General features: G+C 47.4%; 53 protein-coding genes and 1 pseudogene (1 of these 54 running past the window's edge). 22 read left to right on the plus strand and 32 right to left on the minus strand.

Annotation, left to right across the window (positions count from 1 at the left end; all coding sequences use genetic code 11):
- Positions 1-93: 93 nt before the first annotated feature.
- Entirely contained in the window at positions 94-390 is a 297-nt protein-coding gene (locus tag NIES593_RS18365; protein ID WP_073600959.1) for a GH3 family acyl-acid amido synthetase, read from the minus strand.
- A gap of 160 nt (positions 391-550) precedes the next feature.
- Here NIES593_RS18365 and NIES593_RS24310 point away from each other — a divergent pair, with 160 nt between their 5' ends.
- A complete protein-coding gene (locus NIES593_RS24310) occupies positions 551-715 on the plus strand; it encodes a hypothetical protein (protein WP_175561175.1) in 165 nt (54 codons plus the stop codon).
- A 43-nt stretch (positions 716-758) separates the two neighbouring features.
- On the opposite strand, the gene tnpA is transcribed toward NIES593_RS24310, so the two are convergent.
- A complete protein-coding gene (gene tnpA, locus NIES593_RS18370; protein ID WP_073600960.1) occupies positions 759-1,184 on the minus strand; it encodes an IS200/IS605 family transposase in 426 nt (141 codons plus the stop codon).
- A 497-nt stretch (positions 1,185-1,681) separates the two neighbouring features.
- On the opposite strand from tnpA, the gene NIES593_RS18375 reads away from it, so the two are divergent.
- The 6 genes from NIES593_RS18375 to gshA all read left to right on the plus strand — a co-directional run bounded on the left by NIES593_RS18375 (position 1,682) and on the right by gshA (position 10,413).
- Entirely contained in the window at positions 1,682-1,858 is a 177-nt protein-coding gene (locus tag NIES593_RS18375) for an NblA/ycf18 family protein (RefSeq protein WP_015144646.1), read from the plus strand.
- 203 nt (positions 1,859-2,061) lie between these two features.
- On the plus strand, positions 2,062-4,128 hold the full coding sequence (locus NIES593_RS18380; RefSeq protein WP_073601005.1) for an AMP-binding protein: 2,067 nt from the start codon (positions 2,062-2,064) through the stop codon (positions 4,126-4,128).
- A 1,048-nt stretch (positions 4,129-5,176) separates the two neighbouring features.
- On the plus strand, positions 5,177-5,863 hold the full coding sequence (locus tag NIES593_RS18385; protein ID WP_073601006.1) for a 2OG-Fe dioxygenase family protein: 687 nt from the start codon (positions 5,177-5,179) through the stop codon (positions 5,861-5,863).
- Between the two features lie 15 nt (positions 5,864-5,878).
- On the plus strand, positions 5,879-7,132 hold the full coding sequence (locus NIES593_RS18390) for a cysteine desulfurase-like protein (protein WP_073600961.1): 1,254 nt from the start codon (positions 5,879-5,881) through the stop codon (positions 7,130-7,132).
- Positions 7,133-7,186: 54 nt separating this feature from the next.
- Positions 7,187-9,121, plus strand: coding sequence for a sugar phosphorylase (locus NIES593_RS18395; protein ID WP_175561176.1), 1,935 nt, complete (start codon positions 7,187-7,189; stop codon positions 9,119-9,121).
- Positions 9,122-9,258: 137 nt separating this feature from the next.
- Complete coding sequence (gene gshA / locus NIES593_RS18400) at positions 9,259-10,413, plus strand: glutamate--cysteine ligase (RefSeq protein WP_073600962.1); 1,155 nt, start codon at positions 9,259-9,261, stop codon at positions 10,411-10,413.
- Here gshA and NIES593_RS18405 read toward each other — a convergent pair.
- The 5 genes from NIES593_RS18405 to NIES593_RS18425 form a co-directional block, all read right to left on the minus strand.
- Positions 10,392-11,213: an alpha/beta fold hydrolase gene (locus NIES593_RS18405; RefSeq protein ID WP_073600963.1), complete on the minus strand. Its 822-nt coding sequence runs from the start codon at positions 11,211-11,213 to the stop codon at positions 10,392-10,394. The genes gshA and NIES593_RS18405 overlap by 22 nt on opposite strands.
- A 139-nt stretch (positions 11,214-11,352) precedes the next feature.
- Entirely contained in the window at positions 11,353-11,796 is a 444-nt protein-coding gene (locus NIES593_RS18410; RefSeq protein ID WP_073600964.1) for a DUF3574 domain-containing protein, read from the minus strand.
- Positions 11,797-11,905: 109 nt separating this feature from the next.
- Positions 11,906-12,757 (minus strand): CheR family methyltransferase, encoded by an 852-nt coding sequence (locus NIES593_RS18415; RefSeq protein WP_073600965.1) that lies wholly within the window; start codon positions 12,755-12,757, stop codon positions 11,906-11,908.
- An 82-nt stretch (positions 12,758-12,839) separates the two neighbouring features.
- Positions 12,840-14,039, minus strand: coding sequence for an aspartate aminotransferase (locus NIES593_RS18420; protein WP_073601008.1), 1,200 nt, complete (start codon positions 14,037-14,039; stop codon positions 12,840-12,842).
- Positions 14,040-14,190: 151 nt separating this feature from the next.
- A complete protein-coding gene (locus NIES593_RS18425; RefSeq protein ID WP_073601009.1) occupies positions 14,191-16,620 on the minus strand; it encodes an acyl-CoA dehydrogenase in 2,430 nt (809 codons plus the stop codon).
- A 124-nt stretch (positions 16,621-16,744) separates the two neighbouring features.
- On the opposite strand from NIES593_RS18425, the gene NIES593_RS18430 reads away from it, so the two are divergent.
- Positions 16,745-17,071, plus strand: coding sequence for a four helix bundle protein (locus NIES593_RS18430; RefSeq protein ID WP_083602486.1), 327 nt, complete (start codon positions 16,745-16,747; stop codon positions 17,069-17,071).
- 1 nt (position 17,072) lies between these two features.
- On the opposite strand, the gene NIES593_RS18435 is transcribed toward NIES593_RS18430, so the two are convergent.
- The 5 genes from NIES593_RS18435 to NIES593_RS18455 all read right to left on the minus strand — a co-directional run bounded on the left by NIES593_RS18435 (position 17,073) and on the right by NIES593_RS18455 (position 25,876).
- The gene (locus NIES593_RS18435; protein ID WP_073601010.1) at positions 17,073-18,257 is read right to left on the minus strand and encodes a thiolase family protein; all 1,185 of its coding nucleotides are present in this window, start codon (positions 18,255-18,257) and stop codon (positions 17,073-17,075) included.
- Between the two features lie 189 nt (positions 18,258-18,446).
- Positions 18,447-20,846, minus strand: a complete 2,400-nt coding sequence (locus NIES593_RS18440) for a 3-hydroxyacyl-CoA dehydrogenase/enoyl-CoA hydratase family protein (protein WP_073600966.1) — start codon at positions 20,844-20,846, stop codon at positions 18,447-18,449.
- Positions 20,847-20,943: 97 nt separating this feature from the next.
- Positions 20,944-23,211, minus strand: coding sequence for an AMP-dependent synthetase/ligase (locus tag NIES593_RS18445; RefSeq protein ID WP_073600967.1), 2,268 nt, complete (start codon positions 23,209-23,211; stop codon positions 20,944-20,946).
- Positions 23,212-23,650: 439 nt separating this feature from the next.
- Complete coding sequence (locus NIES593_RS18450) at positions 23,651-24,625, minus strand: alpha/beta hydrolase (RefSeq protein WP_073600968.1); 975 nt, start codon at positions 24,623-24,625, stop codon at positions 23,651-23,653.
- 210 nt (positions 24,626-24,835) lie between these two features.
- Positions 24,836-25,876 carry a fatty acid desaturase gene (locus tag NIES593_RS18455; RefSeq protein WP_073600969.1) on the minus strand — a complete coding sequence of 347 codons (1,041 nt, stop codon included), beginning with the start codon at positions 25,874-25,876 and terminating at the stop codon, positions 24,836-24,838.
- Between the two features lie 240 nt (positions 25,877-26,116).
- Between NIES593_RS18455 and NIES593_RS18460 the strand changes: the two are divergent.
- Together NIES593_RS18460 and NIES593_RS18465 are read left to right on the plus strand one after the other, a co-directional pair.
- A pseudogene (locus NIES593_RS18460) lies at positions 26,117-26,224 on the plus strand (IS200/IS605 family transposase); the annotation flags it as partial.
- 189 nt (positions 26,225-26,413) lie between these two features.
- Complete coding sequence (locus NIES593_RS18465; RefSeq protein WP_073600970.1) at positions 26,414-27,394, plus strand: aldo/keto reductase; 981 nt, start codon at positions 26,414-26,416, stop codon at positions 27,392-27,394.
- A gap of 16 nt (positions 27,395-27,410) precedes the next feature.
- Here NIES593_RS18465 and NIES593_RS18470 read toward each other — a convergent pair whose 3' ends face one another.
- The 3 genes from NIES593_RS18470 to NIES593_RS18480 all read right to left on the minus strand — a co-directional run bounded on the left by NIES593_RS18470 (position 27,411) and on the right by NIES593_RS18480 (position 31,152).
- Positions 27,411-28,523 (minus strand): calcium/sodium antiporter, encoded by a 1,113-nt coding sequence (locus tag NIES593_RS18470; protein WP_073600971.1) that lies wholly within the window; start codon positions 28,521-28,523, stop codon positions 27,411-27,413.
- 65 nt (positions 28,524-28,588) lie between these two features.
- Entirely contained in the window at positions 28,589-29,584 is a 996-nt protein-coding gene (locus NIES593_RS18475) for an L-lactate dehydrogenase (protein ID WP_073600972.1), read from the minus strand.
- Positions 29,585-29,844: 260 nt separating this feature from the next.
- The gene (locus tag NIES593_RS18480) at positions 29,845-31,152 is read right to left on the minus strand and encodes a dihydroorotase (RefSeq protein WP_073600973.1); all 1,308 of its coding nucleotides are present in this window, start codon (positions 31,150-31,152) and stop codon (positions 29,845-29,847) included.
- Between the two features lie 148 nt (positions 31,153-31,300).
- Between NIES593_RS18480 and lepB the strand changes: the two genes are divergently transcribed.
- Complete coding sequence (lepB, locus tag NIES593_RS18485) at positions 31,301-31,900, plus strand: signal peptidase I (RefSeq protein ID WP_073600974.1); 600 nt, start codon at positions 31,301-31,303, stop codon at positions 31,898-31,900.
- Between the two features lie 56 nt (positions 31,901-31,956).
- On the opposite strand, the gene NIES593_RS18490 is transcribed toward lepB, so the two are convergent.
- Positions 31,957-32,949 (minus strand): ribose-phosphate pyrophosphokinase, encoded by a 993-nt coding sequence (locus NIES593_RS18490; protein ID WP_073600975.1) that lies wholly within the window; start codon positions 32,947-32,949, stop codon positions 31,957-31,959.
- Positions 32,950-33,216: 267 nt separating this feature from the next.
- On the opposite strand from NIES593_RS18490, the gene bioD reads away from it, so the two are divergent.
- Positions 33,217-33,897 (plus strand): dethiobiotin synthase, encoded by a 681-nt coding sequence (gene bioD / locus NIES593_RS18495; RefSeq protein ID WP_073600976.1) that lies wholly within the window; start codon positions 33,217-33,219, stop codon positions 33,895-33,897.
- A 10-nt stretch (positions 33,898-33,907) separates the two neighbouring features.
- Here bioD and NIES593_RS18500 read toward each other — a convergent pair whose 3' ends face one another.
- Positions 33,908-34,210, minus strand: a complete 303-nt coding sequence (locus tag NIES593_RS18500) for a hypothetical protein (RefSeq protein ID WP_073600977.1) — start codon at positions 34,208-34,210, stop codon at positions 33,908-33,910.
- Between the two features lie 215 nt (positions 34,211-34,425).
- Positions 34,426-35,952 carry a sensor histidine kinase gene (locus tag NIES593_RS18505; RefSeq protein WP_073600978.1) on the minus strand — a complete coding sequence of 509 codons (1,527 nt, stop codon included), beginning with the start codon at positions 35,950-35,952 and terminating at the stop codon, positions 34,426-34,428.
- Positions 35,953-36,091: 139 nt separating this feature from the next.
- Here NIES593_RS18505 and NIES593_RS18510 point away from each other — a divergent pair, with 139 nt between their 5' ends.
- Complete coding sequence (locus NIES593_RS18510; RefSeq protein ID WP_073600979.1) at positions 36,092-36,328, plus strand: zinc ribbon domain-containing protein; 237 nt, start codon at positions 36,092-36,094, stop codon at positions 36,326-36,328.
- Here the strand turns inward: NIES593_RS18510 and NIES593_RS18515 are convergent.
- The 5 genes from NIES593_RS18515 to NIES593_RS18535 form a co-directional block, all read right to left on the minus strand.
- Positions 36,298-37,092, minus strand: coding sequence for an MlaE family lipid ABC transporter permease subunit (locus tag NIES593_RS18515; protein WP_073600980.1), 795 nt, complete (start codon positions 37,090-37,092; stop codon positions 36,298-36,300). The genes NIES593_RS18510 and NIES593_RS18515 overlap by 31 nt on opposite strands.
- Positions 37,093-37,191: 99 nt before the next feature.
- Positions 37,192-39,798: a methyl-accepting chemotaxis protein gene (locus tag NIES593_RS18520; RefSeq protein WP_073600981.1), complete on the minus strand. Its 2,607-nt coding sequence runs from the start codon at positions 39,796-39,798 to the stop codon at positions 37,192-37,194.
- A gap of 178 nt (positions 39,799-39,976) precedes the next feature.
- Entirely contained in the window at positions 39,977-40,513 is a 537-nt protein-coding gene (locus NIES593_RS18525; protein WP_073600982.1) for a chemotaxis protein CheW, read from the minus strand.
- An 8-nt stretch (positions 40,514-40,521) separates the two neighbouring features.
- Positions 40,522-40,887 (minus strand): response regulator, encoded by a 366-nt coding sequence (locus NIES593_RS18530; RefSeq protein WP_073600983.1) that lies wholly within the window; start codon positions 40,885-40,887, stop codon positions 40,522-40,524.
- Positions 40,888-41,111: 224 nt separating this feature from the next.
- A complete protein-coding gene (locus tag NIES593_RS18535) occupies positions 41,112-42,359 on the minus strand; it encodes a response regulator (RefSeq protein WP_245817625.1) in 1,248 nt (415 codons plus the stop codon).
- A 161-nt stretch (positions 42,360-42,520) separates the two neighbouring features.
- Here NIES593_RS18535 and NIES593_RS25295 point away from each other — a divergent pair, with 161 nt between their 5' ends.
- Both NIES593_RS25295 and hmpF read left to right on the plus strand, forming a co-directional pair.
- The gene (locus NIES593_RS25295) at positions 42,521-42,649 is read left to right on the plus strand and encodes a hypothetical protein (RefSeq protein WP_281250765.1); all 129 of its coding nucleotides are present in this window, start codon (positions 42,521-42,523) and stop codon (positions 42,647-42,649) included.
- 226 nt (positions 42,650-42,875) lie between these two features.
- On the plus strand, positions 42,876-44,489 hold the full coding sequence (gene hmpF / locus NIES593_RS18540) for a pilus motility taxis protein HmpF (RefSeq protein WP_073600985.1): 1,614 nt from the start codon (positions 42,876-42,878) through the stop codon (positions 44,487-44,489).
- A 32-nt stretch (positions 44,490-44,521) separates the two neighbouring features.
- Here hmpF and tilS read toward each other — a convergent pair whose 3' ends face one another.
- A complete protein-coding gene (gene tilS, locus NIES593_RS18545) occupies positions 44,522-45,493 on the minus strand; it encodes a tRNA lysidine(34) synthetase TilS (RefSeq protein ID WP_073600986.1) in 972 nt (323 codons plus the stop codon).
- 200 nt (positions 45,494-45,693) lie between these two features.
- On the opposite strand from tilS, the gene NIES593_RS18550 reads away from it, so the two are divergent.
- Positions 45,694-46,173, plus strand: a complete 480-nt coding sequence (locus NIES593_RS18550; RefSeq protein ID WP_073600987.1) for a sterol desaturase family protein — start codon at positions 45,694-45,696, stop codon at positions 46,171-46,173.
- A gap of 105 nt (positions 46,174-46,278) precedes the next feature.
- Here the strand turns inward: NIES593_RS18550 and ccsB are convergent, their stop codons facing one another.
- A complete protein-coding gene (gene ccsB, locus NIES593_RS18555) occupies positions 46,279-47,322 on the minus strand; it encodes a c-type cytochrome biogenesis protein CcsB (protein WP_073600988.1) in 1,044 nt (347 codons plus the stop codon).
- Positions 47,323-47,441: 119 nt separating this feature from the next.
- Entirely contained in the window at positions 47,442-48,974 is a 1,533-nt protein-coding gene (locus NIES593_RS18560) for a SagB/ThcOx family dehydrogenase (protein WP_073600989.1), read from the minus strand.
- Positions 48,975-49,210: 236 nt separating this feature from the next.
- Here NIES593_RS18560 and NIES593_RS18565 point away from each other — a divergent pair, with 236 nt between their 5' ends.
- On the plus strand, positions 49,211-49,753 hold the full coding sequence (locus tag NIES593_RS18565; RefSeq protein WP_073600990.1) for a pentapeptide repeat-containing protein: 543 nt from the start codon (positions 49,211-49,213) through the stop codon (positions 49,751-49,753).
- Between the two features lie 19 nt (positions 49,754-49,772).
- On the opposite strand, the gene NIES593_RS18570 is transcribed toward NIES593_RS18565, so the two are convergent.
- From NIES593_RS18570 to psbO, 4 genes are all read right to left on the minus strand, one after another.
- Positions 49,773-50,054, minus strand: coding sequence for a hypothetical protein (locus tag NIES593_RS18570; protein ID WP_073600991.1), 282 nt, complete (start codon positions 50,052-50,054; stop codon positions 49,773-49,775).
- A gap of 3 nt (positions 50,055-50,057) precedes the next feature.
- Positions 50,058-50,819 (minus strand): hypothetical protein, encoded by a 762-nt coding sequence (locus NIES593_RS18575; protein ID WP_073600992.1) that lies wholly within the window; start codon positions 50,817-50,819, stop codon positions 50,058-50,060.
- Positions 50,820-50,987: 168 nt separating this feature from the next.
- Positions 50,988-51,776: an RNA polymerase sigma factor SigF gene (locus NIES593_RS18580; RefSeq protein ID WP_073600993.1), complete on the minus strand. Its 789-nt coding sequence runs from the start codon at positions 51,774-51,776 to the stop codon at positions 50,988-50,990.
- 288 nt (positions 51,777-52,064) lie between these two features.
- Complete coding sequence (gene psbO / locus NIES593_RS18585) at positions 52,065-52,898, minus strand: photosystem II manganese-stabilizing polypeptide (RefSeq protein ID WP_073600994.1); 834 nt, start codon at positions 52,896-52,898, stop codon at positions 52,065-52,067.
- Positions 52,899-53,110: 212 nt separating this feature from the next.
- Here psbO and NIES593_RS18590 point away from each other — a divergent pair, with 212 nt between their 5' ends.
- The 3 genes from NIES593_RS18590 (at position 53,111) to rdgB (ending at position 55,555) form a co-directional block, all read left to right on the plus strand.
- A complete protein-coding gene (locus tag NIES593_RS18590) occupies positions 53,111-53,434 on the plus strand; it encodes a hypothetical protein (RefSeq protein WP_073600995.1) in 324 nt (107 codons plus the stop codon).
- Between the two features lie 83 nt (positions 53,435-53,517).
- The gene (locus NIES593_RS18595; protein ID WP_073600996.1) at positions 53,518-54,960 is read left to right on the plus strand and encodes a phosphoglucomutase/phosphomannomutase family protein; all 1,443 of its coding nucleotides are present in this window, start codon (positions 53,518-53,520) and stop codon (positions 54,958-54,960) included.
- A gap of 13 nt (positions 54,961-54,973) precedes the next feature.
- Positions 54,974-55,555 carry an RdgB/HAM1 family non-canonical purine NTP pyrophosphatase gene (gene rdgB / locus NIES593_RS18600; RefSeq protein ID WP_073600997.1) on the plus strand — a complete coding sequence of 194 codons (582 nt, stop codon included), beginning with the start codon at positions 54,974-54,976 and terminating at the stop codon, positions 55,553-55,555.
- A gap of 46 nt (positions 55,556-55,601) precedes the next feature.
- On the opposite strand, the gene NIES593_RS18605 is transcribed toward rdgB, so the two are convergent.
- Positions 55,602-55,940 (minus strand): P-II family nitrogen regulator, encoded by a 339-nt coding sequence (locus NIES593_RS18605; RefSeq protein ID WP_073600998.1) that lies wholly within the window; start codon positions 55,938-55,940, stop codon positions 55,602-55,604.
- Positions 55,941-56,056: 116 nt separating this feature from the next.
- A complete protein-coding gene (locus NIES593_RS18610; protein ID WP_073600999.1) occupies positions 56,057-56,485 on the minus strand; it encodes an acyl-CoA thioesterase in 429 nt (142 codons plus the stop codon).
- Between the two features lie 219 nt (positions 56,486-56,704).
- Here NIES593_RS18610 and NIES593_RS18615 point away from each other — a divergent pair, with 219 nt between their 5' ends.
- Both NIES593_RS18615 and NIES593_RS18620 read left to right on the plus strand, forming a co-directional pair.
- Positions 56,705-57,346, plus strand: a complete 642-nt coding sequence (locus tag NIES593_RS18615; RefSeq protein ID WP_342747381.1) for an ABC transporter ATP-binding protein — start codon at positions 56,705-56,707, stop codon at positions 57,344-57,346.
- 6 nt (positions 57,347-57,352) lie between these two features.
- Positions 57,353-57,671 carry the 5' end (the start) of an NADP(H)-dependent aldo-keto reductase gene (locus tag NIES593_RS18620; protein ID WP_073601001.1) on the plus strand. The gene runs 719 nt beyond the window's last position, so the window shows 319 of its 1,038 coding nt (coding positions 1-319); its start codon is at positions 57,353-57,355; the stop codon falls past the right edge of the window.

Raw genomic sequence — 57,671 nt, forward strand, 5'->3', positions numbered from 1 at the left:
GGTTTAAACCTTATCAAGCTTGAGTAGATATTTGTCTACAAAATTAGTAACTATTTAACTCCATTACAATTTGGAAACTCCTTTACCTTTCGATTAAAAGAAACGAATAAAATCTTGACGGTCAGTGAGATGGGGAAGCTTCATTTGACCCAGAGTCCATTCACCCGCTTTGGTTTTTGTGAGGATATAGCGGTCAAATTCTCCCGCAGGTAGATGAATAATTTCTTGAAATTGTTCGATACTTTTGATAGAGGCATAACCTCTTTCTTTTCCAATCGCGGTGTCTTTAAATTTATTCAACAAAGACAGAAGAAACTCTTCCTGAAGCTGAAAAATATCGTTGTAGTCTTTCAGCCAAGCTTTCATTTCAGTTTTAATTTTCTCGTACATGAAAGCCACCTTACGCGATCGCGCAATTCACTTTTTTGCTCAAATATTGCACAAGAGTCTTGAATTTAAAATATCGAAAAATCGAAAAGAAGTGCTTGCCTACATCGGATAAATGTCATATTTAAATCATTACATTTGTCACGCTCGATCGGGGAACAAGATGCGAACAAAGATTGCATTAACCGATTTTGTAAACCTTCAATTATCTACACGCTATATAGGAGCATTTTTGGGTAAATATCGAGATAATACCAATTTTCAGGTTTTCGCGATCGCCCTCACCCCCAACCCCTCTCCCAAATTGGGAGAGGGGCTTTTAACTTAAGACTTTAGACTGAAGTCCCTTCGCACCTTGTGGGAGAAGAGATTTAGGGATGAGGGGACAAAGATTTGTCACTCAACCAGGATTGCTGCTCGACATAGTCTTTCAATTGCTCGATCGTCATGCCATTACAAGAGGCAATATAGTAAGTACCATGCCAAAATGCGTCCTTGCAAAAGCTGTCTATACAGGCTTTGAATTCTTTGCGAATTAGGCGACTGGAAACTGTCTTGAGATTGTTTACCAACTTGCTTAATTGTACCTCTGGCGGGAAGTCGATGAGCAGATAAACATGACTCTCATCTCCATAAAAATCTTCCAGCTGGCATCGCCACTTTTGACAGGTTGCTGTCATAATTTCGCGAAGGCGTGCCAGCATTTCCGAATTGATAACCTTGCAGTGGTCTTTCGTTACTAGCACTAAATGAAACTTAAGAGAGTAAACGTTTCTATAGCCTTTATTTGGCTGCATAGCGCTAATTTGGTGCTATGGATATAATATAAGTAAGTATGATACTCATCTACGGAATTAATATTCCCAGTCGTGTAGAGAATCATATAAGTGAGGAAAGAGCTTCATCACTAGGTCGTGTGATGAGTGCTCTTCTCTGTAACTTGGTAGTGTAAAACCAAGTAGCTAAAGGCTTTTAAGCGCCTGCTGACAATCCCAATCCCGGACAAGTTTCAAGAGCATTTTCTCAAGTCCAAAAAGCCGTGACGGTCGAACGCAGCAATTTGGTAGGAAGAACGAAGGCTCTTACTGAACTCACTCAAACTCAGTTATGAATTTGAGATAGATATAGATTTGGATATTGGAACTTGATTGCCTTGCTTTCTTGAATTAGCAACACCATTATACAGGGAATATGTATGCTCGTAAGCTAGTAGGGTTCTAGCAGCTTGCAAGCATTGTAAGCGATCGCTCTACCTCACACCTTCGATCCTATCGCAGCTAGCAGGAGGTCTGCTATGAATAGCTCATGGTTTGAACTGACCTTAGAACAGGAATTTCAACTGAGACTGATGGAAGAATCAGTCCAGGAAATGAGTCGCGAACAGATGCAGGATCTCTTAATCCAGACAGCACGACTGTTGATGGTTAAAGACAACGTGCTCCGTCAGACGATTAAGAACTGTCCGCTCTAATTTGCAAAACACTGTCTATGTTTGGTTTATCAATAGCTAAAACACTCGTAAATTTGCCTGGGTTTTCATTCGTCTGTGATGGAATACCCAAGGCAATTTGCTGTGTCCATTGGCAGATTCATTCCTGCTGCTGTGCCATGATGGAAGATAGCAATGGGAAATAAACCCTTACACGCGATCGCGAAAGAAAGCGGTGAATGGCGATGGCAAAACAACTGTTACTTGAGGAGCTTGTCACCTGCGGGATAGAAAAAAACGTAGCTGCCGCGATGCTACAACAGATCGCTCCGTATCTATCCTCTCTGCCTGCCGCCGAGTGCTGGCAGCAGATTTCTCAACAAATCCTCAAACCCGACCATCCCTTTGCACTGCACGAACTACTCTATAAAACCATCTTCTGTGATTGGGATGCGAATCAAGGACCTCCTCCAGCTTGGTTTCCCTCCGACGAGCAGATTCGGGCGACCAATATCGCAGCTTTGATGAACGATCTCAACATAGGTTCCTATCGGGAATTTCATACTTGGTCGGCGCACGATCGCGCTGAGTTCTGGAACAAAACGATCCAACGAGTAGGAATTCGCTTCCGGCAGAAATACCAACAAATTGTCGATTTATCGCAGGGTGTGGAGTTTCCTCAATGGTTGGTAGGGGCACGCCTCAACATCGCCGAGAGCTGTTTTCAGGCACCCGAAGACGACCCCGCCATTGTTTTCCAGCCAGAAGGGGGTTCGCTTTCCATCCTAACCTATGGAGAACTCAACGCCCTGAGCAACCGAGTCGCCAATGGATTGGTGGAGACTGGCTTTCGTCCCGGCGATGCGATCGCGATCGCCATGCCAATGACTGCCGAGTCCGTGGCGATTTATCTGGGAATTGTCAAAGCGGGTTGTGTGGTTGTCTCTATTGCCGACAGTTTTGCCCCCGCCGAAATAAAAACGCGATTGCGACTGTCTGGGGCAAAAGGGATTTTCACCCAAGACTATATCCTGCGCGCTGGCAAACTGTTACCCCTCTATCCCAAAATCGTCGATGCCCAAGCACCCATAGCGATTGTATTATCGCTGGATTCGTCTTCATCGATACAACTCCGTCCTGACGATTGTACTTGGGAAGAGTTTCTCAGTCCCAACAAACAATTCGATCCCATTCCTGCCCGTCCATCTGCCCACACCAATATCCTCTTCTCTTCCGGCACCACGGGAGAGCCGAAAGCCATTCCCTGGACGCAAACCACTCCGATCAAATGTGCGGTTGACGCATACCTGCACCACGATATCCATTCTAGAGAGGTACTGGCGTGGCCGACCAATTTGGGATGGATGATGGGACCGTGGCTGATTTACGCTAGTTTGGTCAATCGCGCCACCATTGCCCTCTATTACGGCGCTCCCACCGAGCAAGGATTCGGTCGGTTCGTCCAGGATGCTCGCGTCAACGTGCTGGGATTAGTGCCCAGTCTAGTGAGCGCTTGGAAAGCAACTGCCTGCATGAAAGGACTGGATTGGAGCGCCATTAAAGCCTTCAGCTCGACAGGCGAGTGTTCCAATCCACGAGATATGCTCTACCTAATGTCTCTGGCGGGGTATAAACCCGTCATCGAATACTGCGGCGGCACCGAAATCGGCGGGGCATATATTACGGGAACTTTGGTACAGCCTGCGGCTCCTGCAACCTTTTCCACGCCAGCGCTGGGTTTAGATGTTGCCATCCTCGACGAAGACGGCTATCCTTCCAACAAAGGCGAGGTGTTCATTATCCCCCCATCAATCGGACTCTCTAACGAATTGTTAAATAGAGATCACTACGAGGTCTATTTTGCCGATACTCCTACTTATCCCCTAATCTCCATTCCCCTGCGTCGCCACGGAGACCAGATGGAGTTATTGTCCAACGGATACTATCGCGCTCAAGGTCGGGTTGACGATACGATGAATTTGGGCGGCATTAAGGTTAGCTCGGCAGAGATCGAACAAACCCTCAGTGTGGTGGAGGGCATTTGCGAAACTGCCGCGATCGCTATCTCTCCGCCCGAAGGTGGACCAAACCAGTTAGTTATCTATGCGGTGGTCGCAGACAATTTTTCTTGGGACAAAGAGGCGCTCAAGACTTCTCTACAGAAAGCAATCCGGCAGTCTCTCAACCCTCTTTTTAAGATTCATGACCTCGTCCTGGTCGAGTCGTTACCCCGTACCGCCTCTAACAAGGTCATGCGTCGGGTGCTGCGCGATCGCTATCAAGCCGATCGCCCAAAATCTTCTAATGATTAGACAGTTATCGTAGAGGCGGTTTTCGCCAATAAATTATTAAGAACTAAACCCATCTCTATAATTTGACTCGTTTAGGATTCAACTGAATTCGATCCGAGTAATATCAAATCCGGTTAGAATCAGTCCACTTAAGTGGACTTCAGCTATGAGCCAGGAACTTCAGTTCCTGGCGAACTGTGCAATTCATTACCCGCTTGGGATTTAAATCCCAAGCTCATAGCTTAAGTCTTCTCAAGAGAACTATAGATCCTGGTTGAGTGACCCAACTCAAATCGCCCTCACCCCAACCCCTCTCCCTATTTGGGAGAGGGGCTCTCAAGTTAAGACTTTGACCTGAAGTCCCTTCGCCCTTTGTGGGAGAAGGGATTTAGGGATGAGGAAACAAAGATTTGTCAGTCAACCAGCTATAGACCTCTTGCGTCATCGTGAGCCTAATCTTAAATCTAGTTGAATGACCATAATATCCAGTAGTGCGACCAACAGGAGTCGCTTTTCGGGAATAATTGGCGAGCGAGAATGATTGGCGAGCGGGACGGGAGCACTACACACATATTATGACTAATTAAACGGATTTGATATAATTTCCTTCTATTCCTTTAGATAGATAAACGATAAAATTCTCCCTCAAAAGCTTTTTTAAAAGCTAGTTAGTGAAAGAATTTATTCTCGGTAATGTTTAGGGGTATAAATACTTAATGCAGCTTTTAAAAATTCAAGATTATAATTAAAGAAAAAGTATAAACTAAGAGCCACCAAAAAGAAAATAAACTTTAAAAAAGCTCTGATTTAAGGCAAGGGATCGATAACTTAGAATATTAAACTAATTTTAATTAGCTAGAAAACTTGATTTTATTCAATGACGAGTGATGGTTCTGTTGGAATTACAGAAACAATCGTTATTTGACAGAGCTTGTTTTATTGAGCGTTCGAAATGCCCGCACCAAGCAGGCGATCGAAAATATTGTGGGCTTCGACCGGATTTAAATAACTCACTGTTAGTACCAGCTCAATGGTGCTGAATTATCTCAAAAAAGAGGAGGCAATTATCATGTCGTTCTCGTTAAAAACTCAAACTTTTAATTGCATTACAGATTACGCTCTTGAAACCATCAATGAGATAAATCTAGATAGGCTGAACAGATTTTTTAACAATCTGCCTGTCGATCCTTATTTAAAAGGAAACTACCGTTTCAGACGATTATCTAACTTCATAGTTTCTTCTAAGAGCTTAGTCAAGCTACCTCATAATTGCTTATTTCAAAGTAAAGAATATAATCCCCTACTAGGCGACGTAGTCAGAGAGTTCGAGGAATTAGACGAGGAAACGATCGAACTTGAAGACTTTAAAAAAATCGTCTTAGAGTTTTTTACTTTCTGTCAGCTTTGCTCTACAGCTAACGAAATTGGAGTGCATCAAATTAGAACGACCACTTCGGCTCGACAAATTGGCAATCCAGCTCCTGAAGGAATTCATCGGGATGGGGTAGATTTGGTGGGAATATTCTGCGTTAATCGGGAAGGAATTGAAGGAGGAGAAACTTATCTTTACAAAGATAAAAATAGCAGCCCAGTTTTCCAAAAAATTCTCAATCCTGGCGAACTATTAGTATTCGACGATCGCCAATTTTTCCACTATACTGCTCCTATCAAACCGACAACCGAGCAACAGGGAGTTAGGGATGTTTTTGTGTTCACTTGTCCCGGTTTGATCGCTAATAGAAACGAAAAAAACTAATAACGGGTGATTGACATGCACCTTGACATTGAATGGATACGCGCGCAGTTTCCCGCACTAGATCGGAAAATCGGCGGTCAACCAGTCATTTTTTTTGATGGTCCCGGTGGGACTCAGGTGCCTAAATCGACGATCGACGCGATCGGCAACTATTTGCTTCAGTCAAATGCCAATGCTCATGGGGCTTTTGCCACGAGTGCGCAGACGGATGCACTGATTAGAGCGGCTCGTGTAGCGATCGCCGACTTCCTTGGCTGCGATCGCGATGAGATAGCGTTCGGCGCCAACATGACGACGCTTACCTTCGCCCTCAGTCGCGCCATCGGTCGCCAGTTGCAACCCGGCGACGAGATCGTCGTGACCAGACTCGACCATGAAGCCAATGTTTCCCCGTGGCAAGCCTTAGAGGAACGCGGTGCTGTCATCCGTTTTGTCGATGTCAAGGTAGAAGACTGTACCTTAGATACGAGCGATCTGGAGCGGCAAATTAACGAGCGAACTCGAATCGTAGCGGTGGGATATGCATCCAACGCAGTCGGTACGATTAATGACGTGGCAACAGTCGTCCGATTGGCTCGTGCTGTGGGAGCATTAGTTTTTATCGATGCCGTTCACTATGCACCCCACGGCGCGATCGACGTGCGCGCGATCGACTGCGATTTCCTCGCTTGCTCGGCTTACAAATTCTTTGGACCCCATGTCGGCATCTTGTACGGCAAGCGCGAACATTTGGCTCGCTTGCGACCTTACAAGGTACGACCTGCCCCAGAAGAGGTTCCCTCGCGCTGGGAAACCGGAACTCAAAATCACGAAGGACTCGCCGGATTGGTGGCGGCGATCGACTATTTGAGCGAACTCGGTCGCCGCGTCTCGCCAGCGGTTGAAAGCCGCCGTTCTGCTCTCGTAGCAGCCATGGAAGCCATCCGACAATACGAAAGGGAACTGAGCAAACAGTTAGTAACCGGGCTGTTGCAAATTCCGGGACTAACGCTGTACGGGATAGCCGATCGGGATCGCTTTGCGTGGCGAACTCCAACCGTCGCCATCCGACTCGCCGGACATACGCCTTATGTAGTTGCGAAAGCATTGGGCGATCGCGGGATTTTTACCTGGAATGGCAACTTTTATGCCCGCCATCTCACCGAACGACTAGGCGTTGAGGCGAGTGGTGGATTGGTGCGCATTGGACTGGTACATTACAATCATCTCGAAGAGATTCATTATTTGTTAAAAGTCTTGAAGGAAATTTCTGCCCTTGCTACATCTTGACCTACTGAAAAACGCCCTCCGGTAAAATCGTAGGCACAAAGATAAAAAAGGGCTATGAAAAAAGAGACTTCCAGAAAAATTGATGCTAGCAGCAAGCTTCAAAAACCCTGGCTCGGAGCGCTTATCCCCCACAATTCAAAACCAGATTTTACTCGACCCCTTTTAGAGATTTCCGCCCAGGAACGACAACGGATCTTGGCTCGACTTAGCTTCCTCTACGGCGAAACCGAAGCTAAGAGCTGGATGCCCGAACTAGAAAGGATTCTCAAAGTTTACTATGCCTATAAACACCAGGAGGCGATCGCAGCCGAACGAGAGTTCGATCGCTCCAACCGTTTTACGGAACGGGATCTGATTTTGATTACCTATGGGGATCTCTTACGGAGTAACAGTCGTTCTCCATTAGTAACTCTAGAGAGATTTATCAGAGACATTCTCCGTTACGATAGACTCTTTAGCACCATTCATCTTTTACCTTTCTTCCCTTATTCAAGCGATCGCGGCTTTTCGATTACAGATTTTACCGCCGTCAATCTGAGTTTGGGGTCTTGGGAGGACATCGAAGAGATTGGCGAACAGTATCAATTGATGTTTGACGGGGTTTTCAACCATGTCTCATCCCAGGGTCAAGCTTTTCTGGAGATGCTTGGCGGCAATCGAGCCTATAAAGATTGGGCAATTGTCTATCATTGTGCCGACGAACTGACTCCCGAACAGCGTCGGCAAATCGTCCGCCCTCGTACCTCCGATGTCTTGACTCGCTATCAATCTATCGATGGTCCTATTTGGGTTTGGACGACTTTCTCTGCCGATCAAATCGATCTCAATTACAAAAATCCCAAAGTTCTCATGGGGACGATCGAAACCTTACTACTGTACGTTCGTCATGGGGCAGATATTATTCGCTTAGATGCTGCGACTTATTTATGGAAAGAACCGGGAACGACTTGCGTTAACTTGCCCCAAACCCACGAACTCATCAAGCTTTTTCGAGATGTCTTAAATGTCGTTGCACCTGGCGTTGCCCTGATTACGGAAACCAATGTGCCCCATCAAGACAATATCTCTTACTTTGGAGATGGTTCGGACGAAGCTCAGATGATTTATAATTTTGCCTTGCCGCCGCTCGTTCTCTACACCTTTTACAAGGAAGATACCACGGTTCTTTCCGAGTGGGCAAAGGATCTAGAGTATCCTTCAGCGACGACAACGTTTTTTAATATTCTTGACACCCATGACGGGATTGGTTTAATGGGGGTCAAAGATATTTTACCTCAAGCAGAGATTGACTTTATTATCCAGAAAGCTAGAGAGCATGGGGCATTTGTCTCCTATAGAACGGGAGCCGATGGCAAGAGAGAGCCTTACGAAATCAACACGACTTGGTTTAGCGCCCTCAACCTAGATAATAGCCGCGAAGACATGGCTTTTCAGGTAAAACGGTTTGTTGCTTCCAGAAGCATCGCTTTGGCACTGCGAGGAGTGCCGGGAATATATTTTCACGGACTAATTGGCACGCGCAACGATGTTGAAACGGTTCGGAAAACGAAATTTAAGCGAGACATCAACCGTCAAGTTCTTCAGGAAGAAGACCTCATCATCGCCCTTAAAGACCCACACTCAAAGCTTTCTCTGCTCGCAAGCGAGTTGGGCAAACTTCTAGAAGTTCGAGTCAAACAGAGTGCTTTTCATCCCAATGGGAAACAACAAATTTTTAGGCTTTCCCCAGATGTTTTTATCGTATGGCGAACGTCTCCCAATGGGGACGAGCATATTCTCACTTTAACCAATGTTACTCACAAAATTTGTCAAATCGAGATTCCGCTCTCCGAATTAGGGGTCAAAGAATGTCATTGGTACGATTTAGTCGGTAGAAGAGGGTGGATGGCGCAAGGGCAAAATCTAGAAGTGATTTTACAACCCTACGATGTAGTTTGGCTGATTCCCTTTACCGAAATAGAGAGGAGTATCGAGTCGGAGGAGGGTTGAACAATGCGATCGCGAGCAATCCTCTCAAGCTATCGTACTCCGATCGAGATATCGCTTAGGAGGAATTTCTAGCACCTACCTTGTAACAGTACAATGGTGTTGGTTTTTACAAGCCAGTTAGCGATTGAGGAACCATTGTGCTGCTATCAAAAGGATTTGAAGTCGAAATGTATACTGGCACTCCCGAAGGCGACATCGTCGGGTTGTCAGATCGTATCGTTAGAGACCTAGAGGGATTTGTACGAGAGCCAGACAGTCGCAACGTAGAATATACGACTGCGCCACTGTGTTGCTACGATCGCCTTTTATGCGCCATCCTGCGACCCCGACGGCAGCTTAGAAAATATTTACAAAAAATCGGTAACTACACGCTAATTCCCGGCAGCACGTTATCTTTGGGGGGGGGCGATCGCTTTTACCGTTCCGATCCCAACAATCCCTATCACGACTACATCGAGCAAACCTACGGAACCACGGTCGTCACCGCCAGCATTCACATGAATGTAGGAATCGACGACCCAGAAGATTTACTGCAAGCTTGTCGCCTCATTCGCGTCGAAGCCCCTCTCTATCTTGCCCTAAGTGCCTCTTCTCCTTTTTTTGACGGCAAAGCAACAGGCTATCACTCGACTCGCTGGCACATCTTTCCCAAAACCCCTGCTCAGATCCCGCTCTTTGAGAGTCACGCTCACTTTATCCGCTGGACGGAAGAACAACTAGCCAAGGGAACGATGCAAAACGTTCGCCATCTTTGGTCGTCAGTGCGCCCCAATGGCGATCGCCGTCCCTACTGTCTCAATCGCTTAGAATTAAGAATCTGCGATTTAATTACCAATCCTATTTCTCTGTTGGCAGTGATGGCATTGTTAGAAGCTCGTCTCACCCAACTGTTGCAAGATCCCAGTCTCGATCCCCTACAACTGAGCCGATTGCCTGCGGCGACTCGTGCAGAAGATTTAATCGCTATTACCAATGCGAACGAAGAAGCTGCCGCCCATCGGAGTCTGGACGCGCAACTCCGACATTGGCAAGACGGTCGCAAAATTCTCGCTAGGGAATGGATCGAGGAAATTTATCAAGAAGTCTTGCCAATTGCTAAACAACGGGGTATCGCTTGTTTTCTCTCGCCCGTGAAGAAAATTCTGCGGGAGGGCAATCAAGCTCAACAATGGATGCAGCAATACGAAGCGGGATGGGATATCCGTTCGATTATAACTCGTGCCATTCAAACAACAGAGCTACAAGAGCAAGAACTCGAACACAAGTTATGTCAGCCGTTGCTGGTCGCTTGAGGCTGCTTTTGCAGCCAACTGTCTATATCTTGAAGGACTCGATCGGGAATTTCCCAAGGAAATAGATGGGCTGTATTCGGATAGCATTGCCAGTGACAATGCTTGAGATGTTGAGCGGTTTCCTGACTCGATTCAGCCGTAATATGTTTATCTTCGGCACCTGCGAGTACGAGACAAGGAATTTCAATCCGGTTTAGATCTCCCAAGCGATTGTATCCCGATCTGAGCGCTTTAGAAAGCGCTTTTTGGGCGGCATTAGAAGTTTGCAGATAGGCGGAAACTCCGTCGGAGGCGAGGTATTGATAGGCGAGAGGAGTTTGTTGGTACAGGAGGTAGCGAAAGAGCGATCGCACCCCAAAAACCTCTATATTCCACTGCCATCCGGGTTTGAGGTAATTGATAATGCCAGCGACTCCGGTATAAAGCAAATCCTGCCGGCTTACGGGGGGATGATTGCCGCGAGGACGTGCGGCAGAAGCAATCAAAATCAGACCGCTAAACCGTTGGGGATCTTGGAGGGCTAATTCTAGAGCGAGAATTCCGCCTAACGACCATCCCAAAAGTAAGCAGCGATCGACTTTTAATCGATCTAAAAGTGCCGTCAAATCGGTTAAATGGTCGTTCATCTCGAAGTGACCGTTAGGACGACTTTTCCCATATCCTCGTAAATCAGGCGCTATGGTTTGAAAGCGTTTTGATAAATAATTGGTAAAGACAGATAAGCTGCGACCCGAACCTGGATGACCGTGCAAGCAGAGAATTGGGTAGCCTTTTCCTCGAACTTCGACGTTGAGATTCATGAAATGGAGACTAGATGTTATCGACCCGAATGACTTTTTACTAAAGCTGATTTATCAATAAAAAATTAGGTGAGTACTTTACTATTAAGACTCTTTTTCTCTGTCTAAACTTATTTTAAAGTGCCTATCTTAAAGTTGGCTAAAAAGTAGCCCGAACTTTACTGGTAATGCGCAGAACTGACTCTTGCTCGAATTGTTGTTTATATTTTTTAATAATTGCTCGAATGGCTTGCTCCTTCTCAAAACTGGGTTCGTAGAGTAATATTAACATTTTGTTTTTTTCTTTCAGTATCGTTCCAGAGGAGTTTAAATACTGTCCGTAACCATCTAAAACCGTTAATCCTTCTCGAAAATGCGGGGTAATCTCGTCATTCAAAAATTGCTGCCATTGAACTTCCGTTATTTGTTTCCCCTGTGGCAAAGAGGTGCCAAAATACAACTCATCTTTAATTAAGATCTGAGAGTTAGCCTCAACCGCAGGGACAGCAGTGGTTTCTTGAATTTTTGAATACGGAGCGATCGCGCCAGTTAACAATAAACTGATAAAAAACAAAATTCCCAGACGGTTGAGTCGAGTCTTCATGGATTAAACGATAGACTGAGAGATTTTTTGGGGTTGCATAATAACAATATGAACCTGGGAAAATCGTTATGCAATGTTTGTCTCCCAATTCGACTTAAATCTGGTTCGATTATCGATCGCGTCGTTCGTATTTGGATTGGGCAACGCCGATTTTTCGATAAAGATCGTCTCTCGATCCTGGCAAAAGTTGACCTTCAATCCAATCGGAAGGTAAGGATTCTCGCTTGCCGATGAAGAGGATTCCATTGGCAAGCAAGCGATCGCAAATTTGTTGGAGAATTTCCCATTGCAAGGTTAAATCGAAATAGGTGAAAACTAAATTCCGGCATAAAATCAAGTGAAATGAGCCACTCGGCATTTCCTTGCGGATATCTTGGCGATCGAAGCGAATTCTTTCCTTAAAAGTAGGCTTGATGCAATATTGCTCGCTTACGATGGTAAAAGCTTCTGCGATCCATTCTTGAGGAAGTTCTTTGAGCGTTCCTAGTTTATAACAACCTTGACTCGCTCTTGAGAGCATATACTCGTCAATATCGGTGGCAATGATGTCTAAGGGCAAATAGAATTGAGCTTTTGCCAAACAGAAATGCTCGATGAGTTTGAGCGTATAAACTTCTTCTCCTGATGCACAGCCAGCACTCCAGCAACGCAGGCTTTTGTCGCCCCTTTCGGTAGCTAACCGCGCCAATTCGATTAGTTCCTGGGATAATTGCTCGAATACCCGCGAATCTCGATAGAAACGAGAAATAGTGATTCGGCAGCAAGCATCCACTACCGACCATTCTTCAGCATGAGTAGCGAGATAGACAGAGTAACTGGAAAAATCTTCTAGTCCCAATTCTTTGATGCGATGTTTTAACCGCTTGCAGACTTGCTGGCGCACTCGCCGAAACCCCGACCAACGCAAGTGTAATTTAGGGAGGATTTCTTGTAGAAAGCGGACGCATTCGCAATCTTTCATTGAGTCAGGTTTTTGTTGAGCGATCGCGCAGCTTGTTTGAGATAGCAGAGAGCATCTCTTAGGCGATCGCAATGCTGAAGTTTTAAGCAAGCACTTCGGGTTGATAGCGAATTCCCGCTTGTTTGAGACGGTGCAATGCTTCTCCCAAGCGATCGCAATCGGCAATTAAACTAATTCTTACATACCCTTCTCCTCCTTCGCCAAAAGCATTCCCAGGAGTCACCACGACTCCGGTTTTCTGTAAAACATCGAGGGCAAAATCCGCAGAATTGATGCCCATCGGACAAGGTACCCACAGATACATCGTGGCTTTAGAAGGGGGAATATTCCAACCCAATTCTGCCAATCCTTGGATGAGAAAATCGCGACGTTCGCGATAGCGATCTTGCACTTGTTTAATATGACTGTCTGGTAATTGTAAAGCGGTTTCGGCTGCGGTTTGAATAGCGGCAAAAATGCCATAATCGAGGTTGGTTTTTAGAGTGCGCAACCCTTGAATAATGTCCGAATTTCCGACCACAAATCCCACGCGCCAGCCTGCCATATTGTAAGTTTTGGACAAGGTATGAAATTCGACCCCAATTTCTTTTGCGCCGGGAATTTGTAATAAACTGGTGGGTTGAAAGCCGTCAAACGCCAACTCTGCGTAACAGAGGTCGTGTACGAGCATGATTTCGTAGTGACAAGCAAAAGCGACGACTTCTTCAAAAAATTCTCTAGGAGCAGTCGCCGTCGTAGGATTGCTGGGATAGTTGAAATAGAGAATCTTTGCTTGTCGTGCCACTTCCTCTGGAATAGCAGATAAATCGATTAACCAGTCTTTTTCTGCTTTCAAAATGAGAGGATATATATTGCCGCCAGCAATCAAGGGACCGCGAAAATGAGGCGGATAAGAAGGACTGGGAACGAGAACGAGATCGCCTGGGTTGATATAGGCAAGGGCGAGGTGAGTGAGTCCTTCCTTCGATCCTAGTAGGGGTAAGGCTTCGCTATCGGGATCGAGATCGACATCGTAGCAACGTTTGTACCAATTCGTGATAGCACGACGGAAGCTAGCCGTGCCTTCAAAGGGAGGATAGCCGTGGGTTTGGGGTTTTCCAAGAGACTCGATCGCCGCCTTGATTACTGGTTCGGGCGCAAATCCATCTGGATTGCCCATCCCTAGATCGATCAAATCTAATCCCTGTTCTCTCGCTCGTGCTTTGAGTTCGTCAAGACGAGCAAAAACATAAGTCGGTAATGCTTTCAGGCGATCGGCACGGCTAATCCAATTTACACTCATTGCTACGGATTGACACAAATGTTGTAAATGCACATAGGCAATTATTGTCTCATTCAAACGAGCCTTTGCGCTAATTTTAGGATCTCTTTTTTCTAACGAACTTTTTTTGTAACATGGCTCAACTCCAATCGAAGCAGCTGCTACGGGGCGACTATCCCATCGATCTAGCTTGCTGCTGTACGGGAGTTTTTGTTGCCACGGCGATCGGCTTGACATCCGATCGATACTCTTCTAACGTAAACGAATCTACCTGAATCGCATCGTTGCGAGCAACCTCTGCCTCGCGAATTAGCTCGATATCTTGCTTGCTAATGACGCCAGTCTCTAAAGCTGCTGCTATTAACCGTTCGGGTTGCTGCGGCGACAGTTTACCAGCACGGATGGCAGCTTTGATAGTTTTGAGAACTGGCTCGACTTGAGATGACAGCAGGAAGGCGCGTTCCAATCGTCCCAAGGCTTCGTTGGCATCGTCAGGAAGATGAATGCCTGCGGTGAGTCTATCTCGCAGCAGTCCAGGAGTTTGCAGGATCTGGGCAATTTGGCTGCCAAGCTGGTCGCCCGGTTGAGTCCCAATAGGATTCAGTCGCCACCACCAAGCAAAAAGTTCCCGAAGTACGGACAGATTGTTAAAAATCCCCTCAAATCCTTGTTGAATTTGGGCAAAAGCATACTGCATCGCCCAGTGGACTAAGGGAAGATCTGACTGTTGGCGACCTTCCGCCTCGAACCGACGCAGGGTAGCAGTCCCCAGATACATCCAAGAGAGAACATCGGCAAATCGTCCGGTTAGTTTTTCCCGTCGCTTTAGCGTACCGCCGAAGACAATGAGCGCTAGGTCAGTTAGGAAAGCAAAGGTTGCCGAAGCCCACGCCAACTTGCGATAGTATTTAGCTGTAGCGCCAGAAACTGGGGAACGAGCCAAATAACCGCGAGAAAGGTTGAGGAGAACGGCACGGAAACCGTTGCGAACCATCCAGCCGAGGTGATGCCAGAAGGCGCGATCGAAAGCCGCAACATCGGACTGGTTGAGCGCTTCGATTTCTGTATAGATATAGGGATGACAGCGAATCGCCCCTTGACCGAAGATAATCATCGTGCGAGTGAGGATATTCGCGCCTTCGACAGTGATAGGAATGGGGGTTGCCGTGTAAATATTTGCCAGCAAGTTTCTCGGTCCCCGACAAATACCAGCCCCGCCGAGAATGTCCATGCCATCATTGATAATTTTGCGCGACAGTTCGGTGAAGTTGTATTTTGCGATCGCAGAAATTACCGCAGGTTGTTCCCCTTTATCCACTGCGCCACAAGTATAAATCCGCCCAGCCTCCATCAGATAAGTGAGTCCGCCAATACGGGCTAAAGGTTCCTCAATGCCTTCAAAACGACCGATAGAAAGACCAAACTGATGCCTTACCGTTGCATAAGCCCCCGTTACTCGCGTTACTAGCTTAGCAATGCCAGTACAGGTAGCCGGAAAGCTGATACCCCGACCCGCTGCTAGGGATTGCATGAGCATTTTCCATCCTTGCCCCGCCTGTTCGACACCGCCGATAATCTGGTCAACAGACACGACGACATCATGCCCTTCGATAGGAGAATTGTAAAAAGGCACTCCCATCGGGTCATGTCGCCTTTCCAGCACAACTCCCGGCGTATCCGCAGGAATCAAGGCACAGGTAATTCCCACGTCTTCCCCTTTGCCGAGAAGATTGTCAGGATCGCGCAGTCTAAAGGCAAGTCCAATTAAAGTTGCGATCGCGCCGAGAGTAATGTAGCGTTTTTTCCAGTTTAGGCGCAGATAGAGCTTGCCATCCGTTCCTTTAAACACTACCCCCTCTGAAACGATACTGGCTGCATCCGACCCAGCATTGGGTTCGGTTAGGGCAAAACAAGGAATTTCCTCACCTCGCGCCAGTCGCGGCAGATAATATTCCTTCTGTTCGGGAGTGCCGTAGCGAAGTAACAGTTTGGCAGGACCGAGAGAGTTGGTAACGCCGACGGTTGCCGTGTAGATAAAAGAACGCGATGCCAACTTCATCATCACGGTACTGTAATCCAAGCTGGACAAGCCCAACCCGCCATATTCCTTGGGAATTATCGCCCCCAAAAAGCGCTCTTGTTTGAGATAGTCCCATACTTGGGGCGGAAAATCCTTGCGGCTGTAAATTTCCCAATCGGTTGTCATGCGACAGACTTGCTCGACTGGACCATCCAGAAATGCCTGAAGTTCCGGCGAAATCTGGGGATAGGGTTCGCTGTTGAGGCGTTGGAAATTGGGACTGCCAGAAAAGAACTCCCCATCCACCCACACCGTCCCCGCTTCAATTGCCGCCCGTTCCGTTTCCGAAATGGTTGGCAATAGTTTTAGTGCTTTGATGCTTTTAACGATTTGGGAGGTAATAATTGTGCGCCGCAGCACGGGAATATTCAAAACAGCAGCCATAATGCCAAAACCGATCCAGACCCAGATGGGTGCGTTAAACGCTGCAAGAACTGCTGCCAAATACAACGACCATACCCAGAGAGGAACGCCGATATAGCCTAGCAATAGGAAAAGAAACAGGAATAGGAATATAGGCATGTAGATAGACGCGGTGACGCGGAGAAATGGGGAGGTGAGGAAGGCTTTTAAGTAATTTTCTAACGAAAGAAGAGAAATCATAGTTTTATCCCTGCTAAAATCATCAAACTTAAAGGACGCAGCGATGCGGAGAGACGAGGACGCACACAAGAGAGAAAGAAGCGATATGAGAATGAGAGGAGGGAATACTAAAGCTTGGAGAAAAAGAAGATATCCAGCAGCATTTGTTAGTAAACTCAATGACCTTGAAAATGAGGCATCTGAAACTCAGACTTGGATTGAAATTGCCTTGAGATGCGGTTATTTGACGGAAGAGACAGCTTTGGAATTAGACTCTCGATGTGAAGAAGTACTCAGCCAATTAGTGATTATGGCTTCACATCCAGAAAAATGGGCTATCAATTCTCCGCATCACCGCGTCTCAAGCTCCCGCATCAGCCCAAATGATTAACTTAGGAAGATGACAAATTCTCAATCACCCCTGCTGCACCCATGCCGCCGCCAACGCACATGGTAACCAAACCGTAGCGAATGCCGCGACGCTTCATTTCATGGAGTATGGTGGCTGTCAGTTTCGCACCCGTACATCCCAAAGGATGACCCAGTGCGATCGCACCGCCGTTGACATTGACAATATCTTCGTTAAGACCGAGTTTGCGAATGACAGCGAGAGATTGAACGGCAAAAGCTTCATTCAATTCAATCAAACCGATGTCGTCTAGCGTCAGCCCTACCTGCTTGAGGACTTTCGGCACCGCTTCTATCGGTCCGATGCCCATAATTTCTGGCGGAACGCCCGCAACCGCATACCCCAACAACCGCCCCAAGGGTTGCACGCCGAATTCGTTAACCATGCGATCGCTCATGACGACTGTCGCTGCCGCACCATCGGAAGTTTGCGATGAGTTACCCGCCGTCACCGTACCGCCGACGCGAAACACGGGTTGCAATTTAGCCAAAGCTTCTAGGCTGGTATCGGGACGAGGACCTTCATCCACCTGAAAAACTTTCTCCATCGACTGCGGTTTGCCATCGATGTAGTGCGTTTCTTTTACAGTAACCGGGACGATTTCCTCGGCAAAACGACCTTTCTCAATAGCATCTAGGGCACGTTGGTGCGATCGCAGGGCAAAGGCATCTTGTTCTTCGCGAGAAATCTGATATTGCTGCGCGATGTTTTCTGCCGTGATGCCCATGGTGATGTATATCTCTGGCTTTTGTGCCAGAAGATCTGGGTTGGGCAAGAGATCGTGTCCTCCCATGGGAATCAAACTCATCGATTCGGCTCCCCCTGCCACTACTACCTCTGCCTGTCCGGTCATAATCGCCCCAGTTGCCATGGCAATTGCTTGCAGTCCAGATGCACAAAAGCGATTAATTGTCAAGCCTGCCACCGCATCGGGCAATCCCGCTCGCTGAGCGATCGTTCGTCCCAGATTGAATCCCTGTTCTGCTTCGGGAAAGGCACAGCCAAAGATGACATCATCGATGCGTGCCGGATCGAGATTTTTCACTCGCGCGATCGCTTCTTTAACGACAACTGCTCCCATGTCGTCCGGGCGAACGTTGCGTAGCGTCCCGCGCGGTGCTTTTCCAATAGCAGTCCTAACGCTGCTGACAATATAAGCTTCTTTCATAATTTGTCCTTGGTCATTGGTCATTTGTCCTGTAGTGCGAGCGTCCCGCTCGCGTAGACAAGATGCCCACACTACAATCGTCAGCTTCAGTAACAGCGACAATTTCATTGTTGAGGAAAGTCCCGCTCGCGTAGGCAAGATGCCCACTTCCAAATTGCGAATTGCGAATTCTCCCCTCCCCGCGTCCTACTAATTCCGTAGAGGTTTTTTAGTCTTCAGCACGTGAGCAATTCGCTCCTGGGTTTTGGGTTGATTGAGAAGGGGCACAAACACCTCTCGCTCTAATTGCAGCAGGTAGTTTTCATCCACTAAAGAAGGAACGGACAGATCTCCCCCTGTCAGAACATAAGCCAAGCGACTGGCGAGGTAGCGATCGTATTCGCTAATGAATCCGCCTTGTTGTAAGATGTAAGCGCCATGCTCTAGCATTGCCCTGGCAGGACGACCCAGCACCATGACGGCTTTGCGTTCGGGTGGCGGTGTATAGCCCTCGCGATCGAGGCGCAACACCTCTTCTTTGGCAACAAATAAGAGGCGATCGCCATTCATGACAATCCTTGCTTGAGGCGAAAGGAAACCAAGCTCTTGCGCTTCGTAGCCACTATTGGACACCCTTGCCATGCCGACGGTTTCAAAGACTTGTTTGAGGAAAGGCGCGATATCGCCGGGAGAGTCCGTCGCGGCTCGTTGTGCCGCCCAAATTGCCATGCGCATCGTACCGCCACCCGCAGGAATGAGTCCTACGCTGAGTTCGACCAATCCGATATAGCTTTCCGCCGCCGCTACTACCTGCGGACATGCCATAACTACCTCGCAACCGCCGCCGAGCGCCCGTCCCTGCACCGCAGCGACGATGGGTTTGGGGAAATATTGAATTCGCTGCATCAGGTTTTGAAACTTGACCAGTAGGTTTGCGATCGCGTCGAAATTGCCCGACAGCCCTGCCCTTCCCATTTCTGCGAGATTGGCTCCAGCGGAGAAATTAGCACTGCCATTGCCGATAACCATGCCGCGAAACTCCCTAGTTTCGAGGAGATCGAGCACTTCGGCTAATCCCTCTATTACCTTTTGGCTCACGGTATTGCCTTTGGAGCGGAACTCGTACAAGACTACCCCATCACCCAAGTCCAGCAAGGCGGCTTCTGGGTTTTGCCAAAGGGTGCGGTTTGAGTCGGCTTTAATAACGCCTAAATGGATTTCATCTATAGGCGTTTCTAGCAGGATAGGAACGCGATCGGACATGACCACTCCAGATGTGAAGCAGGCTTCACCCCGACAGACTTCTCGCTCTGCGCCTTCGTGCTTGCCGATTTCGGTGTGGTAAAAGCCCGTTATCCCCTCGTAGCGCATTTTTTTGACCCATCCTGGCACGGCGATTCTAGCCGATTCCATATCTGCCAGGACGACATCGAACCCAAGAGTATCCCAGATTTCAAAGGGACCGAGTTCCCAATTGAATCCCCAGCGCATGGCGCGATCGATCTCGGCGGGACTGTTGGCAATTTCGGGAATGCGGCGAGCGCAATAGCCCAGCATTTCTAAGGTGGAGCGACGGAAGAAAGCACCCGCACGCCCCGGATCGCGATAGAGTGCCCGCAGGCGATCGCCTAAATCGCGAATTTTAGCAATAGCATCGATATCGCCCAAATTCAGGGGTTTCGCTGGCTCGTAGGCGAGAGTTTCCCGATTGAGGGAGAGAATTTCTTGCCCTTGCTTTTTGTAAAAGCCTTGACCTGTTTTGGTGCCGAGTGCCTTAGCCTCTACAAGTTTATCCAGCAGTTCGGGGACGCGAAGGATCTCGCGACTTTCATCGTGGGGAATGGCGGGGTAGAGATGCTTGGCAACATAGACTAGGGTATCGAGTCCCACTAAATCTATCGTCCGGAACGTCCCCGACTTCGGTCGTCCCGCGATCGCGCCCGTCAAGGTATCGATTTCCTCAATGGTATATCCTTCCTCTAAGGCTCGTATCCCCTGCATCGTCACGTACATGCCGATGCGATTGGCAATAAAGTTGGGGGTATCTTTCGCCACTACTACCCCTTTCCCCAGGTGCAGCCGCCCGAACCACTGCATTCGTTCGAGTACCTGCGGATCGGTATCGGGTGTGGGAATGAGTTCGAGTAGCTTGAGATAGCGAGGCGGATTGAAAAAGTGCGTGCCCAAGAATCGTTTGCGGAAGGCATCCGATCGCCCGTTGGCGATCGCGCCGATGGGCAACCCGCTAGTATTGGTAGAAATGACGGTATCTTCGCGGACGACACTCTCCAATCGTTCCATCAACTGCTGCTTGATTTCCAGATTTTCTACTACCGCTTCGATCGCCCAATCGACCTCGGCAAGGCGATGAAAGTGTTCGTCAAAATTGCCTAGAATAATGCGACGGGCCGTTTTTTCGGTAAATAAAATCGGTGGAGATAATTTGAGAGCCTTTTTGAAGGAGGCTTCTACCAAATCGTTTTTCTTGCCCGTCTCAGCAGCAAGATCGAGCAGATGAACTGTCATCCCCGCATTGGCGAGATGAGCCGCGATTTGGCTTCCCATCACGCCCGCACCGAGAACGGCAACTGTTCGGAATGGCTTCCACATGTTTTGATCGGTCATTGGTCATTTGTCCTTTGTCATTGGTCATTGGTTAGTGGTTAGTAGTTAGTGATTTCTCCTCCTCTGCCTTCTGCCTTCTGACCTAATAATGATTGAGCGATCGCGCATAGACTGGGCAAGCATCGGTGGGAATAGAAGGACATGGAAACTCTTCTGGAATGGGATTTTCATCGATTTTCCGTACCTCTGTGTCACGTTTTCTTTGCGTTGTCTCCTCTGCGTACAAAGCCTCAATTTCCTTGGCAAATGCTTCGACTACTTTGGCACGCCTAACCTCTGCCGTTGGTGTCAGCATTTCGTTCTCAACGCTTAAAGTCGCGTTGACGAGACTGAAGCGCTTAACCGTAGACCAGTAAGGCAGATGACAATTGGCTTCGTCTACCAGGGCTTGGTAGAGGGCAAGGATGCATGGATGCTTTAGAAGCGCTTCAGTCGGTAAGTTGAGTCCGATCGCTCGCGCTTGCTCGTGCAAAGCATCTAGATTGGGGAAAATCAGCATGGCGCAGAATTTTCGTTCGGCACCTACCGCGATCGCCTTTGAGACTAGAGGAGATTTCTCTAGCTTGCCCTCCAGCGGTTCTGGGGTCACGTACTTGCCTGTGGAGAGTTTGAAGGGACTTTTCTTGAGACCGGTAATCTTAAGAAAACCGTCTTCGTCAAATTCTCCCAAATCGCCTGTATGCAACCATCCATCCTCATCGAGGACTTTTTGAGTGGCTTCGGTTTTTTTGTAGTAGCCTTGCATGACGCAAGGTCCCCTGACGAGAATTTCTTTATCTTCTGCGATCGCGACTTCTACCCCAGGCAAGGGCACGCCTACGGTTCCCGCCCGGTTGAATTGCCCTCGATTGCAGGCAACTGCCCCACTCGTCTCGGTCAAACCATAGCCTTGTAGGATGATAATCCCGGCTGCTGCTAATAAGTTAGCTATCCCGGCTTTTAAGGCTGCCCCTCCACTAATCAGGTATTTGAGACGACCTCCGAATACAGATCGCCATTTCGAGAAGACGAGGCGATCGGCTACTTTAAGCTGTAAGGCGTACAGTGCCTTGGGTTTTCGTCCCAATTCGTACTGTTTTGCTAGGTTTAGCGCCCAGTTAACGATATTTTGAATCGGGGCATTTTGGAGGAATTGCAGCTCGATCTTAAAGACGCTAAAACGAGAGAATAACCACCCAATATGCCGTTTCGTCGCTTTTCTCGCCCTCAGCCACCTTTGTAAGGTTGCTGTACTATATTTTCTCTTAGCTGCTCGTTTTTTCTTGCCTACAGTTTCTCGCGTTGATTGTTTGCTTGCTCTTTCTAAGATATGGTGGTAAACCTTCTCCAGTAGCAGAGGCACCGTAGCAAAAAGCGTCGGTCGCACTTCCATAAGATGCTTCATAACCCGATTTGGGCTTGAAAAATAGATGCTATGCCCGTAGTTCATGTGACCGTAGACAAAGGTACGGGCAAAAACGTGCGTTAGCGGCAAAAATGAAAGGGCAACTTCTTTTGCTCCCAATGCCAAATCGGGAATACTGGTAAACGCAGCCAACGAACTTGCAGAAAGGTTTTCATGGGTCAGCATAACGCCCTGAAGTTGTCCCGTCGAGCCGGGAATATAGATGATGGTGGCTAGCATTTTCGCTTCCAGCGACTCTCGCAGTTGCTGTCTGTGGGTTTCACCACTGCAACCCCGACCTTTGGCACGAACCTCCTCTAAGGAAAGGAGTTGGATGCATGGCGGAAATTCCAGACAAGGGCGATCGACTCGCGGGCGATGGAGGAGTTGTGGAATCACCAAACATTCCGTGACAGGGATTTCCTTGACATCGCTCGTTTCCTGGGTTGCCTCATTGCGATCGCTTAACCGTTGCGATCGCAATTGCTGCCAATTGGTGGGAACGTCGGCAATGATGGCAATTTTAAGAGTCGATGCATCCCACAAGTAAGGAACGATTTGATCGAGCAAATCGAGGTTGGAGACAACGAGCGCTTTTGCCTCGCTGTGCTGCATGATAAAAATTATGTTTTCGATCGTCTGGGTGAGGTCGATCGGTACGTCGATTAGGTTTGCCAGCAAGCAACCCATATCAACTAAACAAAAGTTAACATCGCTGTGCATTAACAGAGCAACGCGATCGCCCTTGTCCAGGGGCAACTCTAACAAACCGAGTGCCACCTCTTCGGCTGCACTCCGAAAGGCATGATTGGAGAGCGATTCCCACCCTGCTTCACTCCATTGATTGAAGGCGCGATCGTTAGGAGCGCGATCGCATCCCTCATCGAGCAAGGAAGGCAAAGTTCTCCCCAAGATTGCCTTTCCAGAGTTAGGGGGAGCTTTGTAAGTCTTATCAAACCGCAACATCTCAAACTAGAAGAGCTTAAAACTCTTCCCCTCGCTAACGGTTATTCTTTAATTTGAGCCTTGCTTGCAGTCGAAGCCTTTTTGATAGAGCGGGATTGACGCATTAAAAGCTATTTCAAACTTCTAATGCAACTTGTCTTGCTTTCAGTCGTTATTGTGAATTGAATTATTTCGTTTTTATGTCGCTCGAAAGGGATCGAACGACCATCTAAAAAAGTAACCGATCGGACTCAGCAGCTATTAAATACCGACTTTTGCTACTCAAGTCCAGTGCAATTTTAGTTTCTCCTTTTAATTTGGTATCTATTAAGGACACAATAAAAGGGTTTTAAGGCTTCAGCACTGCCATGCCAAGCTTATTTGTTATATCAGTAAATTTGTACGTAATCTTACTGTAGCTTATCAATTGAGAAGATCGCCAAAATTGTATCGAGTTGCTTTACAATCGGCGAAGCAATAGGAAAGAAGGAATAAGAAAGAATTTTTTTTTCTCGATCGTTCCTTGTTCCCAGGAGGGCTGAAAACTTCGATTGCTAGGCAATTTTGAGACACAAAGGGCTAGTGGCTGATGATTGGTAGCTCCCGGCAAATGCCGCTCTAGCCATTCTCCCAAATCTGCGAACACTTCATAATGGTTGATATCGATGTGGAGATCGTGATAGCTGCCTGGTAATTCGTAACATTCTTTATCTGGGAAAGTCACTTGCATGCAGAAAGCCCAACTGCTGTCTGGATGCGTCACTCGGTCTGCGCTGCCGTGGAGCATGAGTAAAGGAAGGCGCAAATCCGAGCCGTGACTTTGTATCCAATTGACGGTCTGCAAAAATTCTGTAGCGAGTCGGGCACTGCCGTATTCGTGTCGAAGAGGGTCTTGGGCATAGGCAGAGACTGCGTTCGGGTCGCGAGAACTGGCATCGCGATCGATGCCTAGTTTCAGGCTGAAGCGCGGATAGACTTGCGAAAGCAGCCGTCCAATCGCCATTTTTATCGGCGAGACTCCCACTTTTCCTATTGCTGGTGCCGTGACAACGATCCCTTGTAAGCCTTCTGGAAATCGTAAGGCATAGTCTAGCGCGATCGCGCCGCCTAAACTATGTCCCCACAGAAAACGAGGACAGTCCGGTTCTCGTTCTCGAATCAGCTGCAAAAAAGCACTCAAATCTTCTCGGAACTCAGCCCAGCGATTGATATGACCTCGCTGTCCGGGCGACCGTCCATGACCGCGCAGATCGAAAGCGTAGATCCCGTAACCCTTCCCAATTAAATACCGCGCCGCATCGTCGAATAGTCCGCTGTGGGAGCCAAGTCCGTGTACGATAGCCACAATGGCTTTAGCTCGATTCTGGGGAGACCAGCTTTGGTAATAGAGGCTCAGTCCTCCAGCGCCTTGAAAAGTCCCTTCGATGTGTTTCATCTCAATTTATCCCTAATAGCTTCTCCCTTGCTGCACTCTGGGCACTCGCGCCGAGATTTTTAGTCGATCGCCTTTCCGAAGAGTTGATGAGGCTATTCAATGCCAAGTTGAGAAGCACAGCCGCGATCGCATACATATCTTTAATTCTAAATTCTATTTAACTCATGCAAGAGCGATCGTACAAATCCCTGCGATCGCTCCGTCAGATCGCTATCTCTGGATGTCCTTAAAGGATTGATAGGCTTTTTCGGGGTGATAGAGATGACAGCGATCGCCTATTTCCTTCATTAGTGCCCAAGAAAACTTGCTTTCTTGAATGTGGCTGCCCCAGTTTTGTTTTAAACTCTCATGAGCCATTCGCAAATTGTAGGAGGGAATGGCAACGCAGATATGATGTGGCACGTGTACGTTAATATCATGACACAGAAACTCCACCCAACGGGGATAGGTGCAGTGAACGGTTCCGGCTAATTGAGCTTCTGCGGCACTCCAGGTTTCAGCAGGACGAAACTGAATGTTGGGTGCTGTGTGATGCACTAATGTAAAAGTACTCATCCAGAAGTGATATACCAACCAAGGCAACAGCCAAAACTTAACGAAGCCCCAGATGCCAGTCGTCGCGATTAGAGTAGGAAAGAAAACGGCAGCAAAGATGACGACAGATGCGATCGACACTTTGACTTTGGCGCGATCGCGTTCTGGGAATTGGGATAAGTCGAAATGCAGCACTGCCCAATGCGCGATCGAACCTAGCCACCAAAAGCGTCCGCGCAAGGCTTGGTAAAATCTTCGCACGAAGGGGTTCGTCTGAGTATAATCCTCTAGCGTCCAAGGATCCCATGCGTTATCTATCAATAACTTATTGGTATGAAGGTGATGGCGATCGTGAAGGATGCGCCAGCAGTGAAATGGGTAAATCAGCGGCAGCGTCATAATGTGCCCAACCCAATCGTTGACCCAACGACGTTTTGCAAAGGAGCGATGTCCGCAATCATGGGCGAGTACAAAGAATCCTGTCAAAGCCGTTCCCGTAAAAATCCAAGCAAGAGGTAAGAGAAACCAAGGTAGGGTGGCAATGCCAACGTATCCAAGACTGACGGCTAAAACATTAATAAAAAGGAATGACCAAGCTTTACGGCGATCTTTTTGAAAACACTCTCGCGGTAGAGTTTTAATGATGTCTTTCAGTTGAATGTCGGCATTGACTGAAGGAATCGACGCCTTAGCAAATTTTTCTGTCGTTGCACTCATGAAGTAGACGAAATCTCCATAGGAAAATAAGCGTGTCGATCGCACAAACCCTCGTAAAAATCCCTGCCAAGTTCACCGAGGCACTTAGCAAGGAAATTTGCTGCGCGCTTGCGCGAATGCTGTTTGGGTCTTTAAGCTTAGAAAGCTTAAAAAACCTTTACAGTTATAACACGCCAAGAGAAGTTATTTGTGGCGTTGCCTAAATGCGGGATGAATTTTAGTAGTTAATTTCTTCCTTATTTAAAGAAAATGCCTAGTACGTGGACAAGAAGTGATTTTGTTTCTAGTGCTGGCAACGTATCTAGCAGTACGATAGAAAAATATATTGCTGCTCAAGGGAAAAATTGACGAAGTGCATTTCAGGTTCCGCCGCTCACTTGGCGGAGTACCTTGTACGGATCATACAATGTGCCGAGTAGCATTCATGAGGCGCGGATGGCGAATCTGCGTCGCCATACAAAGCGCCGTCCCAACAGCTAAAAGCCTGTTGGCTTTCTACTGTCCGTATTTTGTGTAAAGGAACTACAACGAGTTAAGATGTACGCAAGCCAAAAACTTTCCCTCCCAACCCTGGGCTGCGGAACTTGGGCATGGGGCAACCGCTTGCTCTGGGGATACGATGAAAGCATGGACGAGCAATTGCAAGCCGTCTTCGATCTTTGTGTCAGCAGGGGCGTGACTTTATTCGATACGGGCGATTCTTATGGGACTGGGAGATTGAATGGGAGAAGCGAGTTATTGCTAGGACGCTTTGCCAAGGAATATCTGGGCGCTGGCAAAGAAAATATTTGCATTGCCACCAAGCTTGCCGCTTATCCTTGGAGATTGACGCGCCAATCGATGGTGTCGGCTTGTAAGTCTTCTGCCAAGCGATTGGGCAGAAACGTAGATTTGGTGCAGATGCATTGGTCTACAGCCAATTATGCGCCATGGCAGGAGGGAGCGCTCTTGGATGGTCTTGCCGATCTCTACGAGCAAGGACTGGTCAAGGGAGTGGGTTTATCCAATTACGGACCCAAAAGACTGAGATGGGCGTATAAAAAGTTTAGCGATCGCGGCGTTCCCATTTCCACCCTGCAAGTTCAATACTCGCTCCTCTCTACCTATCCCGTTACCCAACTAGGTCTCAAGGAGGTTTGCGACGAACTAGGAATCAAACTAATCGCCTACAGTCCTTTAGCGTTGGGATTGTTGACAGGAAAATATTCTCAGAAGGGGTCGTTTCCAAAAGGTATCCGAGGGTTGCTGTTTCGGCAGCTTTTGCCGGGAATTCAACCGCTTTTGTCGTGTTTGCGAGCGATCGCGCGATCGCGAAACAAAACTATGTCGCAGGTTGCCATTAATTGGTGTATCTGTAAAGGAACTATTCCCATCCCTGGTGCAAAAACCGTCGAACAGGCAAAGGAAAATCTCGGTGCTTTGGGTTGGCAACTAGACGCTAATGAGATCGCAGAGTTGGAGCGCGCTGCGATGAATACAGACAAAAAGATGGTACAAAATATTTTTCAGACCAAATAAACTTTCTAACACTTCTTTAAGTTCCGCTTCTTTTACTCTTACGCTCTCGCTGCCGATGTAGGGCTTGTGAGGTCGAGATTGCTAAACTCAAAATCGTCAGCGGAATCACGACGAAGACTAGCGCTTTGCTAAAAATGGGCAAGCTTGCGTGCCCGGTCTGATTCAAAAACAGATAAACAGCGTAGGCGATGTAGTAGCCGAGAAGCAGCAAGCCTTCTCTTCGACCAATTCGGTAACCCGTAAAGAAAATGGGCAAGCAAACAATAGCCACGGCGGTCATCACCGGAATATCGAACCGCAGGGCGGCATTAGAAACGTTAATGCCATCTGACGAGACGGTGGCGGACAAGCCCAGCACTGCCAGAATGTTAAAAATATTGCTACCGACGACGTTGCCGACGGCAATATCTCGCTCGCCTCGAAAACTGGCAATAGCAGAGGTAGCTAGTTCTGGAAGAGACGTTCCAGCAGCTACAATCGTCAGTCCGATAATTAGGTCGCTGACGTTCAATATCTTAGCAATAGTAATTGCACTCTCCACCAGCCAGTTTGAACCCAGTACCAACAGTCCCAAACCGATTGCAATGAGCGCTAGATTGACCAACCCCGCTTTTACCGAAGAACGGATCGATTGACCGTATTCCCGGGCAAACTCTTCTTGAATTTCGCGATCGCGTTCCTTGCGGCTTTGATAAATTAGGAAAATCGTATAAAGTACGCCGCCGATGAAGAGAATCATGCCGTCTACTCTGCTAATCTTGCCATCGGCTCCAAATATTAGCGTTAGGGCGGATACGCCAATCATAATCGGCACGTCCAAACGAACGAGTTGCAAAGCGACGGTTAGCGGCGCGATTAGGGCAGATATACCAAGAATAAATAGGGCATTAAAAATATTGCTCCCAACTACGTTACCCAAAGCAATATCCGCTTTACCGTTCCAACTAGAAATGATGCTCACCGCCATTTCGGGCGAGCTAGTGCCGTAAGCAACGATAGTTAATCCGATGACTAAGGGGGAAATCCCAACCATGGCAGCTAGGCGAGAAGACCCCTTCACTAATAACTCTGCGCCAACGACTAACAGTGCTAGTCCCGCTACCAGTAAAACAAAGGTAAGAAAATTCATGAATTTATTTTACGGTTATGGGTTGTCCTTCTTATCAATGATTTTTATTGAATATTGTCTATCCTTTAAAGGTCGAGCTTAGCGAGAACTTCGTGCAAAACTTTAGCCGAATTTTGCAGTTGCGTTTCTTCTGTCTTGCTCAAAGCTAATTTGACTCTTTTGATCGCTCCTTTTTCATTGACGACGGTTGGCAAACTCAGGCAAATATCGTCGATGCCGTACAGTCCTCGTACTAGAGTACTGACCGTCAAGATGCGTTCTTGAGAGCGCAAAATCGCTTTGACAATATCGGTAACGGCTAAACCGATCGCGTAAGAAGTATAACCTTTACGCTGAATAATTTCATAGGCGGCATTCTTGACGCGATCGAAGATAGCGCATAATTCTTTTTGCTCGTCGATAGAAAGACTTTCCCAGTCGCTTGGGAGAAGTTTCATGCCAGCGACGTTGACGGTACTCCAGACGGGAACTTCGCTATCGCCGTGTTCCCCGATGATATAAGCGTGGATGCTGCGAGGATCGATATCCAGTTTTGCTGCCAGTAGAGAACGAAAACGCGCCGTATCCAACACCGTTCCCGAACCTATTACCCGCGAACTGGGAAATCCAGTGAGTTTTTGGGTAACGCAGGTCATGATATCGACCGGATTGGTGACGATTAGCAAGATGGCGTTGGGACAGTATCGTGCCACGTCATCCAAAATCTTTTTGAAGATAGCAACATTGCGTTCTACCAGGTCGAGACGGCTTTGTCCTGGTTTTTGCGCGGCTCCGGCAGTGATAATTACAATATCTGCATCTTGCCCTGCATCGGCAACCGTTCCTGCTTTCAAAAAGGTAGGGGAAATAAAAGGCATCCCGTGCATCAAATCCATGACTTCTCCCTCGACCCGTTCTTTAGCAATATCTTGCAGGATTAGTTCGTCAAAACAGTTTTGGATCAGCATCGAATAGGCGCAAGCCATGCCTACTTGACCCGCACCGATGATAACTCCTTTGCGAGGACGAATCGGTGTGGGCTTTTCTGCATCGGGGTTGGAGATAAAAATTTGTTCAAACATATCATATAAAGTAAAGGTAAAGTCTTCGTGTTAGAGAGAACAATAACGATCGCGTATTAGCAATCTTCGATGAATTTATTGTTATTAAACATCCTTCGGCGGTCATAATGAGACTGCGATCGCATTGGAGCGATAATAAAAGTACCTACTTAGCAACCGACGCGTCCGCTCGGTACTCCTGCGATCGACTCGTTCGATCGCCTATCAATTTTGCCAATCGCCGTGCCTGAGAGACAAACTTTCATTCAAAATCATCTCGGTTACTCCTCAAAACGCAACGCCTTCCCTCGCACGTTGGGATCAAATTTCCCCCGTTCGTAAACCACTTGACCCCCAACAATCGTAACGACGGGCCAGCCAGTTAAATTCCAGCCTTCAAAGGGACTCCAACCGCATTTAGTTTGCAACTCTTCCCGCAGAACGGGACGATAAGTCTCCAAATCGACTAAGACTAAATCGGCATCGTATCCCGGTGCGATCGCGCCTTTATTGGGAATTTTATAAGCTTTAGCGACTGCCGTTGACATCCAATTGACGACTTGGGCGACGGTGCAGCGTCCCTGCATTGCCTGTGTCAGCATCAAGGGCAAAGAAGTCTCGACTCCTGGCATTCCCGACGGCGTATTGGGATAGCCTTTGGCTTTCTCTTCTAGGGTATGGGGCGCGTGGTCGGTGGCGATAAAGTCGATAACGCCATCTAGCAAAGCTTTCCAAAGGATATCGTTATTTTCGGGCGATCGCAGCGGAGGATTCATTTGCGCCAGCGTTCCCAACTTTTTGTAGGCCTCTGTATTGAGTAGTAAATGCTGCGGCGTTACTTCTGCCGTCACCCAACTCGGTTTACCCTGTCTGAGAAATTCGGCTTCTATCCCAGTCGATAAGTGCAGAATATGTAAGCGACGCTCATATTTTTTAGAGAGTTTGATGGCTAATTTCGTCGCGTTGAGGGCTGCTTGTTCGTCCTGAATCTGAGAATGGACGGCTGGATCGGTAATTCCGGCAAATTTCTGGCGGCGAGCGTCAATTCTTGCTTGGTCTTCGGCATGAACGGCAATCAAACGCTTGCCTTTAGCAAAAATTGGTTCTAATTCTTCTTCCCGACTGACTAGCAAAGGACCGTGCATGGAACCCATAAAAATTTTGATGCCGCACGTCGGTTTTGCTTCTAGCAAATCCGGCAAATTTTCGGGGGTTGCCCCAATAAAAAAACCATAATTGACCAAGCACTTCTGGGCAGCCCGTTGCAGCTTATCGTCCAAAGCTGCCTGGGTGGTTGTCAAGGGGCGAGTATTAGGCATCTCCAGAAAAGAGGTAACGCCCCCCCTGGCACAGGCGCGACTTGCCGTATGCAGATCTTCTTTATGCTCTAATCCAGGTTCTCGAAAATGGACTTGGGGGTCAATCGCTCCGGGCAACAAAGTTAACCCCGTTGCGTCTATGATGGTACTAACATCGGTATCGGGAATTTCCGATGCGATCCGGACAATTTTGCCAGCCTGAGTTAAAACGTCTCCTATCAAAAACTCGTCGTTAGGCAAAAGAATTCGGGACTGGCGAATTAGTAACATAAGCGAGCTATCCAAGCGTATGAGTTCCAAAAAATCAATGATACTTTAAAGTTCCTGTTGACAGGGGGATCGCTAAACTAAAATACAAATTTTGTCGCCACTCATTCTACTCGATCGTTTTTATTTACTTGCTGGTCATCAAAACACTATGACAGAAAGCCTCAATCAAGAGCCGAAGAAAACCGCTCAAACCCATCCGGAAAATCCCTGGCTAGAGATCGCCAAAACCATCGTTACCGCAGCTTTTTTAGCCTTTGGAATTCGGACTTTTGTCGCCGAAGCGCGCTATATTCCCTCTTCTTCTATGGAACCCACCTTAGAAATTAACGATCGCTTGATTATTGAAAAGATTAGCTATCACTTTAGGGAACCAGAACGAGGAGATGTAGTGGTTTTTTCGCCAACAGAAACGCTTAAAGAGCAACACTTCAATGAGGCTTTTATCAAACGGGTAATCGGTCTTCCCGGGGAAACAGTGGCAGTCAGAAATGGACGAGTCTATGTCAATGACAAGCCTTTAGCAGAGAACTATATTGCAGAGAAGCCTAATTACAATTACGGTCCGAGAAAAGTCCCGCCGGGTCAGTATCTTGTCTTGGGCGACAATCGCAACAACAGCTACGATTCCCACTACTGGGGATTCGTGCCGAAAGAAAATATTATCGGGCGGGCAGTCGTGCGTTTTTGGCCTTTCAATCGTCTTGGAGGAATCGATCCAGAACCAATTTATTCATCGCAAGGAAAATAGGAAAATTGTTAGTAGTTAGTTGTTGGGAGCAAAACCTACTAACTACTAACTAATAACTACCGGAACATACTGCTGACCGAACTATCTTCGTGAATGCGCCAAATGGCTTCCCCAAGAAGGTTCGCTACAGAAAGCACGGTTAACTGATCGAACCGTCGATCCTCTGGAACGGGAATGGTATTGGTAACGATTACTTCTTCAAATAATCCGCTAGAGAGGCGCGAGATAGCCGGTTCGGAGAAAACCGCGTGAGTCGCACAAGCGTAAACTTGTCTGGCTCCCTCTTGGCGCAGCAATCGCGCTCCTTCTGAGATAGTACCTGCCGTGTCGATCATGTCGTCTACCAAAACAGCGGTTTTTCCCTTAACGTCGCCGATTAAATTGACGACCTCTGCGACGTTGTGTGCCTGACGGCGTTTGTCGATGATGGCTAGGGGAGCATCGTCTAATTTTTTGGCAAATGCCCTTGCCCTGGTAACGCCGCCAACATCTGGCGAAACGACTACGAGATCTGAGAGATTTTTACTGACTAAATAATCGATTAATACCGGAGAACCATAAACGTGATCGAGAGGAATATCGAAATAACCTTGAATTTGGGCTGAATGTAAATCCATCGCTAAAATGCGATCGGCGCCAGCTTCAGTAATTAAATTAGCAACTAATTTGGCAGTAATCGCCTCTCGCCCCGCTGTTTTGCGATCCGCTCTAGCATAACAATAATAAGGAATTACGGCAGTAATCTGCCGTGCCGAGGCTCGACGACAGGCATCGATCGCGATCAGTAATTCCATGAGGTTATCGTTAACGGGTTTACAGCAGGGCTGAATTAGATAGACATCGCAGCCTCGGATCGATTCTTGGATCTGAATGTATAGCTCCCCATCCGCAAACCGCTTGCGAACCATTGGTCCTACGTCCATGCCCAAGTAACGAGCTACTTCTTGGGCTAGAGGAACGTTAGCCGAACCAGAAAATAAACGCAGGCGGTTATTGTCCGACGCAGGCTGTGATGTCGGCGAAAAGAGCAAAGTGGCAGTATAGCTCACGGCGGATTCTTTTCCCTCAACTTATGGCATTTTTATCATCTCAGGTTTTTAGGATTTCTGAGACAAATTTTTCCCACTCTCAATCATAGCCAATCTATTCTTTAAATTCCGACATAAATGTTCAATCTATTTAGCTTTTTTTGATTTTCTGGAGAGGGAAATGAGCTGACAAACCAAAGGGATTGCTTGCCTATTGGTAAAGTTCCCATCAAATCTGAAAAAATAAACATTAAACTTAAAATTCTAATCGACACCAATAACCCTTTGATGAAAGCATTACTGGTCGTAGGAACGGATACCGAGGTGGGCAAAACAGTCTTAACCTCATCTTTAGCAGCTTACTGGCAAATCTACCAACCGAATAAAAGTCTGGGACTGATGAAGCTCATCGAGACAGGCATTGGCGATCGGGAGTTTTACCAAGAACTGTTTGGCAGCAGTCCATCGCTCGAAATCGCCGCCCCTCTACGTTTTCAAACTCCAGTCGCTCCTCCTATAGCGGCAGAACGAGAAGGTCGCGACATCGACTTAGGACAAGTTTGGCAAGAATTTAGGCGATTAGGGCAACAGAAAGATTTCGTCCTAGTCGAAGCTTTAGGCGGGCTAGGTTCTCCAGTGACTCACGAACTAACGGTAGCCGATCTAGCTGGGGAATGGCGTTTGAGCGTCGTTTTAGTCGTGCCGATTAAATTAGGCGCGATCGCCCAAACCGTAGCTAATGTCGCTCTCGCCCGTCAGTGCCGAATCGATCTCAAAGGCATTGTCCTCAATTGTGTCCAACCCTGTACCGAACAACAATTAGCTGATTGGACGCCGATCGAGTTGCTGGAATCTTTGACTTGCATTCCCGTTTTAGGCGTTTTGCCCTATCTGAGCGATCGCAACGATCTGAAAAAGCTGGCTCTAGTTGCGTCGAATTTAGCCCTGGAGAAATTTTTGCCTTGGTAGCAATTGCAACTTAAATTTCCTTATAAAAGTTTTCTAACAAGCGCTGTCTGACTTTTACTAATTCTTCAGAAGATAGCATTTCCTCTTGACATTGAGCCAATAAGGCTGGTGTCGAGAAGATTTCTCCCAATCGCTGAATCCATCTATTCAGTTCGGGATCGCGATAGCAGTAGCGATTGAAAGAAAAGCAATACCAATCTGCGGCATATCGCGCTGCGTATTCTTCTGGTGACATGCCCAGAGGAAACATTTGTATCGCCAATCGTTCGCAATTGAGAGGAGCAAGTGGAAGCTGCTTATCTACCTTACTCATAGTTTTTCAGTTTTGTTACAAAAGGTTACTAGCTACCATACTTTAACTTAAGTGGTGACTTTTAATAAAGCGTGTTATGTCCGTTATTTTTGAAGCTTGGCGCAGTTTAACCATAAATACAGAGACAATCGCGCCCGATCGCCTGCAAAACGGTAAATCCGTCAGGGCATTGTCCAAAAGCTAACGCACCGCTCGCTATACCTATGAGTGATACCCTAGATTCTGCCTTTGGATCGCTCGCCTCCCAAGGGTAAGAAAATGGTTAGAACCTCTCCCTGTTGGGGTCGTTGGCGCACGATCAGCTTGCCGCCCAAGGCATTGAAAAGGTTTTTAGTAACGTCTAAACTCAGACTCAGACTGCCCGTTTCCGGTTGGAACATCAGCAACTGACCCAACGCTTTGAGGGCATTATTTGGGTAGACGGACTGAGTATAAAATTGCAGTTTTAGTTGATTTCCTGCCGTCGTCACTCGAACTTGGATTTGTCCTCCCGTGGGCAAACTGCGGATAAATTTTTCCATCAATCCAGTTAGTACTTGGTCTAGCATAGCCGGATCGCTGACTACCTGCGGCAGTTTTTTCGGTACGACCACATCGAGTTCGACGCTACGCCGTTGTGCTTGTTTTTGCCAAAGGGGAATACTTCGTTGAAAGACTTGTTCGAGAGAGATAGGAACGAGCTGAACTTGTTTTTCTCGCACGGGAGTGGTTTTAAACTCTGCCGCTCGGAAAATTAGCTCCATACGGTTGATTTGCTCGGTACATTCCTGATCGATGGTTTCTAATCGCTTGACCATTTCCGGCGATAATTCGCTAGAACGCTTGAGGAGCAATCGCGTCATCGTGCGAATGGTCGTCAGGGGAGTGCGGATCTCATGGGTAAGTGCTTGTAGCAATTCGATCTCTGGAGAATCAGTCGCACAAGCTTCATCGATCTGTCGAGACTGCTGTTTGGAGCGCCGATTAGCGAACAGGAAAATGTTTTCGTTTTTCTCGCTGACTGTCTCGATCGCGCGGTTTCTTTTCGTCTCTAGGGTTGGCAGTTCGGGTAAATGCTTGAGCAGCAGATGGCTAAAATCTGTAACGAGACGATAATCGGGCGTTGGCGGTCTGAATTTCTCGAAGGCGCGATCGAGTTGCTCCAATTGATGGTACTTGGCAAGATATAAGTGCGATCGCAAGAGCGACCATGCCCGTTCGATTGTTTCTGGTTCAAACGAAAATTGAAAGGTAGGGAGTCCCGTAGCGTCCTCTCCCAAAACCATCAGCAACCCAAACTTGGGAGTCAGTGCCAAACAAAACTGCTCGCTGGCGATAGGATCGTTCGGCAAGAGGGGCAGTTCCGCGATCGCGCCTGTAATGTCATGTTGTAGAATTTGTTGGGCAACAGATTGCTGACAGGGCATTAGCGCCAGAGTTTTGAGCGCTTGTGGCAGAAAAATTCCAGTCTGAAAGCGAGAAATCAGATCTACATGGCTTAAAATGGGCGCGGGGGCGGATAAGATCGAGCCTTGTAAATCTGTTTGCGAAGCATCGATCGAAGATAATAATAACTGTTGTAGTGCCGCGATCGCTCCAAACCATTCCTTTTGCGCTTTCAGCTTTGCTCTGGCTATCTGCTTGCTCGAATAGGGATAAATCGCGTCTAGCTCGCTCTGAGGCGCACGAACATCTAAATTAGCCGCTTCTTGGCTGTTGAAAACATCGCTGAGTTTTCGCCATAATCCCTGTTGTACGACCATTGACTTCCTACAAGCAGCAATTTACCGCATTCTTTTCTCACCTACGATAGTACCTGCCTTTTCCCTTCGTCCGTATCAGTAGAACCGAACGATTTATTCGCAATCTCCGTTCTTTGTGCCGAGTGATTAGGGATAGGAGATGGTTAGTCGTTGGTTGTCAAGCGTTCCTATTCGCACTGTTGCTCTACACTACACCACTCAGGATTGCCCTAAATGTGGAAATAGACAAAAGAAAAGTTTGTCTCAACGCACTCATAGATGCGATCGCTGTAATTATACAGCTCCCAGAGATGTTGCCGCTGCGATCGACCATCTTTTAGAACGAACGCAAGAAGCGAGTTCGGTCTACTCGATCGCAGTGCTACCCGTTCCCTGAAACATCAACCAAGACAAGAAAAAGTTGGCAATAAAAATTGACAGCAAAGCTGTTACCACTGCTGTCGTCGTCGATTGCCCGACTCCTTTTGCGCCGCCTGTCGTCGTCAATCCCCAACTACAACCGATAATGGCAATTAGCGCGCCGAAGACAACCGATTTAATTACCGCACTGAATAAATCCCAAACCTGAAGAAAGTTTTGAGCAGACCTGAGAAAAACCGTCGGAGAAATATCGTATAAAGCATCTGCCATAAACATTCCTCCCGTCATCCCAGTAATTAGAGATAGGATCGTCAAAACTGGCATCATCACAGAGCAAGCCAGAACGCGAGGCGAGACCAAATAATCGATCGGGTCGGTCTTAAGCATGTAGAGCGCGTCAATTTGCTCCGTCACTCGCATCGTTCCAATTTCAGCCGCAAAAGCCGATCCCACTCGTCCGGCTATGACAACGGCAGTGAGAACTGGGGCTAATTCTCGCGTCAAGGCGATCGCTAACACGCCTCCTACCGTCGTTCCCGCCCCATAGTAAATAAATTCTCGTGCCACCTGGATAGTAAATACCATTCCAACAAAAGCAGCAGTTAACAGCGCGATCGTCAAAGACTCCGGTCCGACAATACTCATTTGATCGAAGGTGTTTCGTCGGTGGATTTTGGCTCTCAGCAGGTGCAGAAATACTTGTCCTGCCAAAAAGCAAGCTGCGATCGATCGCTCGAACCACGCTTGCAGACCGCCTCTAGGGGTTGTTGAATTAGCCATCTCAATTTTAAAATTAGCAATTCGTCGCTATTTACACGGTAGTGTAGGGTCATACAATACTTCTATTGATTAAAACTAACAATAGCAAGATTTTCTATTCTAGCTCTCGCCTTTCTCGACGCGGAAACGTTCCACCGAGGTTAGGAGTTCTCTAGAGATGCTAACCAGGTTTTGCAAAGAACCAGCCACTCGCTGAGACTCTTGAGAGGTTTCCTGAGCGGTCAATTCTACTGCCTGCATAACCTGAGCTACCGAGCGAGAGTTTTCTCGCTGCTTGACCGTATCGGCAGTAATCGATCGCACTAGCGTATCGATGCGGTTGGATACCTCAATAATATCTTCGAGCGATCGCTTTGCCTGCTCTGACTTGTCGGTTACGTCGAGCACCTGTTGGATGCCTTCTTCCATAGCGGTCATAACCGAGCCAGTTTCGCTCTGGATTTGTAGAACGATTTGCTCGATTTCCTTCAACGATTTTGCCGAGCGATCGGCTAGCTGGCGCACTTCATCGGCAACGATCGCGAAACCCCGGCCCGCTTCTCCCGCTCTTGCCGCCTGAATCGAGGCGTTGAGTGCTAATAGGTTGGTACGAGAAGCAATCTGAGAAATCAAAGCGACGATCTTAGAAATTTCTTGAGACGCTTCGGCGAGGCGCTTCACCTTGCGCGCCGTCTCCGATACCGTTTCGCGGATTTGCAGAATGCCCGCCACCGTTCGCTCTACTGCTTCGCCGCCCTTGAGAGCAGTGACCGATGACGACCGGGCAACTTCTTCGGCTTCGCGAGCATTTTCGGCAACGCGCTGAATCGATTCGGTCATCATCTGTACCGAATTGAGCGTCACTGCCAATTCCTCCGCCATTCGCAGCGCATCGCTAGACTGGTTGCGGGCAAACAGTTCGCTATCGGTAGATCCCTTGTTTACTTGCTTGGCAGCATTTTTTACCTGGAGGACGATTTCTCGCAGATTTTGAATGGTCAGGTTGAAAGCATCGGCAACCGCTCCCAGCACGTCGGCAGTCACTTCCGCTTCTACCGTCAGGTCGCCTCGCGCCGCTCCTTCTACATCGTCGAGCAAACGAATTACTTGGCGCTGCAAGTCTTCCTTTGCTTGTTCCATCTCAGTTGCTCGCCGTTGGGCTTCGCTGGTCGTTGTAGCAATTACCCGCGCCATCTGAGTGAATTTTGCCGCTAGTTGCCCCAGTTCGTCTTCCGAGTATACCGTTGCCTTAACGTTAAAATTGCCTGCTGTCATTGCATCGAACTGGGCTTGCAGGTCGTCGCTAGAGCGCTTGGCTTGACTGGCAGCCACCTGTCCTAAGAATGCCGTCGTACCTAAGCTAGCCGCCCCTGTCACTAATGTCATTAACAACCCCGTCCCGCCAACAGGGGAAAGGGTTTTTTTAGCCTCTCCAGACGCTGTAGAGGAGACGATGCCAAGCGTCAGGAGGACGGCTAAGGCTGAAGTCAGTCCTGCTGCTCCGGCGATAATCCACTGTTTTTGCCTCAAGGAAGCATTGAGAAATCTTGCGAGTTTCCCTTGCCTAACCTCAACAGTCGGCTTGATAAATTGTTCGGAAATCCCGCTTAAACCGAGAGCGGCACTGCTCTCTCCCTCGCCCCAACTCGCCAGACCCGTTCCACCACTGGAAGCCAAGGGTTGAGACATTCCCGAACTGAGATTGCCGCTCAACTCCGGGCTAGCAGAGGTAAATAACTCGGAATCGGAAAAGTCTGCGGCAACGTCTGTCAGGTCGAATCTGGTTATGTCCTCTAATCCGTCATCGGGCAGGGCATCTAAATTATCTAGGAAACTTTCGCTCGATTCAGTGCTGGTAACTGCGTAGGCGGATCGATCTTGAGACTCTTCAAGCGAGAAATTTTCACTGGGGTTGTCGATCGCCCCCTCCTCGTTCAATTCATCTTTTGCTTGCTCGTTCGAGGTCTGTAAAGAGTTGTTTTGAGAATCGGTGCCGACGACAAAAGTCGGTTCTCCGATGGCTTGAGATGGGGAAAAACTGTAATCCGTGCGATCTTCTTGAGCGAAAGAAAATTCGGGAGGGGTTTCCTCTAGTTGTTGCCAATTGAGGGCGGTATCCGGATCGTCTGATTGCGCAAAAGGGGGATCGTAAGAAACCTCAGATGGCTCGCCGGGAGATTCAAAATTGGCATCGAGGTCGTTTTCAAAAGAATTGTCGAAGGATTGTACTTGTCCGACTGTTGGCTCTCCCGCGTCGTCTTCATCAAAGACAGAACTGTCCCAATCTATCTCGCTACCTGAGATATTGTTTTCCCAGGTAATGCCATCAGACTCCTCTTGCCAGCGGGGAAAGCTATTATTCTCCTCTGAAGATAGGTCGGTTGCGCTCAGCTCTGATTCGTTGAGGGTAAATCCTGTCGCTTCTTCGTCGGCAAAATTGTCTGCTTCGGCTAAGTGCATCTGTTGCGCTTGTTCTAGACCTTTTTGAGCGTATTCAACCCATTCTGGCTCCTCGGTCAGTTCTAAAACTGCCCGATATTGCTCGCTTGCTAAAGCGTATTGGTGCAAGCCTAGATAGATATGACCTCGCAACAACAATACGTTGGGATCGCCTGGATACTCTGTTGCCAAGCGCTCTACAATTGCAGCTGCTTGTGGATAATCAGCTTCTAGATAAGCTGTTTGAGCTTGTTCGTATAATTGTGTATAATTGGTCTCTGGTGCCATTTACCTCTCTCCACGGTTTTTATCAGTTATCAGTTATCAGTTATCAGTTACCAGTTAATAGGTGTTAGCTATCAATTGTAGATATCGTTGTGTTGCGATCTCTCCCATCCTCCCTATCCTCTCCCGCTCCCCAGTTCCTTACTTGCTGGTTACTGGTCACTGGTCACTGGTTACTGATTCATGCCGCCCACCGTGCCGAACGTAAAATTGCTACGTGATTTAGAACTCGTAAAATTTGAGTGGGTGAGGAATCGTCTTTTAAAACCCACTCCCCTTTGACGAAGGGCACGATGCGATCGGGAACGTTGGTTGGCATTTGCAACTGTTCCGCATCCAGCCAGTCCATCTCTCCCAGCCGCTCGATCGCTAAGCCTAGAATCATTTCTTGATCTTCGATCGCAATTACCGGAATTTCTGCTCTATCGGTGTTTAACACCGCCGGATCTCCTAAAAATTGTCCTAAGTCGGCTACCCAAATGACTTGACCCCGTAAATTGATTGTTCCCAATAGTAAGGGAGAGGAGTTGGGAATTGGCGTAATGCGATCGGTCGGTTGTTGCATGACTTCCATAATTCCCGTCGCTGGAAGGGCAAATTCATCGCTAGAAGGTAGGTAAAATCGAAGGTAAAGCTCTCCTTCAGGCGTTTTTAACTCCTGGAGTTCGGGGGCTAAATTGCGCTCGTTTCCGGTGAAAAATTCCGGATTTCCAATCATTGGTACTATTATCCTCTCATTAGCTGTTTAATAGTTCCAAGTAGTTCTACTGGTTGAAAAGGCTTGACTATGTAAGCATCTGCTCCTTGTTTCATTCCCCAATAGCGATCGAATTCTTCGGCTTTGGTAGAGCAGAGAATTACTGGCACATCTTTAGTTTTTGGGTCGGATTTGAGCCGCCGACAAACTTCGTAGCCATTCATCCGAGGCATGACGATATCCAAGATGACTAGGTTGGGATTGTATTTTTGAACGTGTTCTAATGCTTCAACCCCATCTTGAACGATAGTCACTTTTAACCCGCTATTTTTGAGTAAATCTAAAATTATCTGCTGTTGTGTAGGACTATCTTCTACAACCAGAACTTCGCTCATAATCCCCCATCTAAATTATCCAATGACATAAAATTGACGTTTAGTGACTGACACCGAGCTTGTATTTGTTAGAATTGGCTTTTTTAGGCATTGACAGTTTTAACATGTTTAACTTTAAACACAATACATTAAACTTAACTCGACTGAAAATAATCGATACACATATAATGTGCCCAACTTTTGCCGCTAACTACCACAGTGCAATTCTTTTTTTTGCCCCCACGTTACTTCAGGCACATTTCTAAATTCAAATATTTTTCTAACAACAATAGTAACTCGCTTTCTCCAAACGGCTTAGTTAGATAGTCAGTCGCGCCTACCAAGCGTGCCCTTACCCGATCGACAAAGGCTTCCTTGCCCGTCAACATAATGATGGGAGTCTGCCGAAACGCAACCGATCGCCGCAGCATGGCGCAGACCTCATACCCTTCCAGTTGCGGCATGGCAATGTCGCACAGAATCAGATCCGGCTTGAGTTGGAAAACCCGACCCAACGCCTGAAGCGGATCGGCGATCGCAGTAGCTCGAAAACCTTTCTCCTGGAGGATATATTCGACTATTTTGCCGATGCTCGCATCGTCGTCGATGCAGACCACGTGTGGGGAATGGTTCCCTTCTTGGACTTCCGAACTTGATTGAGACTTCTGTTTCTTTGGCGCGATCGCATCGATTAGGTGAATCCATCCCCTCTCGGCGTAGGGATATATCCCTTTGGCGAGGGTTAATAAATCGCGGTTGAGAAATCTGGAGAGTTGGCGCAGTGAAGTTTTGCCATCTGCCCAACGGGCTAGACTTTGATAGGCTTGTTCGGGTAAAGTTGCCTTTAATCTGGCTTCGTTGCCGATGATGAAACTTTGATGGGGTGACTGAATGTAGGGATGAAATTGTTTCCACTGCTGTAGTTGCCCCACGATCTTAACCAGTTGGGGGGCAACGTCTAAGGCGATCAATTGGGGAGCAAGCGCCGTCCCTGCCTCAAAAACGAATGCGCCATGACGCAGGCTTAATAGATCGAACAGTACCTCTGCGATCGCGCTTTCGATGATGCTGCGTGCTTGCTCTGGCGAGAGCTGTTTTTTCTCCAACATTAGCCAAAGATAGGCATACTCTGGCTCGTTGGTCGTTGCGAGCGACGCGCTCTGTAACAGGTCGATCGCTCCTTGGGCTTGATAGCGATGGAGGTAATCGCGCAGGCGGATTAGACTGCTACTGGCGCGATCGGCTCCGTAGACAATTTTCCCATTAACGAAAAAAATCAGCCAATACTGTCCGGTTCCTAAAGTTGTTTTCGGCTCGCAAGCAAAAGTCTGCCAATCTTTTTTCCAAACTTTCCTATCCGAATCCTCTAAGCTAGTTGGATAGGCTTCAACTAATAACTCGCCCGTTCGCTGACCCAATTCGATCAGTTGCAGGACACTTCGGAGATCGATTTCAGATAACGTTCCCTGCATGGGGCGATCGTCTGCTCGCAAAGAATTCTTTATACTAATTAGATTGGCAAATCTTAAATAGCTGTCCTATATGATAGCTTAGTTTAGAGGAATACTTAGGAAAGATAATTTTCTCGATTGGCACTACTTTTGGCAAAGGTCTTGGCAAGGTCTTCTAAAGCTGGTTATCCTTGATCCTAGCGATGTCATTTTCTCGATGGTCTCGCGATCTCAGTCAACCTGGGAGCAAGCAAACTGTCATCGCCACAAAAATAGTCGAGCAGGTCAAGCTTGCGATCGCAGATTGTCTGGCAAAGAAAGCCATAAATTAGCTACATTTATAGAAATTTAAATTCTCAAAGAGCTTTGTTAACTTTTATGAATGCCACACTGGGCAGATGCGCACAAAACTTATATGTCATGCTAAGAGATAAGAAAAAAAATATCAATTTTATTAATAATGCTAGGCTTAGCCCCGTTTTATCGAGAACGATTGCAATATTCATTAACCTTATTGTCAATTGTTAGGCAAAAGAGATACCAAGAGGATCGCGACTCGTGCTATATCTGGCAGAAGTTAAAAAGCAAATAAAAGGATTCATAGGCGGAGCAAAAACGGAACTCAAGCTCCTAGCTTGCCAGCACAACGACCAAACTTGGAGTGCCGTACCGGGTGACGAAACGATCGCCTGCGACGAGATCGCCCAAGCTGGAGAAGGAGCGTTGGTACTCGTCAACCTAAGTAACAATCGACAACTTCAGGGAAAACCCGAATTGGCTGGCATCGAGCTAGTAAGGCAGTTGCAAAAGCTGTCTCGGCTTCTGGAAAAGACAAAAGACCAACAAGAAGAAATCGAACAATGGAAACAGTCTCTGAGCATTCAAAGCGAGGAACTCACCCGCCGCCAAATGGACATGGAGGCGCGGCTCGAACAAATCGACCAGATGCAAGAAGAGTTTCAGGAACTCGAACGCCAGCGACAGGAAATGGAGGCGAATTGGCAGCGTTTTCGAGCCGAGCAAGAGCGCATCGAACAGTTGCACCGACAAATTGGTCCAATTGATTGGAATTCGCCGCAAGTTGGCAAGGTTCAAGCAATTATCGGTCGCCTTTTCGCCAATCTCGATCGCGCCACTGCCGTAGAAGCGCAGATCCAGTCGGCACGGGAAGCGCTTGAGCGCCAACAAACCCTCTTAAAGAATCATCTACAACAACTCGAACAAGAAAAAGCCAGCCTCGAACAACGACAAAACGATATTAACCAACACAGCGAAGCGATTAAAACTCGCAAGCAGGAGTTAGAGTCGCTCGTCGCTGCACTACAGGAAAGCCAAATTCAACTTCAGGTGCGCGAATCGCTTCTGACAAGCAAGCAAGAACTTTTGGAGCGCACCAATCTCGAAATCGGAGCGACGGAGGACTTAAGAAAAATTCTGACTGGCGCGGGAGACACCCAAAGCAAACAACAAGTTGACATTAAAACTCTGGAAAATATGCCTTTGGGAGAGTTACAGGAAACGGTTAAGAATCTCCAAGCAGATTTTGATAAGTTAGTTCGTTTTGTCAACGATCAAGAAGAAGAACTATCCTTGCAATGCCAAGCCGTTGCAGAATTAGAAGAAAAATTAAAAACAGCTAACGATTACGATCGCTTCGATCTTGAGTCAGAACTGGCAGAAGAGCAAGAGAGAAGAAAAATGCTCGATGAAACCCTGTTCGGTCAGCGGCGCAGGCTTAGAGAGCGACAAGCGATTCTTTCTCAGTACCTAAAAGTGTTGCGCCGCCGTCAGGGAGTGATGGAGATAGAGGATAATCTCCAGCAAATCAATCTAGAGCCAATTCTGCTTCAGTTAAAAGAGAAAAAACGCAACGCCCAACAAGATCGGCAACGGCAAGAGAAAGAGATCGAACAGTTGCACTCGAGCATCCAAGAGCTTCGACGACAAATTGCCCAGCAAGAAAGCGATCGCGCCGTTAAAACCCAAGAGTTACAACGGCAAGAAGCCAACTGGGAGCAAGCCAAGGCAGCTTTGTCAGAACTTCAGTCGCGTATCAAGCTTTATGAAGAAGCTCTCACTCCCTTGCAAAGTAACTTAACAGAAAGCCGACAGAAGGTAGAGGAAGTGGCACGGTTGTTTAGTTCTGTAGAACAACCCCAAGCGATCGCTTAATACAATTCGGAAGTCGGAAGTAAACAATTAAACTAACACCTCAAAATAATCCAATCGCCTTGGACTTCTGCAACTGCTCCTCCAGGAAATGGAGGAGTCCGAGTTCGGTTAGGGGCGTTGATGAGATTCGTTAGCGCTTCGATTTGCTCGAAAGTGGGTGCTTGGCTCAAACATTGCTGCAAAAATTGCCGCATGACTCGCCTTTGTAGGGCAAGGGGAGTGCCACGCAAACAAAAACGATTTAATTTTATTGGCTCGCCAGTCATCGCTTGTTGTAATAGCTGACTGGCAGATGCTTCTAGATACTCTACCTCTGCTCGCAGTAATTCTGCCGTTTGTGCTAATGCCGTTTCTACTCGTGGATTGAAGTGAGTTTGTAAATAGGGCAATAAATCGGTGCGGATGCGATTGCGAGCATAGTTGAGGTTTTGATTCGCTGCATCTTCCCAAACAGGGAGTTGAAACTTTTGGCAGAATTCTAGAGTTTCCGCGCGAGAAACGTTCAGAAGAGGGCGGATCAGCTCGATTTTAGGGGTTAGAGAACGCTGCCAAGTAAGGGCACTGAGTCCGTCAGCACCAGCACCTCGGATGAGATTATATAGGAGAGTTTCGGCGCGATCGCTGAGAGTATGCCCGGTAACGATTGCTTCAAATCCTTGTTCCTGGGCAATTTCAATTAAAGCATGGTAGCGCCATTCTCTAGCGGCTGCTTCGGTTTCCGCAATTTGCTCGGCAGTTTTGAGGTAGAAAGGAATGTCCCATTGACGGGCGAGTTTTTCAACATGTTCGGCAATTCCCGTATCTGTTGACCAACGATGGTCGCAATGGGCGATCGCGAGCTGCCAATTCCATTTCGGCTGCAAATCTAGCAGTAGTTTCATCAAACATAAAGAGTCCTGTCCCCCAGATACCGCTACCAACAAACGCCGATCTTTTTTTAACAGTTGCCGTTGCCGCAGTGTCTGATGTACCCGTGCGTGGAGAAGTGTCCAGCTATTTATCATGTCCTAGTGAAATTGGACGAGGTAAGGAGATTTTGTCCGAGCGATTGTCGATATTTTGACTAATTTTGCCTCAAAAGTCCTTTTCTTAGCCAGCTATCTGCTAGCATGGCTACACTCGCTCATTTTGGGGACTCAAACCAATCCGTTAGAAATGCTATTTCAAAATACATCATGCTACCAAAGGACGCAAAGACAGATTTATGCTAACAATCGCCTACTTTGTAATCGCTTTTATTTTCTCCAGCTTTGTTGAATACTGGATTCATCGTTTGATGCACCTCTGGCCTTGGTTTGGCAATCGTCTTACCTCTCACTACAAACATCATTACAACAACGAAAGTCCTGGGGTGCTCGTGGACTTTAAAGACTATAGTGTGGTTGCTTTAATCTTCTGCCCAATATTTTTGATTGCCTGGTCAGCTGGAATAGGCGCTATTTTAGGTGGTTTAGTCTTTGCCGCTTTTGCTGCTTATACCCATCAACTTCAGCACGAGAATCCAACTAAATGTATCTGGATGAAGGTGCCCGTTCATTATCTTCACCACAATTACACTTGGCATCATAACTTTGGTCTGTCTGTAGATTGGTGGGATCGAGTCTTTGGCACTTACAAGCCGATAGAATGGTCTTGTCAGAGGCAGTCTCAACCGAATTCATCGGATAGTTTAAGTGCTAAATAAGTCGGCAAAGCTTAATAGAGTCAGTTCAGATGCGATCGCCCCTGAGAGTTTTATGTCAGTTGAATGAGTTAATCAATGCTTGTTAGCTATTGGGCGATCGCGAGCTTAAAAGAACCAACCGTAAGAATGTAGTCCTTTACCCAATAAATTCACGCCCAGATAGCAAACCCAGACGACAACAAAACCACTAGCAGCTAGAATCGCGGGTTTCCTCCCTTGCCAGCCGCGAGTAATGCGAGCATGGAGATAGGCGGCAAATACCAGCCAAGTAATCAATGCCCAAGTTTCTTTAGGGTCCCAACTCCAGTAAGAACCCCAGGCTTCATTTGCCCAAACTGCTCCAGCAATAATGCCAATCGTCAGGAGAGGAAAGCCCAGTCCGATAATGCGATAACTAATATTGTCGAGGGTATCGGCTAAATTTAGACGTTGGGGAGAAAGGGTGGGAGCCGCAGGAACATCGGCAATAGAAGTTGTTGGCGGCGTAGCTAAATTGAGAACTGCCGTGCTGCCTCTGCCATTGCTCTGTGACACTACGGGTGCGACAGCAGTGGAATTATTATCTGTTAGCTGGTGTTGGGAGCTGAGCGAGCGAAGATTAGTACGATAGCCGCCCGTCCCGACGGAACTGCCGCGTAGCTCTACCGCTTGAGTGCGAGTAACGATTAAGAAAGCGATCGCGAGTAGAGAACCTACCATGAGCGCAGCATAGCTGAGCATCATGACGCTGACGTGCATCATCAACCAATTAGATTTCAGTGCCGGAACTAACGGAGCAGAGGCTTGCATCTCTGAGGGAAGAGATAGAGCGGCAAAAGCTGTAATTCCCATCGCTACCGGGGTTGTCGCTACGCCTACTAAGCGACTGCGACTCATTCTCTCGGCAATCAGGTGAATAGTGGTTATTCCCCAAGTCAGGAAAAATAACGATTCGTATAAATTGCTCAAGGGGAAATAACCCGCCTCTAGCCAACGAGCGCCTAGTAAAGCAGCGATACACAAGTTGGCAATCCAGATCCCTGCCGTTCCTAAAGCTGATAGATAAGGAATTTCTGGAAAGGCAGCACCTCCCCAGTAAATCAGCATCGTCAAAAATAAAACTAAGAACGAAGTATTGTCTAGAATGTTTTGAAGGGTTACTAAATCCATAATCTTCTAAGAGAGTTTTTTAATAACTGACAGCACTAAGCTTGTCATTATTCAATTGTAGGTTATTGGTCATCTGTCCTTGGTTATTTGTCCTTTGTTCTTGGCATACCGATAATCACTCAGTGATATCGGGGTCTTCCTAAAGTCGTGATATAAATGACGGCTTCATCTTCAGGAATTCCCAAAACCTCATTTACCTGGTCGTCAAAAAAGCCGCCAATGCCGCTTGCGCCGAGATTGAGATGAATAGCTGCCAGATTGAGTCGCTGTCCTAAATGTCCGGCATCCATGTGTAGATAGCGGTAGGCGCGATCGCCATATTTAGCAACTGCCTTCTGTAAATCGGCGGTATGGAAAACCACAGCCGCCGCATCTCTACCCAATTCTTGCCCCAAACACAAAAAATGCAACTCGCGTCGAAAGTTTTTGAAGCGAATTTGCCGCAGTTCTTGAGCTTTGGGAGCGTAGTAGTAACAGCCTTCTTCTAATCCCGTCACCCCAGACACGGCTACAAAGGTTTCGATTAAATCCAAATCAAAATAGTCTGGAGAGAGATCCAATCCCTGGTCGATATAATCTTCGGGATGATAGGTAAAATGCAGTAACGCTTTTAGTTCCTCTAGGGTCAGCTCTTCGCCAGTGTAGGCGCGAGTAGAACGCCGCCTCAGAATAGTACTTTCTAGTTCTGAGAGCCTCTCTCCCCAAGCAATGGGATTAGTTTTTGTGGAAATTTTTAGACAGAAGGGAAAGTTATATTTATCCTCTAAAGAAATCGCCTCCTCTACTCGTTCGGGGGGAGCTGGAGGTTCGGCGCGATCGATCTCGGTTGCTTGATGAAAATAGCCCAACAACTCTCCGTCGGGAATCTCTGGATATTGTGTCTGAATGTCAGAAGCTAAGGCAGTCGTACCGCTAGGCAAATGTTGTCTAATGTCTAGCAAATCTGCTAAAGGAATGACTGTAATGACTCCTTCCTGTTTGGGATCGAGATAGAATAGAGCGTCCATTGCTCGATCTCTAAATCCACCGATGAGATGGGGTCGGTAATCATTCATCGCACTGGCTAGCTCAATATTCCCTAGCAGATGTCCGGTATCCAAGAAAATTCGACGATAGGCGCGATCTTCGTAACGCCACGCCGAACGGTAGAAAATCGCTGTCGTGACGATCGCAAGTTGGGTATTTTCTAAAGCTGGATGCCAAAAACAGGCTGCTTGTAGGTCATTCCAAACATCACTCGCCCAAAAATGAATCAGGGAATGGTTTTGTGGCTGATAGTTATACAATCCCGCACCCAATAGAGGAGTGCCGCGAGAAATCAGATAAACCTCGGCTGGATACAATCCTCCAGCCGATGGAGCTGCCCTGAGATACACTGGCGCTCCCATGGTTGGCAGCTTGGCAGTCAAGCCATAACTGCAAAATAACAATCGCGACAGTCGCCGCCAATTGCGCTCGCTCGGTTCGAGCGAGGTTCCGCACTCTTGTGACAGGTAGGGTTTGAGGTCGATCGCGTTACCAATTTTGTATTCTTTAAAAGGAGATGGCTGGTTTGCCCAATCCAGAGCTTTGTTTTTGGAGGCGATCGTTTCTGGATGGTATTTGGTTCGCTCGTGGTAGTGAGTAGCAATTGATGTCTGCAAGTATGCCATAGAGATTGCCGGCTCGTTTCGCTTCGTTTTCCATCTTGACAAAGCTTTGAGGTTTTTGCTGTCTGCTATCTGCCATTGATGGTTTCGTTATAAATCTTAAAAAAAAGTTAGAAAGAAATGTTATCAAGGCTACAGTCTTCTATTTTAAGAAAAAGCTGAGCATAAATACTCAAAAGAAAAGCCGCTCGCCAGCTCAGACAGACTGTATCAACGGAAGAACACAATAGCAAACCTATATGCAAAAGCTAAGTGCACAAGAATTATTAGCGCAATATATTGAAGGTCAACGAGACTTTACCGAACTAGATTTAAATCAAGCAGATTTATTTGAAGCGAATTTACAGGAAATCAATCTCGCTCGCAGCAATCTTCAGAAAGCTTATCTCCCCTATGCCAACTTAACCAATGCGAATCTGCAAGAAGTCGAATTTCAGACTGCTCAATTGAGCAACGCGCAGCTGTGCCAAGCGAATTTAACTAAAGCAAATCTACAAAGAGCTAATCTCTCTAGAGCCAATCTGCGCTATGCGAATTTGCGAGAAGCAAACCTGAGCGAAGCGGATTTACAGAGAGCCGATCTATCGTTTGCCGATCTCAGCTACGCCAACTTAAGTCACGCAGATTTGCGCCGAGCTAATTTAGAGAAAGCCAATCTCTACCAAGCTCAACTTGGGGGAGCTAATCTATTTGGCGCGCAGAACGTAGATTTGGATCGTGCCCAACTGGATGCTAGCACGATTAATCCGAACGGCTACCGACAGTTAAGTGGTGAAGAGTAAGAAACGGTTATCTTCTCTGTTAAATCGGCTGACGCTGATAAGGGCTGTAAACTCTAGCGTAATAGGCTAAAATTGCTTCTACTTGTTGGCGATCGCGATCGCTGAGATTCGTAGGATATTCAACCTGCAAAGCGCCGATTTGACTCTGGTTGTAGTCGAACTGCTGGCAATCTTGAGCAATGAGCGTTGCTTTTATTCCCAAGACTTGCCGTAGATGAGCTGCCACCTCTCGGTAAATGGCTAAAGGCAAACCGGGGTAAGTAACCCGTTCTCGTAGCCCTTCAATTGCTGTTTGGCCCATATCTCAAAAGCCTCCCGTTAGCGATTCTGGAAGCGAGAGTGCCGTTTTCTCTTCTCGATCTGGCTTAGTTTGGGAAGGTTGTTGGGCGACTCCCTCGCCAACGTTTTTGTATACCTCTTGTCCCAACTCTTCAAGAACGACAACAGGCGTAGCACTCCGAGCATTTTCAATGCGTTTGACTCGCACCTGTCCGTTAGAGAGATAATCTCCAACTCGGACGTAACGGCTAGCTCGTTCGCCAGGAGCTTTGACAATAATTTGAGTCACTCCGCCCATATCGATAATTCCAGTTATGGCAACGGCTTGAGCGATTTCGGGTTGAGGTGGAAGGGGAGCTGGGGGACGAATCGGGGTGGGAGAAGATCCAAATGGCGAAGGTGCCGATGGTTGAGGAGAACTCGCCGTCGGCGGTTGAGGAGTATTAGATTGAGGTTGGAGTTGTTGTGGATTGAGTTTAGGCGTTGGCTTGACGGGAACGAAAGCAAAAGGATCTTTGCGTCCTTGGGCGATTTTTTGTCTGCGTTGTGCTGGATTGGTTGAGGGGATTAAACCAACCACTGATTCCTTTTTTTCAGCAGTCTTGGGTTGCGAGGATTTCTCAGCTTCAGGAGTTGCTGCTGCGGGACTGGGAGAGGAAGCTGGCTGAGGAGTTTCAGTCGCTTGGGGTTGTTGTGCTTGGTTAGATCCCGATGGTTGGGACGACGAACAGCCGACAATCGAGAGAGCGACTGTCGCTATAGATAAGATGAACAAAGATTTTTTCACGATTGAATCTCTGCGCCTCCTAAGTAAAGACACTAATAATAACTATGAAAGATTAAATTAAATTTTGGCACTACGATTTAAATTCTAAAAGAACAATTCACAAAAGGCGGAGATTTTTTGTCTGCAACGTCCAAATGAAGGGCACACGGTCGTGCCCACTTGCCTCTGTTAAAAGATTTCTTTGCCCATTGCGTTTTTCAGGGTCTCTAATCCCTTCTTGACGCGACGCGATACGGTCACAACACTGATGCCTAACTGTTCGGCAGCTTCTTTTTGGGTTAAATCCCGTAGAAAAACAAACTCCAGAATGTGTCGCGTCTTGTCTTCAAGCTGTGCCAAAGCGTGTTGTAGGCGAAGTTGGTCTTCTTGTGCTAGTTGGAAACTGCGGTAGTTAGGATCGGCAACTAAGTCGCCCAAGCTGGTTTCTCCGTCGTCATCGTTGCCTACGGAAACATCTAAGCTAATGGGTTCGCGATTTCGCATTGCTAGCTTGACTTCCAGCCATTCTTGGAGAGAGATTTCCAAAACCTGCGCTATCTCTGAATCGGTAGGTTGGCGGTTGAAACGAGTCTGGAAATCTTTGCGAATTGCCATCGCTTGCTGTCCGACTTCCTGCCAGCGTCTAGGAATGCGAACGCAATGCCCGCGATCGCGCAAATAATGTTGAATCTCACCTCGGATATAAGGAACGGCAAAGGAGCTAAAAGCACAGCCTTTTTCTAAGTCAAATCTTTCTATGGCTCTAATTAAGCCTATGCAGCCAACCTGAAGTAAATCTTCATAACTTTCATGACATTGGTTTACCCAATGGTGGGCTTCTTTTCTCACCAATCCAAAGTTTAGTTTGAGAATTCGATCGCGAAGTTCTGTTTTAGCAGTCTTTTTATACTCTCTAAATAAGCTCAAAGTCTCTAATTTGAGGTTGTCTTTAGTGGTATCTTTAACCGAGATATACATAGCGCAATTAATTGAAGAAAGCGATCGGCTGCAAAATGTTTTTCGTTGTTTTAAGGCTTTTTTTCTTTTATTACAGCCCTAAACGATCTACAGCTTATTGTTTGCGCCAGCCTAGTTACAACAGCATTTTTACGATATTAGATGCTTAAAAAATAAAAAAAATCTCCGCAATTATACGGAGATTCATTCGAGTTATTTTTAAAAACCTTGCTAAATAAGAGGGAATATCCCCTGCGAAGATTTATATTTGATAGATTGTTGGCAAAGGTTGCTAGAACAATCTTTGAACTAAGCTTCTGGTGTGACGCGAGCGTAGAAAATTCCGCGAACTTTGACATCTACAGCATCTCTGGCGCCTAGATCGGTATCTGATGGCTGCACGCTTTCAAACACTCCGGCAATTTCGCCAGTTTCTCCATCAACTTTGGTGACTTGCAAAGAAATTTTCCCCACACCAGCAGTGGTTTCCTTAACGTTAGCGCGGCTGTATTCGGCTTCATCCCCACTAGCTGGAAGAGCAACAGCAGTATCGTAACCCGTATAGACCCCACGACCTTTAGGATCGAGGAATCCTGCACCCCGGTAGGAGGGAACTTTGAATTGTCCTTCAAAGTCTACCGAGCTGTTGATGGAAGTAAAGCCGGGTTCTGTTTGACCTTCTAAACTTTTAATGGTGAAAAAGAAAGGAAATTGTTCGCCGCCGGGAACCTGAACGGTAATGGGCTGGAAGTCAATACCGTCTTCTTCTTTCAAGGTCAACACCCCATTCTCATCTACGGTAATTGTTCCGGTAATTTGCTCTAGGGTAGTGGTAGCTCGCGTCAAGAGTTTGCCTGGAATGAATTCGGCTTCTTGCCGCTTAGTTTTGGGTTCTTCTTTGACAAAATATTCTTGGGGTTCTAAGCACAAATCGGAAACGCGATAACTCTTGTTAGGTTCGATGGGAATCGTGCCGCGCGTAAATTCTGAAATTTGCGGACATTTATTGGCAAGCCCGGTTCCTAGAATTTCATCGTAAGTCAATTGCTCGCGGTCGGCTGCGGTGGCTGGTCCTTCGCTGCAAGCTGTCAGTATTCCCAAACATAATGCCAAAAAGGCAACGATTAAGGCGCGATATCTCATTGTTGTTAACCTCGCTTCGTCAATCTCTAATTTGTAAAGTCTTGTCCATATAAGCAGTATTAAACTAAAAGCCATTAATGGCATCTTGGACAAGTTATTTTAGTTGCACCGCAATCTAATGTACCAAATTTAGATACCCCAAATCGCGAAAGCTAGAGGGATTGTTTGCGCCATCGATTATGATGAGAGCGATCGCTTATTAACTCAGATCGATGAACATTTATCCAGATTGGGATAGCAGCCAGCTAGAAGAATCGTTACAAGAGATTTCGACGACAGTATGGGCTATCGCGAAACAATGCCAAGGAGACAGTCATTGCCTGCTGACTTTGCTGCGCGCTCTAGAGTGCTTGCATCGAGATATTCGAGAACAATTATTCGAGCCGTCGTTACCTAATACTCGTAATGCTCTCTCCAACTTGCTCAGAGAAATTGAGGAAACCGGGGGATGGCCTTATATCGAGCGAATGAGACTGCAAGCTTTGCTCAAAAAATTGGCTGCGGACGAAGATCCCCAAAAGCGCGAACGGCCATAATCGAGTTTCACGCGCAAAACGAGTTTTCAAAACGAACTCGAACGGCTAATCTGGGAGAAGATAAGAGTTTGCAAGCGAGTTTCATGCCTTTTACCGTCAACCCGATTAAATTTGGTACCGATGGCTGGCGAGGCGTTATCGCCGCCGATTTTACCTTCGAGCGGGTGTGGATGTTAGCCCCGCTAGCCGCTAAGGTTTTAGCCGATAACTATGGAACGGCAGCGGGCGATCGCCGCATTATCGTGGGTTACGATCGTCGCTTCATGGCAGAAGATTTTGCCAAAGCAGCAGCCGAATCCATTCGAGAAGCAGGGTTTGATGTCTTGCTGTCCGAGTCTTACGCCCCGACACCCGCTTTCAGTTGGGCAGCCAAAACCCAAAATGCCTTGGGAGCGATCGTTCTGACTGCCAGCCACAATCCAGCGAAATATCTCGGATTGAAGGTCAAGGGTGCCTTTGGCGGTTCGGTATCCCCGGAAGTGACGCAGCAGATCGAAGCTTTGCTGTCCCAAAATGTCTCCCATGGTAGACAAATGGGAAGTTTAACCGCATTCGAGCCCTGGTCGAGTTATTGCGACGGGTTGCGGGCTAAGGTCAAGATTGATGCAATTAAAGACGCGATCGCGTCTGGGAAACTCAAGGTCTTTGCCGACGTGATGCACGGTGCGGCAGCCTCTGGATTGGGTCGCTTGCTCGACTGTCCGATCGCGGAAATTAATGGCGATCGCGATCCCTTATTTGAAGGCGGCGCGCCAGAACCCCTACCGCGCTATATTCCCAAGTTATTTGAGATAATTAAAAGCGATGCCCGTCAAGGAGGAAATTGCATTCGGGTGGGATTGGTTTTCGATGGCGATAGCGATCGCGTCGCGGCAGTAGACGGACAAGGAAATTTCCTCAGTTCCCAAGTCTTGATTCCCATTCTGATCGAACACCTCGCCGAACGCAAAGGCATGACGGGAGAAATCGTTAAAACGGTCAGCGGTTCCGACCTGATTCCGCGTTTGGCAAAACTTTACAACCTGCCCGTTTTTGAAACGCCCATCGGTTATAAATACATCGCCGATCGCATGCTCAGCGCTCAAGTTCTCATTGGCGGGGAAGAGTCGGGGGGAATTGGCTATGGAACTCACATTCCCGAACGCGATGCCCTCCTATCGGCACTTTACGTTCTCGAAGCCGCGATCGAGTCGGGGCAAGATTTAAGCGCTATCTATGCTCGACTGCAAGAAAAAACCGGTTTTACCTCTGCCTACGATCGCATCGATCTGCCCCTAGCCAGTATGCAAGTACGAGATAAGTTACTCCAACGCCTAGAAAGCCAACCGCTCAAAGAAGTTGCCGGAAAAGCGGTTGTCGATTGCCTGACGATGGACGGCTATAAGTTCCGCCTCGCCGACGGCAGTTGGTTGCTGATTCGCTTTAGCGGCACCGAACCCGTTTTGCGTCTCTACTGCGAAGCGCCCACAGCGACGCAGGTTCGTCAAACTTTAAATTGGGCAAGGGATTGGGCAAACTCAATTTAAAATCGCGACTAAAATGAGAAAATTAATCGTAGCCACCGGAAACCCCGGTAAACTGCGAGAAATACAAGAATATCTGACGGGTTTTGCTTGGGAATTACAATTAAAACCCGACGATCTCGATATAGAAGAAACCGGCGACACTTTTATTGCCAATGCTTGTTTCAAAGCCTCCCAGGTAGCCAGAGCGTTAGGAGAATGGGCGATCGCCGACGACTCTGGATTGGAAGTAGAAGCGCTTGGGGGAGCGCCGGGCATTTATTCTGCCCGTTACGGGAAGACAGACCAAGAGCGGATCGAAAGACTTTTAAAAGAGCTAGGAGATAGCGAAAATCGACGCGCTCAATTCGTCTGTGCCGTCGCGATCGCGCGTCGAGATGGTTCGATTGCCGCCTTCGTCGAAGGGACTTGTCCAGGAGAAATCCTCCGCGAACCTTGCGGTACGGGGGGCTTCGGCTACGATCCCATCTTTTACGTGCCCCAACAACAACAAACTTTTGCCCAGATGCAACCAGAAGTCAAGCGAAAATTAAGCCATCGCGGTCGAGCTTTTGAAAAATTACTGCCTAAGTTGCGAGAAATAGAGAGTGAAGTGTGAAGTATGAAGTATGAAGTCAGCCTTCATCCTTCATCCTTCATTGCTGCTAAATCGCTTCCAAGTCTTTTTCGCCAGTACGAATGCGGATAATTTGCTCGACGGGAGAAATAAATATTTTGCCGTCGCCGATTTCTCCGGTTCGTGCAGCCGAGATCAGTTTATCGACGACCAAATCGACTTGGTTATCTTCGACAACAATTTCTATCTTTAGTTTCTGGAGAAACTCAACAGTATACTCCGAACCGCGATAGCGTTCTGTTTGACCTTTCTGGCGACCGAATCCCCGAACTTCAGACACTGTCATGCCCACGATGCCAGCATTGACCAGGGCAATCTTGACTTCGTCTAATTTAAAGGGTCGGATAATAGCTTCTATTTTTTTCAAGGTCTCAACTCCTAATTCAACTCTTCTATTGGTTTATTTATACGGCGAGCCTGCCACTTTAGGATCGCTTCCAAGGTGGAAATTTTTGTGAAGCTTGCTAAGGTATGCCCAACCGTTTATCGATTTTCGGGCAAAGGTGGCTCTAGTGCTAGCCATCGAACCATAGATTCGGGTAGGGAAGTTCTGCGTCGCGCGATGGGATCGATACAGACGTGTCTGGTTTTTGCCTTTGCCAAACACTCTGCCCGACAGGAGCGACTATAAATTGAATAGTCAATCTCAAACTCGTTCTCTTGCAACTGCCGGGAGAACAAATGTATCGCCAATCGATCCCCACAAAAAATCGGACGCAAGAAATCTAGAGAGCCATGAACGATGGGAATGGCCGTCGAAGAATTGTCAAAAAATGTCCTAAGATCGATACTAACTGTCTCTAGAGAAGCTTCATAGGCTTCGTGACAAATTGATAGCAACTGGGCGAAATAAATGACCCCAGCGGCATCGGTATCCGATAAACGAATTGTTCGGTAATAAGTAAAGCGCATGTTGTAGTTGTGTCATAACCAAGTTGCGATCGCGATCGCAACAGCCATCGTTGATAGAGGTTAATCTTGCGTTATATTCTGCCAGATTTGCCACAATAGATGTGTACTGTAGCTAGTTTTCGACTCTTGTCTTCTATTCGCACTCAGCTCGATTCGTCGGTCGATCGCGATCGCTTAGACACCCGGTCTGCGATCGCAATTGCTTGTCACGGCATAGAAATGACTTTCCAATCCGGCAAGCAGTCTTACCAAGCTCTCAAGGGGATCGATCTAGAAGTCAACAGCGGTACGATTCAACTTCTCATGGGACCTTCGGGTTCTGGAAAAACCACTTTGCTTTCTATTTTGGCAGGGCTACTAACGCCCAGCAAAGGCAAAGTGAATTTGCTAGGACAAGACATTACAGCAATGTCTCGCTCCGAGCTAGCTAAGTTTCGCTTACACAATATCGGCTTCATTTTCCAGAAATTTAATCTTTTCCCCGCCCTAACCGCCGCGGAGAACGTCGAAATTGTTCTGAAAATGAAGGGCATGAGCGATAAAATGGCAAAAAAAGAAACCAAACACTTACTAGCAACCGTTGGATTGGGAGATAAGACCGACTTGCTTCCTCGCGATTTGTCTGGAGGACAGCAACAGCGCGTCGCTATTGCTAGAGCCTTAGCAGGTAACCCCAAACTGATTATGGCAGACGAACCGACAGCCGCCCTAGACTCCTATAACGGACATGCCGTCATAGAATTACTCGCTCGATTAGCCAAGCAAGAAGGCTGTACGGTTGTCATGGTAACTCACGATCCTCGCATTGTGGATGTCGCCGATCGCGTAGCTTATCTAGAAGACGGTATTTTAAAGATCTAAGAGCCAATGAAGTATAACCAACTGGGAGATAGCGATTTATTCGTCTCGGAAATTTGTCTGGGGACAATGACATTCGGAGAGCAAAATACGCTCGAAGATGCCCGACAACAGCTAGACTACGCCGTTTCTGCGGGGATTAACTTCATTGATAGCGCAGAAATGTATCCAGTCCCAGCGAAGGCAGAAACTCAGGGAAAAACGGAGGAATATATTGGGAAATGGCTGGTCAAGCAGCAGCGAGACAAGCTAATTATCGCCACTAAGGTAGCGGGTCCCAGTTCTCGCTTAACTTGGCTTCGAGGCGGAAACAACCGCATCGATCGCG

The sequence above is a fragment of the Hydrococcus rivularis NIES-593 genome (genome assembly GCF_001904635.1).
GTDB lineage: Bacteria > Cyanobacteriota > Cyanobacteriia > Cyanobacteriales > Microcystaceae > Hydrococcus > Hydrococcus rivularis.

Bases quoted from the DNA above. Each gene is read 5' to 3' on its own strand.
- NIES593_RS18365 (WP_073600959.1), bottom strand. From the start codon at position 390: ATGTACGAGAAAATTAAAACTGAAATGAAAGCTTGGCTGAAAGACTAC.
- NIES593_RS24310 (WP_175561175.1), top strand. From the start codon at position 551: ATGCGAACAAAGATTGCATTAACCGATTTTGTAAACCTTCAATTATCT.
- tnpA (WP_073600960.1), bottom strand. From the start codon at position 1,184: ATGCAGCCAAATAAAGGCTATAGAAACGTTTACTCTCTTAAGTTTCAT.
- NIES593_RS18375 (WP_015144646.1), top strand. From the start codon at position 1,682: ATGAATAGCTCATGGTTTGAACTGACCTTAGAACAGGAATTTCAACTG.
- NIES593_RS18380 (WP_073601005.1), top strand. From the start codon at position 2,062: ATGGCAAAACAACTGTTACTTGAGGAGCTTGTCACCTGCGGGATAGAA.
- NIES593_RS18385 (WP_073601006.1), top strand. From the start codon at position 5,177: ATGTCGTTCTCGTTAAAAACTCAAACTTTTAATTGCATTACAGATTAC.
- NIES593_RS18390 (WP_073600961.1), top strand. From the start codon at position 5,879: ATGCACCTTGACATTGAATGGATACGCGCGCAGTTTCCCGCACTAGAT.
- NIES593_RS18395 (WP_175561176.1), top strand. From the start codon at position 7,187: ATGAAAAAAGAGACTTCCAGAAAAATTGATGCTAGCAGCAAGCTTCAA.
- NIES593_RS18405 (WP_073600963.1), bottom strand. From the start codon at position 11,213: ATGAATCTCAACGTCGAAGTTCGAGGAAAAGGCTACCCAATTCTCTGC.
- NIES593_RS18410 (WP_073600964.1), bottom strand. From the start codon at position 11,796: ATGAAGACTCGACTCAACCGTCTGGGAATTTTGTTTTTTATCAGTTTA.
- NIES593_RS18415 (WP_073600965.1), bottom strand. From the start codon at position 12,757: ATGAAAGATTGCGAATGCGTCCGCTTTCTACAAGAAATCCTCCCTAAA.
- NIES593_RS18420 (WP_073601008.1), bottom strand. From the start codon at position 14,039: ATGAGTGTAAATTGGATTAGCCGTGCCGATCGCCTGAAAGCATTACCG.
- NIES593_RS18425 (WP_073601009.1), bottom strand. From the start codon at position 16,620: ATGCCTATATTCCTATTCCTGTTTCTTTTCCTATTGCTAGGCTATATC.
- NIES593_RS18430 (WP_083602486.1), top strand. From the start codon at position 16,745: ATGCGGAGAGACGAGGACGCACACAAGAGAGAAAGAAGCGATATGAGA.
- NIES593_RS18435 (WP_073601010.1), bottom strand. From the start codon at position 18,257: ATGAAAGAAGCTTATATTGTCAGCAGCGTTAGGACTGCTATTGGAAAA.
- NIES593_RS18440 (WP_073600966.1), bottom strand. From the start codon at position 20,846: ATGTGGAAGCCATTCCGAACAGTTGCCGTTCTCGGTGCGGGCGTGATG.
- NIES593_RS18445 (WP_073600967.1), bottom strand. From the start codon at position 23,211: ATGTTGCGGTTTGATAAGACTTACAAAGCTCCCCCTAACTCTGGAAAG.
- NIES593_RS18450 (WP_073600968.1), bottom strand. From the start codon at position 24,625: ATGAAACACATCGAAGGGACTTTTCAAGGCGCTGGAGGACTGAGCCTC.
- NIES593_RS18455 (WP_073600969.1), bottom strand. From the start codon at position 25,876: ATGAGTGCAACGACAGAAAAATTTGCTAAGGCGTCGATTCCTTCAGTC.
- NIES593_RS18465 (WP_073600970.1), top strand. From the start codon at position 26,414: ATGTACGCAAGCCAAAAACTTTCCCTCCCAACCCTGGGCTGCGGAACT.
- NIES593_RS18470 (WP_073600971.1), bottom strand. From the start codon at position 28,523: ATGAATTTTCTTACCTTTGTTTTACTGGTAGCGGGACTAGCACTGTTA.
- NIES593_RS18475 (WP_073600972.1), bottom strand. From the start codon at position 29,584: ATGTTTGAACAAATTTTTATCTCCAACCCCGATGCAGAAAAGCCCACA.
- NIES593_RS18480 (WP_073600973.1), bottom strand. From the start codon at position 31,152: ATGTTACTAATTCGCCAGTCCCGAATTCTTTTGCCTAACGACGAGTTT.
- lepB (WP_073600974.1), top strand. From the start codon at position 31,301: ATGACAGAAAGCCTCAATCAAGAGCCGAAGAAAACCGCTCAAACCCAT.
- bioD (WP_073600976.1), top strand. From the start codon at position 33,217: ATGAAAGCATTACTGGTCGTAGGAACGGATACCGAGGTGGGCAAAACA.
- NIES593_RS18500 (WP_073600977.1), bottom strand. From the start codon at position 34,210: ATGAGTAAGGTAGATAAGCAGCTTCCACTTGCTCCTCTCAATTGCGAA.
- NIES593_RS18505 (WP_073600978.1), bottom strand. From the start codon at position 35,952: ATGGTCGTACAACAGGGATTATGGCGAAAACTCAGCGATGTTTTCAAC.
- NIES593_RS18510 (WP_073600979.1), top strand. From the start codon at position 36,092: ATGGTTAGTCGTTGGTTGTCAAGCGTTCCTATTCGCACTGTTGCTCTA.
- NIES593_RS18515 (WP_073600980.1), bottom strand. From the start codon at position 37,092: ATGGCTAATTCAACAACCCCTAGAGGCGGTCTGCAAGCGTGGTTCGAG.
- NIES593_RS18520 (WP_073600981.1), bottom strand. From the start codon at position 39,798: ATGGCACCAGAGACCAATTATACACAATTATACGAACAAGCTCAAACA.
- NIES593_RS18525 (WP_073600982.1), bottom strand. From the start codon at position 40,513: ATGATTGGAAATCCGGAATTTTTCACCGGAAACGAGCGCAATTTAGCC.
- NIES593_RS18530 (WP_073600983.1), bottom strand. From the start codon at position 40,887: ATGAGCGAAGTTCTGGTTGTAGAAGATAGTCCTACACAACAGCAGATA.
- NIES593_RS25295 (WP_281250765.1), top strand. From the start codon at position 42,521: ATGTCATTTTCTCGATGGTCTCGCGATCTCAGTCAACCTGGGAGCAAG.
- tilS (WP_073600986.1), bottom strand. From the start codon at position 45,493: ATGATAAATAGCTGGACACTTCTCCACGCACGGGTACATCAGACACTG.
- NIES593_RS18550 (WP_073600987.1), top strand. From the start codon at position 45,694: ATGCTAACAATCGCCTACTTTGTAATCGCTTTTATTTTCTCCAGCTTT.
- ccsB (WP_073600988.1), bottom strand. From the start codon at position 47,322: ATGGATTTAGTAACCCTTCAAAACATTCTAGACAATACTTCGTTCTTA.
- NIES593_RS18560 (WP_073600989.1), bottom strand. From the start codon at position 48,974: ATGGCATACTTGCAGACATCAATTGCTACTCACTACCACGAGCGAACC.
- NIES593_RS18565 (WP_073600990.1), top strand. From the start codon at position 49,211: ATGCAAAAGCTAAGTGCACAAGAATTATTAGCGCAATATATTGAAGGT.
- NIES593_RS18570 (WP_073600991.1), bottom strand. From the start codon at position 50,054: ATGGGCCAAACAGCAATTGAAGGGCTACGAGAACGGGTTACTTACCCC.
- NIES593_RS18580 (WP_073600993.1), bottom strand. From the start codon at position 51,776: ATGTATATCTCGGTTAAAGATACCACTAAAGACAACCTCAAATTAGAG.
- psbO (WP_073600994.1), bottom strand. From the start codon at position 52,898: ATGAGATATCGCGCCTTAATCGTTGCCTTTTTGGCATTATGTTTGGGA.
- NIES593_RS18590 (WP_073600995.1), top strand. From the start codon at position 53,111: ATGAACATTTATCCAGATTGGGATAGCAGCCAGCTAGAAGAATCGTTA.
- NIES593_RS18595 (WP_073600996.1), top strand. From the start codon at position 53,518: ATGCCTTTTACCGTCAACCCGATTAAATTTGGTACCGATGGCTGGCGA.
- rdgB (WP_073600997.1), top strand. From the start codon at position 54,974: ATGAGAAAATTAATCGTAGCCACCGGAAACCCCGGTAAACTGCGAGAA.
- NIES593_RS18610 (WP_073600999.1), bottom strand. From the start codon at position 56,485: ATGCGCTTTACTTATTACCGAACAATTCGTTTATCGGATACCGATGCC.
- NIES593_RS18615 (WP_342747381.1), top strand. From the start codon at position 56,705: ATGACTTTCCAATCCGGCAAGCAGTCTTACCAAGCTCTCAAGGGGATC.